General features: G+C 69.9%; 54 protein-coding genes and 1 tRNA gene (1 of these 55 running past the window's edge). 22 read left to right on the forward strand and 33 right to left on the reverse strand.

Translation table 11 applies throughout. The features are described 5' to 3' along the window. Window positions 1–84 precede the first annotated feature (84 nt). The gene (locus ACFY3L_RS30745; RefSeq protein WP_389331703.1) at window positions 85–3,345 is read right to left on the reverse strand and encodes a PQQ-dependent sugar dehydrogenase; all 3,261 of its coding nucleotides are present in this window, start codon (window positions 3,343–3,345) and stop codon (window positions 85–87) included. A gap of 78 nt (window positions 3,346–3,423) precedes the next feature. Here ACFY3L_RS30745 and ACFY3L_RS30750 point away from each other — a divergent pair, with 78 nt between their 5' ends. The 3 genes from ACFY3L_RS30750 (at window position 3,424) to ACFY3L_RS30760 (ending at window position 4,962) form a co-directional block, all read left to right on the forward strand. Beyond that, window positions 3,424–3,792: a hypothetical protein gene (locus tag ACFY3L_RS30750; RefSeq protein WP_389331706.1), complete on the forward strand. Its 369-nt coding sequence runs from the start codon at window positions 3,424–3,426 to the stop codon at window positions 3,790–3,792. A gap of 28 nt (window positions 3,793–3,820) precedes the next feature. After that, complete coding sequence (locus ACFY3L_RS30755; protein WP_389331709.1) at window positions 3,821–4,282, forward strand: hypothetical protein; 462 nt, start codon at window positions 3,821–3,823, stop codon at window positions 4,280–4,282. 341 nt (window positions 4,283–4,623) lie between these two features. Continuing rightward, on the forward strand, window positions 4,624–4,962 hold the full coding sequence (locus tag ACFY3L_RS30760) for a VOC family protein (RefSeq protein WP_389331712.1): 339 nt from the start codon (window positions 4,624–4,626) through the stop codon (window positions 4,960–4,962). Window positions 4,963–5,712: 750 nt separating this feature from the next. Here the strand turns inward: ACFY3L_RS30760 and ACFY3L_RS30765 are convergent. The 4 genes from ACFY3L_RS30765 to ACFY3L_RS30780 all read right to left on the reverse strand — a co-directional run bounded on the left by ACFY3L_RS30765 (window position 5,713) and on the right by ACFY3L_RS30780 (window position 9,166). After that, window positions 5,713–6,354: a hypothetical protein gene (locus ACFY3L_RS30765; protein ID WP_389331715.1), complete on the reverse strand. Its 642-nt coding sequence runs from the start codon at window positions 6,352–6,354 to the stop codon at window positions 5,713–5,715. Between the two features lie 46 nt (window positions 6,355–6,400). Then, a complete protein-coding gene (locus ACFY3L_RS30770; protein ID WP_389331718.1) occupies window positions 6,401–7,708 on the reverse strand; it encodes a hypothetical protein in 1,308 nt (435 codons plus the stop codon). Between the two features lie 3 nt (window positions 7,709–7,711). Next, on the reverse strand, window positions 7,712–8,449 hold the full coding sequence (locus ACFY3L_RS30775; protein ID WP_389331721.1) for an ATP-binding cassette domain-containing protein: 738 nt from the start codon (window positions 8,447–8,449) through the stop codon (window positions 7,712–7,714). A gap of 387 nt (window positions 8,450–8,836) precedes the next feature. After that, on the reverse strand, window positions 8,837–9,166 hold the full coding sequence (locus ACFY3L_RS30780) for a hypothetical protein (RefSeq protein WP_389331724.1): 330 nt from the start codon (window positions 9,164–9,166) through the stop codon (window positions 8,837–8,839). A gap of 253 nt (window positions 9,167–9,419) precedes the next feature. On the opposite strand from ACFY3L_RS30780, the gene ACFY3L_RS30785 reads away from it, so the two are divergent. The 3 genes from ACFY3L_RS30785 (at window position 9,420) to ACFY3L_RS30795 (ending at window position 10,777) form a co-directional block, all read left to right on the forward strand. After that, on the forward strand, window positions 9,420–9,629 hold the full coding sequence (locus ACFY3L_RS30785) for a hypothetical protein (RefSeq protein WP_389331727.1): 210 nt from the start codon (window positions 9,420–9,422) through the stop codon (window positions 9,627–9,629). Between the two features lie 176 nt (window positions 9,630–9,805). Further along, the gene (locus ACFY3L_RS30790; protein WP_389331730.1) at window positions 9,806–9,961 is read left to right on the forward strand and encodes a hypothetical protein; all 156 of its coding nucleotides are present in this window, start codon (window positions 9,806–9,808) and stop codon (window positions 9,959–9,961) included. A 309-nt stretch (window positions 9,962–10,270) separates the two neighbouring features. Next, window positions 10,271–10,777 (forward strand): tyrosine-type recombinase/integrase, encoded by a 507-nt coding sequence (locus ACFY3L_RS30795; RefSeq protein ID WP_389331733.1) that lies wholly within the window; start codon window positions 10,271–10,273, stop codon window positions 10,775–10,777. Between the two features lie 37 nt (window positions 10,778–10,814). On the opposite strand, the gene ACFY3L_RS30800 is transcribed toward ACFY3L_RS30795, so the two are convergent. After that, window positions 10,815–10,886, reverse strand: a tRNA-Lys gene (locus ACFY3L_RS30800). A 67-nt stretch (window positions 10,887–10,953) separates the two neighbouring features. Beyond that, complete coding sequence (locus ACFY3L_RS30805; protein ID WP_389331736.1) at window positions 10,954–11,388, reverse strand: GNAT family N-acetyltransferase; 435 nt, start codon at window positions 11,386–11,388, stop codon at window positions 10,954–10,956. 29 nt (window positions 11,389–11,417) lie between these two features. On the opposite strand from ACFY3L_RS30805, the gene ACFY3L_RS30810 reads away from it, so the two are divergent. Continuing rightward, window positions 11,418–12,272: a hypothetical protein gene (locus ACFY3L_RS30810; RefSeq protein ID WP_389331739.1), complete on the forward strand. Its 855-nt coding sequence runs from the start codon at window positions 11,418–11,420 to the stop codon at window positions 12,270–12,272. Between the two features lie 42 nt (window positions 12,273–12,314). Here ACFY3L_RS30810 and ACFY3L_RS30815 read toward each other — a convergent pair whose 3' ends face one another. Beyond that, a complete protein-coding gene (locus tag ACFY3L_RS30815; protein WP_389331742.1) occupies window positions 12,315–12,674 on the reverse strand; it encodes a hypothetical protein in 360 nt (119 codons plus the stop codon). A 123-nt stretch (window positions 12,675–12,797) separates the two neighbouring features. Between ACFY3L_RS30815 and ACFY3L_RS30820 the strand changes: the two genes are divergently transcribed. Both ACFY3L_RS30820 and ACFY3L_RS30825 read left to right on the forward strand, forming a co-directional pair. After that, window positions 12,798–13,304, forward strand: a complete 507-nt coding sequence (locus tag ACFY3L_RS30820) for a DinB family protein (protein WP_389331745.1) — start codon at window positions 12,798–12,800, stop codon at window positions 13,302–13,304. A gap of 98 nt (window positions 13,305–13,402) precedes the next feature. Then, a complete protein-coding gene (locus tag ACFY3L_RS30825) occupies window positions 13,403–14,737 on the forward strand; it encodes an NAD(P)/FAD-dependent oxidoreductase (RefSeq protein ID WP_389331748.1) in 1,335 nt (444 codons plus the stop codon). Between the two features lie 58 nt (window positions 14,738–14,795). Here the strand turns inward: ACFY3L_RS30825 and ACFY3L_RS30830 are convergent, their stop codons facing one another. Together ACFY3L_RS30830 and ACFY3L_RS30835 are read right to left on the reverse strand one after the other, a co-directional pair. Continuing rightward, a complete protein-coding gene (locus tag ACFY3L_RS30830) occupies window positions 14,796–15,917 on the reverse strand; it encodes a glycoside hydrolase family 19 protein (protein ID WP_389331751.1) in 1,122 nt (373 codons plus the stop codon). Window positions 15,918–16,222: 305 nt separating this feature from the next. Then, a complete protein-coding gene (locus ACFY3L_RS30835) occupies window positions 16,223–16,870 on the reverse strand; it encodes a hypothetical protein (protein ID WP_389331755.1) in 648 nt (215 codons plus the stop codon). A gap of 582 nt (window positions 16,871–17,452) precedes the next feature. On the opposite strand from ACFY3L_RS30835, the gene ACFY3L_RS30840 reads away from it, so the two are divergent. Next, a complete protein-coding gene (locus tag ACFY3L_RS30840) occupies window positions 17,453–19,051 on the forward strand; it encodes an alpha/beta hydrolase (RefSeq protein WP_389331758.1) in 1,599 nt (532 codons plus the stop codon). 82 nt (window positions 19,052–19,133) lie between these two features. On the opposite strand, the gene ACFY3L_RS30845 is transcribed toward ACFY3L_RS30840, so the two are convergent. Further along, window positions 19,134–20,186 carry an OmpA family protein gene (locus tag ACFY3L_RS30845; protein ID WP_389331761.1) on the reverse strand — a complete coding sequence of 351 codons (1,053 nt, stop codon included), beginning with the start codon at window positions 20,184–20,186 and terminating at the stop codon, window positions 19,134–19,136. Continuing rightward, window positions 20,186–22,015 (reverse strand): helix-hairpin-helix domain-containing protein, encoded by a 1,830-nt coding sequence (locus ACFY3L_RS30850; protein ID WP_389331764.1) that lies wholly within the window; start codon window positions 22,013–22,015, stop codon window positions 20,186–20,188. Before ACFY3L_RS30850 ends, ACFY3L_RS30845 begins: the two co-directional genes overlap by 1 nt. A 32-nt stretch (window positions 22,016–22,047) precedes the next feature. On the opposite strand from ACFY3L_RS30850, the gene ACFY3L_RS30855 reads away from it, so the two are divergent. The 3 genes from ACFY3L_RS30855 (at window position 22,048) to ACFY3L_RS30865 (ending at window position 24,559) form a co-directional block, all read left to right on the forward strand. Beyond that, complete coding sequence (locus ACFY3L_RS30855; protein WP_389331767.1) at window positions 22,048–23,157, forward strand: MBL fold metallo-hydrolase; 1,110 nt, start codon at window positions 22,048–22,050, stop codon at window positions 23,155–23,157. A gap of 140 nt (window positions 23,158–23,297) precedes the next feature. Continuing rightward, entirely contained in the window at window positions 23,298–24,368 is a 1,071-nt protein-coding gene (locus tag ACFY3L_RS30860; protein ID WP_389331770.1) for a LacI family DNA-binding transcriptional regulator, read from the forward strand. Then, on the forward strand, window positions 24,365–24,559 hold the full coding sequence (locus ACFY3L_RS30865) for a hypothetical protein (protein ID WP_389331773.1): 195 nt from the start codon (window positions 24,365–24,367) through the stop codon (window positions 24,557–24,559). Before ACFY3L_RS30860 ends, ACFY3L_RS30865 begins: the two co-directional genes overlap by 4 nt. A gap of 99 nt (window positions 24,560–24,658) precedes the next feature. Here ACFY3L_RS30865 and ACFY3L_RS30870 read toward each other — a convergent pair whose 3' ends face one another. From ACFY3L_RS30870 to ACFY3L_RS30905, 8 genes are all read right to left on the reverse strand, one after another. After that, on the reverse strand, window positions 24,659–26,098 hold the full coding sequence (locus tag ACFY3L_RS30870) for an APC family permease (RefSeq protein ID WP_389331775.1): 1,440 nt from the start codon (window positions 26,096–26,098) through the stop codon (window positions 24,659–24,661). Window positions 26,099–26,207: 109 nt separating this feature from the next. Next, entirely contained in the window at window positions 26,208–26,834 is a 627-nt protein-coding gene (locus tag ACFY3L_RS30875; protein ID WP_389331778.1) for a GPP34 family phosphoprotein, read from the reverse strand. 444 nt (window positions 26,835–27,278) lie between these two features. Next, window positions 27,279–27,833 (reverse strand): DsbA family protein, encoded by a 555-nt coding sequence (locus ACFY3L_RS30880; RefSeq protein WP_389331780.1) that lies wholly within the window; start codon window positions 27,831–27,833, stop codon window positions 27,279–27,281. Next, window positions 27,830–28,327 carry a redoxin domain-containing protein gene (locus tag ACFY3L_RS30885; RefSeq protein WP_389331782.1) on the reverse strand — a complete coding sequence of 166 codons (498 nt, stop codon included), beginning with the start codon at window positions 28,325–28,327 and terminating at the stop codon, window positions 27,830–27,832. Before ACFY3L_RS30885 ends, ACFY3L_RS30880 begins: the two co-directional genes overlap by 4 nt. Before the next feature lie 34 nt (window positions 28,328–28,361). Further along, entirely contained in the window at window positions 28,362–28,820 is a 459-nt protein-coding gene (locus tag ACFY3L_RS30890; protein WP_389331784.1) for a hypothetical protein, read from the reverse strand. Between the two features lie 62 nt (window positions 28,821–28,882). Beyond that, complete coding sequence (locus ACFY3L_RS30895) at window positions 28,883–31,276, reverse strand: immune inhibitor A domain-containing protein (protein WP_389331786.1); 2,394 nt, start codon at window positions 31,274–31,276, stop codon at window positions 28,883–28,885. A gap of 149 nt (window positions 31,277–31,425) precedes the next feature. After that, window positions 31,426–32,082: a Crp/Fnr family transcriptional regulator gene (locus tag ACFY3L_RS30900; RefSeq protein ID WP_389331788.1), complete on the reverse strand. Its 657-nt coding sequence runs from the start codon at window positions 32,080–32,082 to the stop codon at window positions 31,426–31,428. Further along, window positions 32,079–33,980, reverse strand: a complete 1,902-nt coding sequence (locus ACFY3L_RS30905) for an adenylate/guanylate cyclase domain-containing protein (protein ID WP_389331791.1) — start codon at window positions 33,978–33,980, stop codon at window positions 32,079–32,081. The genes ACFY3L_RS30900 and ACFY3L_RS30905 overlap by 4 nt, the downstream gene beginning before the upstream one ends. 144 nt (window positions 33,981–34,124) lie before the next feature. Between ACFY3L_RS30905 and ACFY3L_RS30910 the strand changes: the two genes are divergently transcribed. Genes ACFY3L_RS30910 through ACFY3L_RS30920 form a run of 3 tightly spaced genes read left to right on the forward strand, consistent with a single transcriptional unit; the run spans window position 34,125 to window position 35,926 of the window. Then, window positions 34,125–34,835, forward strand: coding sequence for a hypothetical protein (locus ACFY3L_RS30910; RefSeq protein ID WP_389331795.1), 711 nt, complete (start codon window positions 34,125–34,127; stop codon window positions 34,833–34,835). A 16-nt stretch (window positions 34,836–34,851) separates the two neighbouring features. Then, complete coding sequence (locus ACFY3L_RS30915; protein ID WP_389331798.1) at window positions 34,852–35,430, forward strand: DUF6529 family protein; 579 nt, start codon at window positions 34,852–34,854, stop codon at window positions 35,428–35,430. A 16-nt stretch (window positions 35,431–35,446) separates the two neighbouring features. Then, on the forward strand, window positions 35,447–35,926 hold the full coding sequence (locus ACFY3L_RS30920; RefSeq protein WP_389331801.1) for a Rieske (2Fe-2S) protein: 480 nt from the start codon (window positions 35,447–35,449) through the stop codon (window positions 35,924–35,926). Between the two features lie 69 nt (window positions 35,927–35,995). Here ACFY3L_RS30920 and ACFY3L_RS30925 read toward each other — a convergent pair whose 3' ends face one another. Beyond that, a complete protein-coding gene (locus ACFY3L_RS30925) occupies window positions 35,996–36,472 on the reverse strand; it encodes an alpha/beta fold hydrolase (protein WP_389331804.1) in 477 nt (158 codons plus the stop codon). A 174-nt stretch (window positions 36,473–36,646) separates the two neighbouring features. Here ACFY3L_RS30925 and ACFY3L_RS30930 point away from each other — a divergent pair, with 174 nt between their 5' ends. Beyond that, complete coding sequence (locus ACFY3L_RS30930; protein ID WP_389331807.1) at window positions 36,647–39,526, forward strand: carbohydrate-binding protein; 2,880 nt, start codon at window positions 36,647–36,649, stop codon at window positions 39,524–39,526. On the opposite strand, the gene ACFY3L_RS30935 is transcribed toward ACFY3L_RS30930, so the two are convergent. From ACFY3L_RS30935 to ACFY3L_RS30945, 3 genes are read right to left on the reverse strand one after another with little or no spacing between them, the layout of a single operon-like run. After that, entirely contained in the window at window positions 39,523–41,001 is a 1,479-nt protein-coding gene (locus ACFY3L_RS30935; protein ID WP_389331810.1) for a sensor histidine kinase, read from the reverse strand. The genes ACFY3L_RS30930 and ACFY3L_RS30935 overlap by 4 nt on opposite strands. Then, a complete protein-coding gene (locus ACFY3L_RS30940) occupies window positions 40,998–41,693 on the reverse strand; it encodes a response regulator transcription factor (protein ID WP_389331813.1) in 696 nt (231 codons plus the stop codon). The genes ACFY3L_RS30935 and ACFY3L_RS30940 overlap by 4 nt, the downstream gene beginning before the upstream one ends. Window positions 41,694–41,711: 18 nt before the next feature. After that, the gene (locus ACFY3L_RS30945; RefSeq protein ID WP_389331816.1) at window positions 41,712–42,725 is read right to left on the reverse strand and encodes a hypothetical protein; all 1,014 of its coding nucleotides are present in this window, start codon (window positions 42,723–42,725) and stop codon (window positions 41,712–41,714) included. Window positions 42,726–42,728: 3 nt separating this feature from the next. Between ACFY3L_RS30945 and ACFY3L_RS30950 the strand changes: the two genes are divergently transcribed. Beyond that, window positions 42,729–43,040: a hypothetical protein gene (locus ACFY3L_RS30950; protein ID WP_389331819.1), complete on the forward strand. Its 312-nt coding sequence runs from the start codon at window positions 42,729–42,731 to the stop codon at window positions 43,038–43,040. Between the two features lie 16 nt (window positions 43,041–43,056). Here ACFY3L_RS30950 and ACFY3L_RS30955 read toward each other — a convergent pair whose 3' ends face one another. From ACFY3L_RS30955 to ACFY3L_RS30975, 5 genes are all read right to left on the reverse strand, one after another. Next, on the reverse strand, window positions 43,057–43,200 hold the full coding sequence (locus tag ACFY3L_RS30955) for a hypothetical protein (protein WP_389331822.1): 144 nt from the start codon (window positions 43,198–43,200) through the stop codon (window positions 43,057–43,059). 42 nt (window positions 43,201–43,242) lie between these two features. Next, a complete protein-coding gene (locus tag ACFY3L_RS30960; RefSeq protein ID WP_389331825.1) occupies window positions 43,243–43,527 on the reverse strand; it encodes a hypothetical protein in 285 nt (94 codons plus the stop codon). A gap of 12 nt (window positions 43,528–43,539) precedes the next feature. Next, window positions 43,540–45,174, reverse strand: a complete 1,635-nt coding sequence (locus tag ACFY3L_RS30965; RefSeq protein WP_389332530.1) for a sodium:solute symporter family protein — start codon at window positions 45,172–45,174, stop codon at window positions 43,540–43,542. A 106-nt stretch (window positions 45,175–45,280) separates the two neighbouring features. Further along, window positions 45,281–45,655, reverse strand: a complete 375-nt coding sequence (locus ACFY3L_RS30970) for a response regulator (RefSeq protein WP_389331828.1) — start codon at window positions 45,653–45,655, stop codon at window positions 45,281–45,283. Between the two features lie 187 nt (window positions 45,656–45,842). Then, window positions 45,843–48,488, reverse strand: coding sequence for a response regulator (locus tag ACFY3L_RS30975; RefSeq protein ID WP_389331831.1), 2,646 nt, complete (start codon window positions 48,486–48,488; stop codon window positions 45,843–45,845). Window positions 48,489–48,576: 88 nt separating this feature from the next. Between ACFY3L_RS30975 and ACFY3L_RS30980 the strand changes: the two genes are divergently transcribed. Next, entirely contained in the window at window positions 48,577–48,807 is a 231-nt protein-coding gene (locus ACFY3L_RS30980; RefSeq protein ID WP_344501026.1) for a hypothetical protein, read from the forward strand. Window positions 48,808–48,826: 19 nt separating this feature from the next. On the opposite strand, the gene ACFY3L_RS30985 is transcribed toward ACFY3L_RS30980, so the two are convergent. Further along, complete coding sequence (locus ACFY3L_RS30985; protein ID WP_389331834.1) at window positions 48,827–49,189, reverse strand: TraR/DksA family transcriptional regulator; 363 nt, start codon at window positions 49,187–49,189, stop codon at window positions 48,827–48,829. Window positions 49,190–49,336: 147 nt separating this feature from the next. On the opposite strand from ACFY3L_RS30985, the gene ACFY3L_RS30990 reads away from it, so the two are divergent. Further along, on the forward strand, window positions 49,337–49,738 hold the full coding sequence (locus tag ACFY3L_RS30990; RefSeq protein WP_389331837.1) for an ATP-binding protein: 402 nt from the start codon (window positions 49,337–49,339) through the stop codon (window positions 49,736–49,738). An 83-nt stretch (window positions 49,739–49,821) separates the two neighbouring features. On the opposite strand, the gene ACFY3L_RS30995 is transcribed toward ACFY3L_RS30990, so the two are convergent. Further along, window positions 49,822–50,163, reverse strand: coding sequence for an STAS domain-containing protein (locus ACFY3L_RS30995; protein ID WP_389331840.1), 342 nt, complete (start codon window positions 50,161–50,163; stop codon window positions 49,822–49,824). A gap of 137 nt (window positions 50,164–50,300) precedes the next feature. Between ACFY3L_RS30995 and ACFY3L_RS31000 the strand changes: the two genes are divergently transcribed. Together ACFY3L_RS31000 and ACFY3L_RS31005 are read left to right on the forward strand one after the other, a co-directional pair. Beyond that, window positions 50,301–51,623 carry a PP2C family protein-serine/threonine phosphatase gene (locus ACFY3L_RS31000; RefSeq protein WP_389331843.1) on the forward strand — a complete coding sequence of 441 codons (1,323 nt, stop codon included), beginning with the start codon at window positions 50,301–50,303 and terminating at the stop codon, window positions 51,621–51,623. Beyond that, on the forward strand, window positions 51,620–52,633 hold the full coding sequence (locus ACFY3L_RS31005) for a B12-binding domain-containing protein (RefSeq protein WP_389331846.1): 1,014 nt from the start codon (window positions 51,620–51,622) through the stop codon (window positions 52,631–52,633). Before ACFY3L_RS31000 ends, ACFY3L_RS31005 begins: the two co-directional genes overlap by 4 nt. Window positions 52,634–52,653: 20 nt before the next feature. Here ACFY3L_RS31005 and ACFY3L_RS31010 read toward each other — a convergent pair whose 3' ends face one another. Both ACFY3L_RS31010 and valS read right to left on the reverse strand, forming a co-directional pair. After that, the gene (locus tag ACFY3L_RS31010; protein ID WP_389332533.1) at window positions 52,654–53,460 is read right to left on the reverse strand and encodes a TrmH family RNA methyltransferase; all 807 of its coding nucleotides are present in this window, start codon (window positions 53,458–53,460) and stop codon (window positions 52,654–52,656) included. Beyond that, window positions 53,460–55,893, reverse strand: the 3' portion of a protein-coding gene (gene valS, locus ACFY3L_RS31015) for a valine--tRNA ligase (RefSeq protein WP_389332536.1). The gene runs 65 nt beyond the window's last position; only the last 2,434 of its 2,499 coding nucleotides appear in the window; its start codon lies beyond the right edge, outside the window; its stop codon occupies window positions 53,460–53,462. Before valS ends, ACFY3L_RS31010 begins: the two co-directional genes overlap by 1 nt.

Here is a 55,893-nt window from a genome sequence, read left to right on the forward strand (position 1 = left end):
ATCACGCACCATGGGACAGCCGGAACGGCACAACCGGGCGTGCCGCTCCGGCTGTGCCGTTCCTTCACTACGCGGCAGGGACGGTCAGCACCACCGCTGGTCGGGAAGCCCCTGGAAGCGCCACTGCACGACGAGGCCGCCATTGTTGGGGTTGCCGCCGCTCACCCCGACGATGAGGCCGGAGCGGAGGTTCTTCAGGGAATACTGGGTGGGGCAGTTCGGATCGGTGTAGCTGACGTAGGTCCAGAACTGGTCGTCGCTGCCGTCGCAGTCCCAGATCACCAGTTGTGTGCCCTCGACCATCGACCCACCGGGCACCCCGAGGCACTTGGTCGGGTTGACGCGGTTCTTCACCTGGTAGTAGATGCCGTCGTTGACGCCACCGGGGATGCTCCAGGACTGGTCGCTGGAGCCGTCGCAGGTCCACTGGACGGCCTTGGTCCCGTTGGTCATGTTGCCGGCCGGCATGCCCAGACACTTACCGGAGTTGACGTTGACCTTGCGCTGGAACTTGGGCGTGGTGACCGGCGCCAGCGCGAGCCCGTCGCCGCTGTGCAGCGCCGCGGTGTTGTACAGGTAACGCAGCCCGACCTTGCCCGACGGGTCCTCGATGCCGACGGTCGCGGAGCTGCCCTGGTTGAGCGCGGTGCTGAAGTCACCCGCGTAGGCGAACGCTATCGATCCGTTCTCACCCAGAATCGCCTCGACGGAGAACAGCTTGGGTGTCGTGCCGTTGATGTAGACGTTGCGCCACTCGACGACGAACCGTCGGTTGGGTGCGGTACCGATGGTTTGGGTGCGCACCGAGCCGGTGGGGCTGACCACCAGGTCGTCCCAGAACGGGTAGATCCCGGCGTTGGGCCCGCCGACGGCCGGAATGGCCTGGTTGGCGGAGGTCGCGCCCGGTGCGGCGAACGACAGCACCCCGTTGACGTCGATAAACACCGAACTGTACGGCTTGCCGTAGAAGCTGAACGGGAACGGCAGACTCGCGGTCGTGACACCGTCGTTTCCGGACAGCGTCGTCGCGTTGGCCGCCGCGATGAAGGAAGCCGGCGCCGCTGTGCAGGTGTATTCGAAGGTTTCCTGGCACGGGGGTCCGGTGATGGCGTAGGTCGCGGTGTAGGAGGCCGCCGCGGCGGGGGCGGTGATCGTGTGGGTCTGCCCGCCCGAGTCGGACCAGCTGCGGTAACGGTAGGTGGCCGTGCTCGAGGTCTGCGGCATCGGCGCGCTGATCGTGTTGGACGAGCCGACGATCACGCGCTTGGTGAACGGCGCCTTCTGGCTCGCGGAACCGACCGTCAGCTGCAGGCCGGCCGGTTCGCTCGTGAAGGTCAGGTCGACCGTGCGGGGTTGCAGGTCAACGGTGGAGACGCTGGTCAGCCCGCCGGAGTCGGTGGCGGTGAGGCGTAGCCGCACGAACGACGGATATTCGTGGTCCGGTGCGGTGAACGTGCCGCCGTCGACCCCGTTGAAGCTCTGCAGGAAGTGGGTGTGGCAGGCGTCGAGCGTCGAGCAGTGCTGGAGCAGCACCTCCCACTTCAGCGCCGAGGCGGGCAGGGTGCCCTCCTGCGGATCGCTCGCGTGCCCGCCGAAGGTGATGGTGTCGCCGACCGCCCACGTGAGCTCGGCGCCCGGCGTGTCGATCACCGCGGTCGGCGCCCCGTTGCCCGGTGTGATCAGGACGGTCGCGGTGCTGCTGGCCCCGAGCGCGTCCGTGACCTTGAGCGACGCGGTGAAGCTGCCGGCGGTCGTGTAGGTGTAAGCGGCGGTCTTGCCGGTGGCGTCGACGGTGCCGTTGCTGTCGAAGTCCCACTGGTAGGTCAGCTGCCCGAGGTCGGCCGGGTCCTGGTCGGTGGAGCTGGACCCGTCGAAGGCGACGGTGAGTGGGACGGAGCCGGACGTGGGCGTGGCCGCGATCGACGCGATGGGTGGCCGGTTGTTCGGGAAGTACCGGATCCGCCGGATCGTGCCGCCGGTGATGTCGACGTAGTAGACGTCACCGCCGGGACCGACCATCAGCTGCACGGGGCTGGCCGCGCCTGCCGCGAAGGTCTGGATCTTTGCCGAGTCGGGCAGCCCGTTGTTGCCCTTGAGCATCGCCCAGATGCAGCCGCGGGAGTAGTCGGCGAAGAACAGCGCGCCGGCGTAGGCGGCCGGGTAGGAGCCGCCGCTGTCGGGGTAGAAGGCCACACCCGAGATCCCCGAACCGCCGGTCGGGCAGCTTTCCCCGGCCACGACCTTGTTGGCGTGGTTGTATGCGTAGTAGGGCGCGACGTGGTCACCACTGCTGTAGAGGCTCTGGCACAGCGGGAGGTTCGCGCTCTGGTATCCCGGCTGCGCCGGGGCACCCTCGTAGCAGGGCCAACCGAAGTTGCTCACCGTGCTCAGCGGGTTGGCGATCCGGTCGATCTCCTCCCACGTGTTCCAGCCCGTGTCGCCGACCCAGATCTCGCCGCTGCCCGGCCGGACCGCAAACCGGTAGGGGTTGCGCAACCCCTGCGCGATGATCCGCCGTGTGTTGACATCGGCCGAGGCGGCCTGCGGGTTGTTCGGCAGCGCGGCGCCGGTCGCGGGGTCGATCCGCAGAATCGCGCCGTTGAGGCCGGTCGGGTCACCGGTGCTGCGGCTGTCCTGGCTGCGCATCGCGCCGCCCTCGTTGACGGGGTCGCCGCACGGGTTGACCGGGGCGCCGAACTGTCCGAAGTCGGTCGCGTTGAAGCTGGCACCGTCGCCGGCGGAGACATAGAGCGCGCCGTCCGGGCCGAAGTTGAGGTCGCCGATCGAGTGCGAAGGGAACTGCTGGCACCAGTCGCTGATCAGGACCTGCTCCGTGCCGGTGGACTGGTTGCCGTTCGCGGTCAGCTTCGACAGCCGGCCGCTGGCCACGCAGTTGCCGCCGGCACCGCCGCCGCCGACGTTGCAGACGTCGTTGTAGAACGGTGCCGCGCCGCCGAGCGGCGCATCGTAGGTGTACAGCACATAGACCGAGGGGTCCACCGGGAAGTTGGGCGCCAGCGCAAGACCGAGCAGACCCCGGTCCCACACGTCGGACACCTGGGCGGACAGGTCCGCGAAGGTCGTCGGCGTCCCGTCCGCCAGGTTGTCGAAGACCACGACGACGCCGTTCTTCTGCGCGACGAAAACCCGGCCGTCAGCGGCGAACCGCGCGCTGGTCGGATGGTCAAGTCCACTGAAGACGATCTGTTCCTGGAAGCCGGACGGCACCGCCGTCGCGGCCGTCGCGTCACGGCGCGAATTGAGTACCACTGCCGCGCCTGTGACCACGATGGCGGCAATCAGTGCGGCGCGCAAAAATCGTCGATGGGACCGGAAAACGCGCATGAGTTCCTCGACTGGGCCTGGGGGTGGAGGCGAAACCATACAACTGGCATCGAGGAAGCCCCATAGTCCGTTCGGACGTTGATGATCACCGAAACAGCGCTCCGCTTCCGGGCCGAACGCTGCGAGATCTGCGGCACGTGGACGAACATCGATGTGCACCACGTCCGCCGGCTCGCGCGGTTCACCGAGCAGCGCCGGACCGTCGAGCGGTGGCTGCGTTACTGGTTGACAACCCGTACCAGCCAGGCAGCGCGTCGAGGCGTGGCAGGATCACGGCGTCCGGGCGCCTGTCGCCGTGTGGACCGCCGAACACCTAGCCGCGTTTCTCTCGACGACGTCGCCGCCGACCGCCTCTACGCCCTGCGGTGGCTGATCGCCCTGCGCGACAGCGCAGAGCGTGCGGTGAAGCGCATCGACGCAACGAACGGGGGATCTCATGGGAGTTGACCACTACTGGAGAAGGACGTCGGCGGAAGTGATCAGTAGCTACAGCCCTGAACAGCTCTGGAACCTGGTCCCATCCGAGGGCAGCGACCTGTTCCGCAGTGAACAGCGTCAGGGGGTCGTGGTCTGCGCCGAGGACACCGGCGACTTGATGAAAGCACTGATCCGCTTCGGGGTGACCGACGCATCCCAGGCTCCGGCCGCGGCGCTGTTCAGACGTCTACCACGGGACTGGGACGAGGCATGCCTGGTTGGCACCATGCCTCCGGATGACGTGCGTCAGGTGGCGACATTTTTCGCTGAGGCCCCACTTGACCGCTGGGTCGAGGAACATCGTGCCGCGCTCGACGCCGAGATCGTGGAGTTGGGATGGGGAGGATGGGGAGCGGAGGCTTGGATGCCGCAGCTGCGCAGAGATGCACAGGCAGTCGCGGAGCTCTTCCACGCCGCCGCCGCCAGCGGTGAAGCGGTCATCGTCAAGATTGACGCATAGCGCCAGGCCAGCGTGACCTGAGCCCCGCCGTATACCCGTCATCCACCCGCCCGGGAACGGGCCGGCGCCGGGGCTGCCCACGTGAGTACGGACCATAGCAAGTCGGGTTGTGCGCACACGAACGATCACCGTTCGGTTGCTATGCATGGCTAGGGCGCGTGTATCGAAAGCGCTGGTCACGGCCACCCGTTGCGCCGAGGCAGGGGGTAAACCGCTACTTCAGCGGTGGATGTGGCGAGTACGGTGTGGCTGTGGGCCGGTGATCGCGTGTAGCGGCGGCTAATGGAGACAGACGCGCGGACACGAAGGAGCGAATGGTGCCAGGCGCTGTACTGCGAGGGGTGACTCTGGACTGTGCCGACCCGCAGACGCTGGCGGGCTTCTACGGTGCATTGACCGGGATGCGCGAGCTCTTCAGTACGGACGAGTTCGTCGCTCTGACGGACGACTCCGGCTGTGATCTGGGATTCCAGCGGGTTGACGGATACCGGGCTCCGCAGTGGCCGGGTCAGGACGTGCCACAACAGTTCCACCTGGATTTCCGCGCTGACGACCTCGATGTGATGGAAGAGCTGGCGCTGGAACTCGGCGCGGCCAAACCGGCCCATCAGCCCGGCGACGGACGCTGGCGGGTACTCCTGGATCCGGCTGGCCACCCCTTCTGCCTGACGTCTTCCTGACATCTCCGCCGTTGACAGGTATCCCCCGTCAGACGCCGTAGCAGTGATCCGGGGCGCGGTGTGCCGCCCGCATGGCTACGCCCCCGGCGCCCGAGGTCCCGCCTCAAGACGGCAGAGCAGGCGCTCGCCGCACCGGCTCTGACCTGCACATCTGGTGGGCCGCCAGGGACTCGAATCCTGAACCTACGGATTAAAAATCCGAATTTCGCATATTTAGATACTTCCAGACGGTAACGGAGCATCGTCCGTGTTGAGTCTATAACCGTCCCGGTACATCCGCACTGGTCCAGGCGCTGTTGACGCTGCGTACCAAGCCCCCGAGTTGGCACCTCGGGGGCTTTCCTTTTCCGTCCGTGTGCGTCCGTCCAGGTTGGTGAACATCCGAGCACCCACGGAGCAACCCGCGATCACCAACCGGCCGGCCGCGGATGTGTCGGCGACGACCACGACCCCGAGCCAGCGCGCCTCGGACAGCGGCATGTGCGCGATCCACCTCGTCCGCTCACTCACCGACGGTGGTCTGAGACCGCGTGCCGACGGGGGTGCACTCGCGCTGCTGCCGTCCGATCCCGACCCGGATCAGTGCCTCATCCGGCTGAAGGAGAAGGGCGAGACGGTCCGTTGGCAACCGGTCTCACTGACGCACCCCGCCGGCCCCGGTCCGGCGTCCCAGTGGCGCGGCCTGGGTGGCTGCCCCCGCCGACGACCGCCGACGATCTCCGACGATCTCCGCGTCGGGCGTGTTCGCCGTCAGCCGGTGCGATCGGTGACGCGCCGGTCCTTCGAGGCCGCGGCTGCCGGCGCAGCGATCCGCCGTCTGACCAGGTTGGTGAGATGCCGCCAGCGCCACTTGCTAAACACGTAGGTCGTCGCGCCGAAGGCGGCGAGACATCCGACCACCACCCAGGATCCCGGGTTGGCGGGGGGCAGGGAGGTGAAGTCCCACCAGCGGTAACCGGTGCTTCCGTGGCCCCAATACACGACCACGGGCAGCACGGCGAGGGGCCCGACCCAACCGGCCTTCCAGCCCAGAATCCGCCCACTGGCCAACGCGATGCCCATCCATCCGACAATGCCGCGGAGGATCAGGAGCGCGGTCGGGCCGTTGAACGTGACCCAACAGGTCACCGTGAACAGGGTCACGCAGGCGACGATGTTGACCAGCAGGACGAGGAGCTCGACCTGCCGCCAGTTCTTGCCGGTGGCCGCCTCCATCTCGCCGAACGGACTCTGACTGAACAGGATCGGCCCGAACGTCACCCCCACCGCAAGGAACCGCCAGCCCGGCACGCCCAGGATCCCGCCCCGCACTCCCTCGCTGGGCGCGGGGAACAGGAACGCGCCGACGAGCGGTACACACGCGCACAGCACTGCGGTCAGGACCAGGGCCATCCACGAACGGCGGGAACGGACGAAGAGTCGGAGCGGTGTGCGCGCGTCATCGGCAAGATGCACCGTTGTAATCCTTGATGACGGTGGCGGCCCAGGACAGTTGCGCAGCGATGTCGCCGCTGTTGGCGCGGTCGATCGCACGCGATGCGATCGCCTTGCGTTCGGCAGCGGCGCTGGTGTGGTAGTCGGGTCGCCCGCCGCCTGCCAGGTATGCCTCGAGCCAGTCCTGCAACTCGGTCACGGTGTCGTTCAACTGCTGGCCCTTGGTGGCGACGTCGCCCTCGCAGAAGGTCAGGCTGTTCTTCACGGTTTCCACCGCGATCGGCCCAGAGACCGACCAGATGCTTCCTTCCGTCAGGATGAAGTACGGCAGGTGGTCGGTCGTGAGATCCACATTCCGGGAGTCGGTCGAGAACGGGCGGAAACTGAGACCGTATTCGTCGAAGTGGGGTGGGATCTTGAGTTCGGGTGGGAGTCGCTCGGCACGATCGATGATCCCCGACACCATGGCGCGATATTTCTCATGCGCGGGCCACAGGCAGATCACCACCCGCTGAGCGCCTTGGCACAGGGCTGCCGTCGTGGGCTGCCGGGCGGTGATCGGGTTGCCGAGCATCGCCGCGAACAGCAGCAGGAACACCGCCACCGCGGAGGTCAGCACGAGGGGTCGCGAACGGCGGGGGACGGATTCCGCGCCACTGGCGACGGCCCGGGTGGCGGAGTCCATGGAGGGAACCATGACAGCCACAGCGACCAGCGCCAGCGCGGCCAGAAGCCGCACCACCATGGTCAGTTCGTCGACCTGCTCGTACACGGGGCCGCTGAGCACGGTGAGCGCTAAGGACTGCCCGAGATACGTGGCCACGATGAACCAGGACAGGCCCGCCACCGCAGCCGCGAACCGGCCCGACAGCCACTTCCCGATCACGTGCCCGAACGCCACCGACAGGACCGTCACCACCAGCCCCATCAGCAGGTATCCCGCCCACATGCCGAAGCCAGGCGGATTGGTCCGGACCGTGAACGCGACCGCGACCGCTTGCACGGCCAGGGAGACCACGGCGAAATAGAACAGCGCCCCGACCACGCCGGACAGTTCCCGGCGCCATCGTGGCAGCGCGGACGCCAACGTCTGCTCGACGGTGCCGTGCCGTGCCGTGCTGCCGACCGACCAGGCAGCCGCAGCGGCACTGAGCCCGCTGACCAGGAGCGCCGGGATCTGGGCCGCCGCTGATGTCTCGGACCACACTCCGATCCAGTACCGGTCGCGCACCAGCAGCACCGCGAGGCTGGCCACCAGGGCGAACGGGACGAACCATCGGACCGGGCTACGCCGCAGCGTCAGGAACCACATGCTCTACCGCTCCCGATGGTCGGCGAGAAGTGTCGTGTAGGCGCGCTCCAAGGGAGTGTTTCCCGGACTGGACGGGTCGCCTTCCCGGCTGAGTTCGTCCTTGGTCCCCTGGAATCGGATCGCTCCGGCGTCGAGCACAATGATGTGATCTGCGATGGCGTCCACGTCGTCGGTCAGGTGCGTGCTCAGCAGGATCACCGCGTTGTTCTGCTGAGCGATGACGCTCCGGAAATGGATCCGCTGCAACGGATCGAGGCCGACCGTCGGTTCATCCAGGATGACGAGGGAAGGGTTTCCGACGATGGCCCAGGCGATACCCGCCCGTTGGATCATCCCGCCGGACATCTTGCGCATCTTCACGTGCTTCTTGTCGACCAGCCCCACCTTTTCGATGGCCTCGTCGACCGCCGCCGCCCGCTCGTTTCGAGGCAGCCCGCGGGCCCAGGCCGCATAGTAGACGAATTCGGACGCGGTCATCCCGGGGTCGAACCCGAATCGCTGTGGAAGATAGCCGATGTGGCGCCGTATCTCATTGAGTGCTTCGAACTTCAGCTCGAGGCCGTCGAGGCAGATCACGCCGCGACGCGGCGGGATCACGGTGGCCAACGTGCGCAGGAGTGTGGTCTTTCCTGCACCGTTCGGCCCCAACAGTGCATGCAGTCCGTACTCCATGTTCAGGGTGATGTCGTCGATAACCGAGTTACCGCCGTAGCCCTGACTTACGTTCGTTACACTCAGCATTCAGGAGGCCATTTCTTGCGTGCGTCGTGACACTGACTTCCGTGGTTATCGCGCAGGATTCCGCTTGGCGGAGTATAGCGGCACCTGTTCGGCCGCGGGTGCCCGACACTCCCGGAGCGGATCGGCACGCCGCGATGAACTCCCGGCCCGACTTGCGTTTCGGGAAGCTGATCAGGGCCGATCGAATCTACGTACGCGGTCTGATCGACGGGCGGCTACATGCTTGATAGCCGCCCTCCGGCGTCCATGAACCCCGTTCAAGCATAATTATTTGCGCATGAACGCCGAAGGCCGGCCCTACACCGATTGACCGCGAAGGAGCATGCCGGTGCCGTCCGGATTCATCTCACGGAACGCCGACGCCGGCGATCCGCTCGACGGTCCGATTTAGCGGCGGATGTACCCGGTGTTGATACCGTAGATGCAGTTGCTGTACCCGGGCACCGTGTCCGTGCTGTTGGTTGAACGCGTGACGTTCATCGACCGGTCCGGAATTTCGGGCGCGCTGCAGTCGACAATCGACGTGTAGTTGCCGGAAACGCTCGCACCGGGCGCGTCGCACTTCTGCGCCCAAGCGGTGTTCCACCACTGCGTGTAGCAGTTGTTCACCTTGCCCGAGGTGCCGGCGGCGAAGGCGGCCGGCGTGGCAACCATGAACGCAGCGAGAGTGAGCGCCGAGAGGGCGCTGACTTTTACCACTGATTTCCGTGCAGCCATGTACGAGTCCCCTATCTCGACAGCTTGAACGTAGCGGAACAGTGCATCGGCGAAAGCTTATCTATCAATCTCCATTACAAACCGTGACCACGCATCGTTTAGATTCAATTTCACTCATACTGTTGGGTGGCGGTACTTACCGGAAGTCCCCGATGCTACGTCCGCCCGCTCTTGTTGCCATCCCCACCCACGTTCCACGGTTGAGCGGCGGTTCTAGGCGCGGACGGTGGTGAGCCGCAGGTCATCGTTTCGGGTGCCTGGGACCGACCTGATTCTGGCCATGTCGCGCCGGCTGTTTGCCGCCTGCGAGCAGCTCGCCGCGACCGATCACGCGCTCGCGGCAGCGGTCGCGAGCGAAGCGCCGATGCCGCGCGGTGACACTGACGTCGAGGACGCGCGGCTGGCGGAGGTCGAATGGGACAGCGGGCGGGCCCGCCAGGGTGGGCTGCACCGGCAGCGGTAACGCCAGGAGCGGCGGGCCCTCGCCTGCCGGGTCAGGTCCGGCTTCGATCGCGGTGCGCAGGCCCGGTGGGAGGATCTCATCGACACCCGGCCGGACACGCTCGACGAGCCGCCGGCCGGGTACCTCGGGGCGGCCACGGCGGACACCCACCTCGCGGTATCGACGAACCTCGCGTCGTGCACGTCCAAGCGATGTTCGACGCGATCACCGACCGCAACACCGAGGTAGACCTCGCCCGGCAGGGCGACGACCCTGCGGTCCGAGCCGGCGCCAAGGGGCTGCGGATCACCGGGCCGGCGACGATGCACCGCATCCGCGCGACGCCTACGTAAGGCGCTCGACGACGCTATCCGCACCCACCGGCTGATTTGCGTTCAACCCGGCCGCCCCGTCGAACTGCCGTCCGGGAACGCCCTAAAGCGAAGGTATGGACGAAAGCCGCGATCGCGCAATGGCGGGCCACCAGGGAACGGCCGAGCAAGATCATGGTGCACCATCACCTTCTCCGAGCAGGTCACCACCGTCGGCTACCGGGCCGTGCGGAAGAAGGCCAAGAGCGACGCAGGCGACCGCACCCTCGCCCTCGACGTCGCCTCAATCGCCGCCCTCACCGAGTGCAAGGCGATGCGCGACCGTTGGCAGTGGCGTCCGGCGACGAATGGCCCGACAGCGGCGACTTCATCGTCAAATCCGACGGCACCCCATGGCATCCCGACCACGTCAGCGAACGCTTCGAAGAACTCGTCGAAGCCGCCGAACTGCCACCGATCCGCCTCCATGACCTGCGGCACCGCGCCGCCACCTACCTCAAGGCCACCGGCGCCGACCTCAACGACATCAATGAGACTCTCGGCCACTCCTCGATCACCATCACGTCCGACACCTACACCTCCGTCATCCAGGAACTTGAGACGGAACGGGCCAAAGCCGACGCCGCCGCCGCGCTCGTCCCGCGAGCGGCACGTACCGAACCAACGTGGCAACGTCACCCCACTACGGCAGCGCAGCAAGACCAGCACGTGCGGCAAGTCACCGAACCGGCGGACACGCCCAACGCAGACCGAGACCGCAACAGCGTGACATTGCGACCACGTCCAGTAGGCGAACCGAGCAACTCCGGAGCAATTCCGAGCGACTCAATCGAATAATGTAACCATGATACCTGCGTTTCCGCAGGTCAGAGGGTGGGCCGCCAGGGACTCGAACCCTGAACCTACGGATTAAAAGTCCGCAGCTCTGCCATTGAGCTAGCAGCCCGCGCAGACAGGTTACCCTGTCGGGCCGGTGTGGCACGCACGTGTTTCCACCCGGATGACGTGGCAGGTCAGAGGGGGATCTGGTACAGGATGAAGCCGCGGTTGACGGCTACCTGGTCGTACAGGCGGCGGGCGGTCGCGTTGGTGTGGTGGGTCGACCAGTAGACGCGGTTGCAGCGGCGGGCGCGGGCCCAGTCGGTGACGGCGGCGATCAGCGCGGTGGCGACGCCCTGGCCGCGGGCCGACGGGGCGGTGAAGAGGTCCTGCAGGTAGCAGACGTCGTCGGTGGTGGTGCTCGCGTGGACGAGGAAGTGCGCGATGCCGACGAGCTGGCCGTCGAGCTTGGCGCCGAGGGCGTGGATGCGGGTGTCCTCCTGGAAGCCCGCCCACGCGGCGTCGAAGCGGTCCGGGGGCAGGACGCGCTCGTAGAAGGTGTTGTACCCGGTGAAGAGGACCTCCCACGCGGCGCGGTCTTCCGCGTCGAGCGGTGCGACGGTGACCATGGGCAGACCCTACAGAAAGGCTGTCCGGCGTGGCGGTGACGGAGGATGCCGAGGAGACGATCACCGGGGAGCTGCGGCTGCTCGCGATGCTGCTCGGGGCGGTGCTCGGGACGTGGATCGCGTGGACGAGCCCGCAGCACGGGCACGAGCCGCGGTGGGTGCTGTTCGCGGTGCTGGCGGCGGTGCTCGGGGCGGCCAGCGGCGAGGCGTTCGGGTTCGGCGCGGCGCGGTGGCGGGACCTCGGCACGGTGCACCGGGTCCGGCTGTTCCACGTGCTGCACCTGGTGCTCGCGGCGGTGGCGGTGGCGGTCGGCCTGGTGGCGGCCACGCCGTTCGTGCTCGGCGAGCAGGGGCTGACGAGCCGCGGGCTGGCCCTGTCGGCGATCGCGATCTGCGGGGCGCTGCCGTCGGCGGCGACGCTCGGCGCGGTGCACCGGGTGGCCCGGCGCAGGATCGACGGGTCGCCGGGGCAGCAGCTCAACACCTTGTTGAGCCTGCGGCGGCTGGTGAGCCGCCTGCTCAACCAGCTCGGGTTCCTGGTGCTGCTCGTCACGCTCGTCAACGGCGCGGCCACGGGATGGGGTGCGGAGCTGCCGAAGGCGGCGGTGCTGTTCTCCGGGGCGGTCGCCTCGTTCGTCGTCGGCGTCATGTACGTGCCGGCGAGCACGACGTTGCGCCGCCGGTGCGCGCTGTTCGTCGACCGGCACTTCCCGCTCACGGATGTGGCGCTGGACGACCTGGTGGACAAGGCCGAGGAGCGGTCGAAGCTGGAGAAGCTGCTCGGCATCGACCAGACGACGTTCGGGGAGCTGCGCAGCGGGCTGGTCATCATCAGCCCGTTCGTGGTGAGCGCCCTCGCCGCGCTCGTCCCCACCAAGTTCTGAACGTCAAAAAGGGGGCCCGAGGGCCCCCCTTTACAGAGCAGATCAGTTCGAGGCGAAGGTGCCCTCGGCGAACGCGGCGTCGAAGCGGGCCTGCAGGGCCTCGAGCTCGTGGAACTCGCTCGAGGACGCCGACTCGGAGCCCTCGGCGGCGAAGACGTGGTCGGTCTCGGCGGCCGAGTGGTCGTAGGAGGTGAAGTCCGACTCCTCGTACTGCACGCCGGTCGTCGGGTCGCTGTAGGAGACGTGGTGGCCCTGGTCGAAGCTGGTGCTCTCGGCCGAGGCGTGGTCCTGCTCGTACACGCCGAACTGCGAGTCGTAGTTGCTCTCGTTCGCGTCGACCTCGTGCAGCTGGTCGAGGGACTCGTGCTGCTCGCCGGTCTCGAACTCGCCGTACTCGCTCATGTCATTCCCCTTTGTGAAAGCTGGCGTTTATGTGGTGTTCGCTGTGTTCTTGCGATGTGCTGAACACTACGGACCTCCGAGAGAGGTCAAATCCCGAAAACGTGCCACGAGGAGAAGAGCGCCATGCGGGTGAACGAACTGCTCGTCGAGGGGTACGGGCGACTGCCTGACCTGGTCAGGGCCGCGGTCGAAGGGCTCAGCCCGGAGCAGCTGCGGTGGGCGCCGGCGCCCGGCGCGAACACGGTCGGATGGCTGGTCTGGCACCTCACGCGGGTCCAGGACGAGCACATCGCGGAGCGCATCAACGGCGCCGAGCAGCTGTGGGTGACCGGCGACTGGGCCCCGCGCTTCGGGCTGCGGCAGGACCAGCACGACACCGGCTACGGCCACACGGCCGCGCAGGTCCAGGCGGTACAGCCGGAAAGCGCCGACGTGTTGATCGGATACTTCGAAGCGGTGTCGGCGCGGACGATCGCGTGGCTGGAGAAGCTCACCGAAGAGGATCTCGACCAGATCGTCGACGAGCGGTGGGACCCGCCGGTGACGCTCGGGGTGCGGCTGGTCAGCGTCCTGGACGACGACACCCAGCACGCGGGCCAGGCGGCCTACGTGAGGGGACTGATTCCCTGACAGAGGGCCGTGAAACGTCATGGAGGACACACGGTCATCGCCCGCCAGGAGTGGTGTACTTGATCTGCACGATCCACACCCCCAATCGGGAGATGCAGATGGACGAGCGTGCACAAGGACGCCACCGCGTCGTGATCGTCGGCGCGGGCTTCGGCGGTCTGTTCGCCACGAAGGCGCTGAAGAACGCACCCGTCGACGTGACCCTGATCAACACCACCGCCTTTCACCTGTTCCAGCCGCTGCTGTACCAGGTGGCGACCGGCATCCTGTCAGAGGGCGAGATCGCGCCGCCGATCCGGGAGATCCTCAAGCGGCAGAGCAACGCGAAGGTGCTGCTCGGCACCGTCACCGAGATCGACCCGGAGGCGAGGGCCGTCACGGCGGTCGCGCCCACCGGGACCAGCTACACCGTGCCGTACGACTCGCTGATCGTCGCCGCCGGCGCGTCGCAGTCCTACTTCGGCAACGACGCGTTCGCCGAGCACGCGCCCGGCATGAAGAGCATCGACGACGCCCTGGAGCTGCGCGGGCGGATCTTCGGCGCGTTCGAGCTCGCCGAGCTGGAGACCGACCCGGCCGCGGTCGAGCGGTGGCTGACGTTCGTCGTGGTCGGCGCCGGCCCGACCGGCGTCGAGATGGCCGGCCAGATCGCCGAGCTCGCCCACCGGCACCTGCCGGGGCAGTACCGCAACATCGACCCGAAGCAGGCGCGGATCATCCTGGTCGACGCGCTCGACACGGTCTTGTCGACCTTCGGCGACCACCTGTCGACGAAGGCGCTGCGGCAGCTGCACACCATGGGCGTCGAGGTCGAGCTGGGCACGAAGGTCGTCGACGTCGACGAGACCGGCATCGAAGTCGAGACGGGCACCGGCCGGAAGCGGATCGAGTCGATGACGAAGATCTGGGCGGCGGGCGTGGCCGCGCCGTCGCTGTCGACGCAGCTGGCGAAGGCGACGGGCGCCTCGACCGACCGGGCCGGCCGGCTGGAGGTCAACCCGGACTGCACCGTGCCGGGCCACCCGGAGATCTTCGCGATCGGCGACATGATGTCGCTCAACCGGCTGCCGGGCGTCGCGCAGGTCGCGATCCAGAGCGGCCGCCACGCCGCCGGCCAGATCAGGAAGCGGCTCGCCGGCGAGGCGACCGGTCAGCCGTTCACGTACTTCGACAAGGGCAGCATGGCCACGATCTCCCGCTTCTCGGCGGTGGCGAGCGTCGGCAAGCTGCACTTCTCCGGGATCGTCGGCTGGTTCATGTGGCTCGCCGTGCACCTGCTCTACCTCGTCGGCTTCAAGCATCGGGTCACCGCGGTGCTGCACTGGTTCGTCAGCTTCGTCGGCCGCGGGCGCTCGGAGCGGGTCGCCACGTTCCAGCAGGTGTTCGCCCGGCGCGCGCTGCAGGAGTACCGCGAGCACCTGCACCTGCCGTGACCGTCGGACAAAGAGAAGGGCGCCCCACTCCCCGGGGCGCCCTCCTGGCCTTCAGCCACTAGCAGCTCAGCGAGCCCGCTCCCACGCCGACGCCGAGGATGCCGACGAAGCGCTGGTACGCCGCCACCCGGCTCTGCACCTGCGCCGGGTTGCGCCCGCCGCACTCGAGGCTGCCGTTGATGCTGCGGATCGTCTCGCCGAACCCGGCCCCGTTGACCATCGCGTTGTGCGGCGTCATCGTGCCCGGGCCGCTCTGGGTGTTCCAGTACCAGAGCGCCGTCTTCATCGCCACGGCCGGGTCGGTCTGCACGAGGTTCGGGTTGTGCAGCAGGTCGATGCCGAGCGCGTCACCGGCGGCCTTGTAGTTGAAGTTCCAGCTGAGCTGGATCGGCCCGCGGCCGTAGTACGCGGCCTGCCCGGCGGGGCACCCGTACGGCTGGCTCGCGTCGCAGTAGTGCGGGTAGTTCGCGGTGTTCTGCTCCACGATGTACACCAGGCCACCGGTCTCGTGGTTCACGTTCGCGAGGAACGCCGCCGCCTCCTGCTTCCGCACGGCGTCCGATCCCGTCTTCGCGAACGCCGGGTAGGCGCTCAGCGCCGCGACGAGGCCGTTGTACGTGTAGAAGGGGTTCCTGCTCGGGAACATCTGGTTGAACTGGGCCTCGCTGACGACGAACGCCCCGTTCGACGGCGGGTTCGTGGTCGGGTTCGGCGGCGGCGTCGTGCCGCCCCCTCCGCCGCCGTTGCAGGTGTACGGGTCCCAGTACCAGGTGCTGATCGTCGGGCTGTACCCCGGGTTGTCGTGCTCGGCGATGTAGTACTTGCCGTCGGTGAACTTCACGATGTCACCGGTCACGTAGTTGCGTCCCTGCACCCACGCCGGGAAGCTGCACCCGCCCGCGGACCCGGTCTGCGTCGGCGGCTGCGGCGTGCTCCCGCCGCACGACCCTTGGTCCTGCCACACCCCGGTGGTCCCGGGCGGCGCCTCGTTCTGCGTCCACCACTTGGCGAGGAAGTTGTGCCCGTTCCGCGACACCGTGGCACCGCCGGTGTATACGGCCGACGCCTGCCAGGCCGGCGAGCACGAAGCCGCCGACGCGGGCAGCATGTTGAAGACGGCGACGACGCCACCGACGACGGCGGTCGCGGCGAGCCCCGCCCACAGGCGCACTCTGGACACCAGATCACTTCCGTTCAGATCGACGCTGAGCCCCCATCCGACCAGCCATCGCCCCTGGTAGACAGCAAACACATCGATTTATGAAGAATCTTTACGGTTTCCCTAAGCTGACCTCCGGCCGGCAGTTGCTCCAGTTCCCCCCGATGACCCGGCAAGCCGGGAGGGACGCCGGCGGCTCCCGATCCACATCGTCACCGGCATCGCCTGCGCGGCGTGACCTGCTTGCCGGGTGATCCCCGATCGCTCCTCGACGCGGCGCGCAGCGGTCCTCCCGGGGGCGGACCGCTGCGGCCGGTCGGGCCTCCTCAGGCCTCCAGCAGCCACCACGCGATCGGGACGCCACCGGCGGGGGCGGCGGCGTTGAGGTGCAGGCGGAGCTCGCCGGTGGCCGGGTTCGGCACCGCCGCCTTGACCCACACGGCGGTGCTGCGCTGGGCGAGGGCGAGCGCCCGGGTCGAGGCGTAGACGTGCAGGCCGGTGACGGTCACGCTGCTCGCGCCGGCCGGCACGGTGGCGGTGCCGCTGCGGCTGAAGCGGGCCTGGCCGCGGACGGAGAGGGCGGTCTTGCTGAACTCGTCCGGTGCGGAGGCGACGACGCCGACGCCGCCGAGGTCGCCGGCGACGCCGATGACGCCGTAGCCGATGTCGCTGCGGCCGATGACGCCGTTTCCGTTGGAGGAGTACCCGACGACGCCCGCGTCGAAGCCGGTGGCCTCGACGGCGACGGTGGCGGTGTTGCGGACGTCGAGCGTGGCGGTGTCGGCGGTCGAGCGCAGGATGGTCGATCCGGCGCCGGCGTTGTTGTCGGCGCCCTGGAGGACCGGGTCGCCGGGTGCGGCGGCGGCCGGGCCGGCGGTGGTGACCGCGGCGGTGACCGCGGCCAGGCCACCGGCTCCCGCTCCGGTGAGGATGCCTCGGCGGCTGAGCCGGTTCGCTGGCTTCTGCTGGGCCATGACTGGTGCCTCCCTCGTGTCGTGGTCATCGCGACCCGTCCAGCATCGGGGCAGGAAAACCAGGACACGAGCGGCTATCCGTCTCCCATTCCGGTGAATAGCGGTTGCTTGATAATTCAAATACTCCAATGTAAATAATGCTCTTGGCGGCGCCGGAATCATTCTCTCCCTAACGATGTTCCGCCGCCGGCCAGGCATGGGAGGTGGCGGCCGAGCACCTCTCCCGCCTGGGGCGACGGGCTCGCCGCTGCGGACGGCGTGGCCGAGCCGCCCCACATCAGACAATTCCGATAGCGGCGCCGGTATCGCAACGTCGTCAATGTTCAATGCGACGTCTCGGGGACATGGCGGCCCACCGCACGAGCGGCGGCCGGCCGGCGCCGAGGCCCCTCGCTGCCGCACCGGCGGTCCGCCCCGACCCCGCTGCCAGGTCACCACCGGTGCGCGGGGCGAGTTTGCACGGGTGGAGGAAAGGGTTGCCGGTCTTCCGCGCGTCAGGCACGCCCGAAACGATCAGCGTGACATCGTTTGGCCCGAATCAATTGCCCGAAGACCCCCATTTGGGCAAATTTGGGAGGATCTGTGGAGCGAAAGACCGTGAAGGGGCTCGCCCTCTTCACCGCGGCGGCCACGGCGCTGGTCGTCGTCCCGGCGACCGGCGCCTCGGCCGCGCCAGGGGCGGACACGGCAGGGGCTGCCAAGATCACGTGGGGTCAGTGCGAGAGCCCGGGCCTGCAGCGGCGCGGTGCCGAGTGCGGCCTGCTCGACGTGCCGCTGGACTACAGCAAGCCCAACGGCAAGAAGATCCAGATCGCCGTCTCGCGGATCAAGGCGAAGGTCGCCGCGAAGGACTACCAGGGCGTCATGCTCGTCAACCCGGGCGGCCCCGGCGGCTCCGGGCTGACGCTGTCGGTGCTGGGCGAGTACGTCCCCAACGGCGCCGGCCAGGCGTACGACTGGATCGGCTTCGACCCGCGCGGCGTCGGCTCCAGTGTTCCCGCGCTGTCCTGCGACAACGACTACTTCAACGGTCCGCGTCCGGAGTACATCCCGTGGAACCAGAGCATCGAGAAGACCTGGCTCGACCGGTCCAAGAACTACGCCAAGGCCTGCGGTAAGGCCGGCGGCGAGCTGCTGGACCACATGACGACGGTGGACTCCGTCAACGACATGGAGTCGATCCGCAAGTCGCTCGGCGCCAGCCAGATCAACTTCTACGGCTTCTCGTACGGCACCTACCTCGGCCAGGTCTACGGCACGCTGCACCCGAAGCAGGTGCGCCGCATGGTGCTGGACGGCAACGTCGACGTGCGCAAGGTCTGGTACCAGGCGAACCTGGACCAGGACGTGAACTTCGAGCGCAACGAGCGCATCTGGTTCGACTGGGTCGCCAAGTACGACTCGGTCTACCACCTGGGCAAGACCGGCACCGAGGTGCAGCTGCGCTGGTACGCGGAGCAGAACAAGCTCCGCACCAAGCCGGCCGGCGGCGTGGTCGGCCCGGACGAGTTCGCCGACATCTTCCTCTACGCCGGCTACTACCAGTCGACGTGGCTGGAGCTGGCCGAGGCGTTCGCCGGCTGGGCCAACGACAAGAACACCGACCTCATCGTCGCGGCGTACGAGAACTACGTCGCCCCCGGCGACGACAACGGCTTCGCGGTCTACAACGCGGTGCAGTGCACCGACACCCAGTGGCCGCAGAGCTGGAGCACCTGGGAGCGCGACAACTGGCGCACGTTCCTCAAGGCGCCGTTCATGACCTGGGACAACGCCTGGTACAACGCGCCGTGCCTCTTCTGGCCCGGCAAGGTGTCCAAGCCGGTCAAGGTCGACGGCTCGAAGGTCCAGAGCGTGCTGTTCGTCGGCACGACGCTGGACGCGGCCACGCCGTTCGAGGGCAGCCTCGAGGCACGCCGCCGCTTCCCGAACGGCGCGCTGCTGGCGGAGGTCGGCCAGACCACGCACGCCAACTCGCTCAACGGCAACGAGTGCGTCGACAACGTGATCGCCGACTACCTCGCGACCGGCAAGCTGCCGGCCCGCAAGAAGGGCGACAAGGCCGACGCGACGTGCGACGCGCTGCCGCAGCCCGACCCGACCGCGGTCTCGCTGCAGGCGAAGTCGCTGCGGGCCGACAGCAGCGCGGTCCGCGCGCCGCTGTTCCCCGTGCACCACTGATCGCTGTTACCGAGAAGGGGGGCCGTTGTGGCCCCCCTTCTTCGTATTACTGCTGGCCTTCGTATTACTGCTGGCCTTCGTATTACTGCTGGACGATGAACTCGACCCGGCGGTTGATCGCCTTGGCGGCGTCGCTGGTGTCGGGGACCTTCGGGCGGGACTCGCCGAAGCCCTTCGAGGTCAGCCGCTCCGCCGCGATGCCCTGCGCGACCAGCGTGTCGAGGACCGTCTTGGCGCGGGCCTCGCTCAGCGTCTGGTTCCTCGCCTCGGTGCCGGTGCTGTCGGTGTGGCCCTCGATGCTGATCCGGATACTGGGGTTGGCCTTCAGGATCGACGCCACGTTGGCGACGACCGCCTGCCCCTGCGGGGTCAGCGTCGCGCTGTCGTTCTCGAACTCGACCGTCGGCAGTGCCACCAGCTGCGTCTGCACCTGCTCGGCCTTGGCCTCGCCGATCGCCAGCTCGTTGCGCACGATGCCGGTGACCTCGCGGGCCGCCTGCTCGGCCTGGTCCTTGACCGCCTGCGACACGACCGTGCCGGTCAGCGTCACCGTGCCGCCCTGCAGGTCGACGACCCCGGCCTTGGTCTCCTTGCCGAGCGCGACGAGCACCGGCGCCAGCGCGCCGAGCTTGACGCCGTCGGTGCTGCGCTTGGCGTCGACGGTCACCTCGTCGAGCACGTTCTCGCTGCCGAAGGCCGTCTTCACCGCGTCGGCGAGGGCCGATTTGGCGGCGTCGTCGGCGACTGTACCGGTGAGCGTCGCCTTCCCGGCGTCGACGAGCAACTTCACCGCGACCGGTGACGGCGGCACCTCGACCTTCGGTGGCGCGATCACCGTCACGACCCGCACGCCTTCCACGGCGCGGGAGACGTCCTCGGCCTTCTGCCGCTCGTCGGCGGAGCCGACGCGCACCGTGCCGTCCCGCCCCGTGAACGACACCTGGGCGTCGATCCCGGCGTTGCTCAGCGCGACCTTCGTGTGGTCGGTCAGCACGTTCTCGATGTGGTGCCGGAACGGCACCTCCATGCCCGCCGCGAGCGCGGCGAACCCGACCACGCCGGCCACGATCGGCACGACCGGGTTGACCCTGCGCAGCTCGTGCCGCACGGTCCGGGTCGTCGTCGTGCCCGCCATCAGGCGGACCCGGCGGCGCTGCCGGCCGTGCCGGTGGAGGAGGGTTTGGCGGTCGGCTCGCGGCCGGCGATCAGCCAGTCGGTCAGCTCCTTGAACTCCGTCTCCTTGCCCTCCGCGAGCAGGCGCGCCTGCCGGGCCCAGGTGACGATGCTCGGGGCGAACCGCAGGTTGGCCGCTTCGATCGCGGTGCGCAGCGTGTCCACGTCGGACTCGGCGAGCTTCACGTAGGTCCGGATCCCGGCGGCGATGAGCGCGGCCGACATCTTCGGGCCGATCCCCTCGATCCGCTGCAGGTTGTCCGGCGGCCCGTCGTCCACGGCCACCGCCGCGACGACCGGCTCCGGCGCGGCCTCCGCGACGGCGGCCGGCTCGGCGACCACGACCGGCTCCGGCTCTGCCGCCACGACCGGCTCCGGCTCCGGCTCCGGCGTGACCTCGGCAACCGGCTCGGGCGTGACCTCGGCGACCGGCTCGGGCTGCGGCTCGGGCTGCGGTTCGGGCTGCGGCTCCTGTACTGGCTCGGCCTCAGCGACAACCGGCTCCGGCGCCACGACCGGCTTCTTGGGGGTCGGCTCGCGACCGGCGACCAGGTAGTCCGTGAGCTCCTTGAAGGCCGCCTCGTCGCCGTCAGCGAGGAGACGCGCCTGACGGCTCCACGAACCAATGCTCGGTGCGAATCGCAGATTGGCGTTGGCGAGCGCGTCTTCCAAGGCGGACCGCTCGGCATCGGCCAATGCGGCATAGGTGGTGATGCCCGCCGCCTTCAACGCGGCGGCGATCTTGGGACCGATGCCTTCGATCCTGGCGAGGTCGTCCTCGGCCTTGGGCGCTTCCTCTGGCTCGGGTGCGTCCGCGAGGATCGGCGCCGTCGCGAACGCGGACTCGACGTCCGCGACCAGCTCGTCGTCCACAACGACCGGGTTATCCACAGCGGGCGTCTTGGCCAGAGCGACCGGCTCGGGTTCGGGAGTAGGTTCGGCTTCGATGACGCTTGCTTCTTCGGCGACCGGCTCGGGCTCCGCGACCGCGACGGGCGCCGGGTCCTCGACGACCGGGTCCCCTGCGGGGGGCTCGGCCGGCAGGGGCTCGGCTGCGGAAGCCACGACCGGCTCGGGGTCGGGGTCGGCAACCGGCTCGGGCTCCGCGACGGGCTCCGGCTCCGCGACGGGCTCCGGCTCCGCGACGGACTCCGGCTCCGCAACGGGCTCCGCGACATGCTCCGGCTGAGCGACCGGCTCCGCAACGGGCTCGGAATCGGCGACGGGCTCGAGACCGGCGACGGGCGCCGGCTCCGCAACGGGGTCCGAGACCGGCTCCGGCTCCGCAACGGGCTGCGCGACGGGCTCGGGATCGGCGACGGGCTCCGGCTGAGCGACCGGCTCCGCGACGGGCTCGGCCGGCACAGCGGCGACGAGGGGTTGGGGGGTCGCGGGTGAGGTGGTGGTTTCCTCGGAACGGATCCGGCGCACCTGACGGCCCCACCAGAGGTAGCCGACGAGCAGGCCGAGGAGGAACGCAACGATGATGAACAGCAGTGACTGGTTGATGAACCAGGTCACGACGGGCCTCCGGGGGGAAAGTGACCGACGCGTGATGGGGGAAGTTTGCGGGCAGCTTTCCATACCTCGATAGCTTCGCAACAGAGCCGGAAAGACGGCGCGACCTGCCGGTTCTGTTCGACCACGGCGGACGCGCCCGGAGCGCGGGAAAGCGTTGAGGAGCATTTGCGCTGATGAGAGGGCATGTGACGGCGCGTGACCTCCAGTACAGCGAAAAATCCGTGCAACCGTTGGTGTGGTGCCGATGGAAAGCTTGGTGCTGAAGCTCACGACATGGCGGGTGAACTGGAGGTCGACGAAGCATGGGCAAGACGACACGGGTCCTGGCTCTGGCGGCGGTCGCGGCTGCGGCGGGTGGGGTGGCGTGGGCGCTGCGTGACCTTCCGGCGCAGCTCGGTGCGGTCGCGTCGGGGGCGAGGGCGGAGCGGATGCGGCGCTCCCCGCAGTACGGGGACGGCAAGTTCGTCAACCCGGTGCCGGCCGAGGCCCTGCCGGACGGCGCGATGGCCAACGCGTTCCGCCAGCTGATCTTCGGTCAGCAGCCGCGGCGGCCGAAGGGGGTGATCCCGGTGGTGAGGCCGGCGTTCCCCGCGAAGCAGGACGGCGACCTGCACGTCACGTGGCTGGGGCACTCGACGGCGCTGGCGGAGGTCGAGGGGGTGCGGGTGCTGTTCGACCCGGTGTGGAGCGAGCGGTGCTCCCCGACGTCGTTCGTAGGGCCGAAGCGGCTGCACCCGATGCCGCTGGGGCTGGAGGAGCTGCCGAGGATCGATGCGATCGTCATCTCGCACGACCACTACGACCACCTGGACCTGGCGTCGATCAAGGCTCTCGCGAGGACGCAGCAGGCGCCGTTCCTCGTGCCGCTGGGTGTCGGCGCGCACCTGCAGCGCTGGGGTGTGCCGCTGGACCGGATCATCGAGCTGGACTGGGACGAGTCGGTGGAGGTCCGGCACGTCCGGCTGACCGCCACGGCGGCGCGGCACTTCTCCGGCCGCCGGTTCACCCGCGACGGCACACTGTGGGCGTCGTGGGCGGTCAAGGGCGAGCGGCGCAGCGTGTTCTACACGGGAGACTCCGGCTACTGGGGCGGCTACAAGGAGATCGGCGAGCAGCACGGGCCGTTCGACGTGTCGCTGATCCAGGTCGGCGCGTACGGCGACGCGTGGCCGGACATCCACATGAAGCCCGAGGACGGGGCGAGCGCGCACCTCGACGTGCGGGCCGGGGTGCTGATCCCGCTGCACTGGTGCACGTTCAACCTGGCGGTGCACGCGTGGTCGGAGCCGGTCGAGCGGCTGCTCGACGAGGCCGCCGCGCGGGACATCACGCTCGCGATCCCGCGCCCAGGTGACCGGCTCAACATCGACGCGTTGCCGTCAGTTGAACCGTGGTGGCGCGCCATTGCGTAAGGATTAAACGAGCAGCTCAGGGCATGTGTCGGGGCACACATGCAAGGACCCGACAAAAGGCTGGCGGACGGGCTCCCTCCCGACGTACTGTATCGATACAGAAGAGACTGGATCGATGCAGAGAAGGGAGGAGCCCGACCATGAAGGCGACGTTGCAGACCATCGCCGACGAGCTCGGCGTGTCGCGCAGCACGGTGTCCAATGCCTACAGCCGGCCGGATCAGCTCTCCCCGGAGCTGCGCGCCAGGATCCTCTCCGCGGCACAGCGGCTCGGCTACTCGGGGCCCAACCCGACGGCGCGCTCGCTGCGCAGCGGCAAGGTCAACGCGATCGGTGTGCTGCTGACCGACAACCTGTCGATGGCGTTCACCGACCCCTATGCGGTGGCCTACCTGCGCGGGCTCGCGGAGGCGGCCTCGGCGCGGGAGACCTCGCTGCTGCTGCTCAACCTGCCCAAGGACGAGGCGGCCGGGCGGCGCGTCATCAGCAACGCGGCCGTCGACGCCTTCTGCCTCTACTGCGTGCCCGACTGGCACTCGGCGCTGGAGCTCGTGCGCTCCCGCGGCGTGCCGATCGTGATCGGTGAGGACCCGCGGGCGTTCGGGCCGGAGGCGAGCTACGTCGGCATCGACGAGCGCGCGGCGGCCCGCCGGCTGGGCGAGCACATCGTCAACCTCGGCCACCGCGACATCGCGGTGGTGGCGCACTGGATCGTCGACGACGGCGTCACCAGCCAGGTGCATGCCGACCCCGACGACCTGCGCTACTACGTGACCGGCGAGCGGGTCCGCGGCTTCCGCGACGCGTTCCTGGCCGCGGGCGTGCCGTGGGAGCGGGTCGTGCTGATCAACGCGGCCGCGAACCAGCGCGAGGAGGGCGCCGAGGCGGCGGCCTGCGCGCTCGATCGGCTCGACCGGGCGACCGCGATCCTGTGCACCTCCGACGTCCTGGCCCTCGGCGTGCTCGACGCGCTGCGGGTGCGGGGCCTGCAGGCCGGCCGGGACGCCTCGGTCACCGGCTTCGACGACATCCCGGAGGCGGGCGCCGCCGGGCTCACCACCATCCGCCAGCCCAGCGTCGAGCGCGGGCGGCTCGCGGGAGAGCTGCTGCTCGACCCGCCCGAAGACCCGGCGCTGCGTCGCCTGACGCTGCCCGTATCCCTGGTGGTCAGGTCGACCACCGGACCCAACACTGCCAAGGAGAAGTCATGACCCCGATCGCCCTGATCATGTCGCTCGAGGCCGTCCGCCTGGAGGCGCACTCGGCCATGCCCGACGCCCCCGTGATCGACGACCGTCGCCGCGAATCGGCCACCATGGGCAAGATGCGCAACTTCACCGCGCGTACGCTGCGCCGCGTGGCCGACCGAGTCGAGCCCACGCCGGCCCTCACCTACGGGTAACGCGGGCACGAAACCCACCGCGAAACACCGCGAAGCCGGTGAGGAACGCCTGAACGACAAAGGGCCCGGGGCAACCGCCCCGGGCCCTTTGTCCTGCGACTACAGGGCTGCGTAGTCCGGGGAGTCCGACCGGGCGGTGCTGGCGCGGGCGCCGAGGCCGATCGCGTCGTAGTCCTGCCGGCTGGTGGCCCGCAGGATCAGCGCCCAGACGATGCCGATGACGGCGACCGCGCCGTACGCCGCCGGGAACGCCCAGACGGCCGCGTTCTCGGTGCCGGGGGCGAAGCCGAGCAGGCCGCCGAAGTTGTCGACGACGAGCCAGATGATGTAGGCGAGCGCCACCGACGACAGGATCGGTGCGATCAGCCGGGACCAGGCGCCTTCGCCGCGGGCGTCCTTCACGAAGAACCCGATGACCGACAGCGAGGTCGCGAAGACCAGGAACAGCACGCCGACGCCGCCGGAGGTGCCCAGCCAGAAGAACAGGTTGAGCATCGGGTCCCAGCCCTGGACCGCGAAGAGCACGAGCACGACGAGCGCGATCACGGTCTGGAAGATCGAGCCGGACGCCGGTGCGCCGGAGCGGGCCCGGGTGCGGCCGAAGAACGCCGGGAGGACCCGCTCGCGGCCGAGCGCGAACGCGTAGCGCGCGGTCGTGTTGTGGTAGCTCAGGGCGGCGGCCGCGATGCTGGTGGTCAGCAGGATGAGGCCGAGGTCGGCGGCCCAGGCGCCGCCCTTCTCCGCGAGGGTCGGGAAGAACGGGCCGCCGGACTCGGCCATCTCCCGCGCCGCCGGCACGGTGGCGTCCACGCCGATGCTGACCGCGGCGGCCCAGCTGGTGATGGCGTACGAGACGACCATGACGGCCAGGCCGAGGAACGTCGCGACGGCGACGGTCCGGTTCTTGCCCTTGGCCTCCTCGGCGAAGACCGGCGCGGCCTCGAAGCCGACGAACGCGGTGACGCAGACCGCGAAGGCCGGGCCGGCCGCGTCCTTCAGCGAGCCCCAGCTCCACGGCTCGAAACTGATGCCACCCTCGGCCGGCTTGCTCAGGAAGATGAAGTCGAAGATCGTCACGGCGATCAGCTCGGCACCGAGCAGGACCATGAGGACCTTGCTGTTGACGTCGACCCGCAGCAGGCCGAGCACGGCGATGACCAGCCACAGCGCGAACGCCAGGATCCACCAGTCGACGTTCAGGTCGGCCTTTTCCGCCAGGATCAGCGAGGCGTAGAAGCCGAACGCGCCGTACAGGCCGATCTGCAGCAGGTTGTAGGCCAGCAGCGCGACCAGGGACCCGCCGACGCCGACCGGACGGCCGAGGCCCTGGGAGATGTAGCTGTAGAACGCGCCGGCGTTGGTGATGTGCCGGGACATGGCGACGTAGCCGAAGCTGAACAGGGCCAGCACCGCGGCGATGATGATGAACGCGAGCGGGAAGCCGGTCACGCCGACCCAGCCCCAGGCCGACGAGACCAGGGCGCCGACCACCATGAGGGGGGCGGCCGCCGTGAGGGCGAACATGATGACGGACGGCACGCCGAGACGGTCTCGGGCCAGTGCCTGGGATACCACGCTCGGTCGCGCAGGCGACGTTGCGGACATCGGTCCTCCAGGGATTCGAGGGGGAAGGGGAGAGGAAAGTCCGCTAGCCGCGCTGCGACAGCACCGAGTCGCCGATCGCCGCCTCGACCTGCAGGATCAGGTCGCGCAGCGGTGGCGGTAGTGCGCCGACCGCTTGTTGAAGTCTTCTGAGGCTGGCCTGGTCGGTGTCCCACAGGACGTGACCGGTGAGCCCGGTCGCGTCGGCCAGCCCGGCGAGGGTGGTGTCGGCGACCCGCATGGGCTCCTGCCCGGTGAGCAGGCGGCGCAGCCGCACCACCCGTCCGGCCGGCAGGTTGATGTCGCTGGCCACCCATCGGGTCGTGGTGCGCAGCAGCCGCCGCACCTGGGTCTGCTCGACCAGGCCGACGCGGGCGAGCCGCTGGCCGACCGCGTCGACCGCGGTCTGGCCGAGGAAGTGCAGCCAGGTGCGGATCTCGCGGTGCTGGGTCTCCGCGACCATGGTGGCGAGGTTGGTGTGGGCGAGCGGATCCGACGGGGGGTCCCGGTTGATCACGCGCAACCGGGCTCCCTCGCAGACGATCCGCTGCTCCAGGACGAGCTCGCCGAGCATCGCTCCCGCGAGGCCGAGTTCGACCGCCCGCTGCGACAGACGGGACCGGCCGTCCCTGTCGTCGTGCGCGATCAGGAAGAAGTCATCTGCAAGCAGCATCCGCCCGCACTCCTCGAAGAGGGCAGGGTGAAGCACGCCACGAACCCCAGCCTGGCGCGCACTGTCACCGCACATCCATCTTCAGCTCAGTTTGGATCCGAAAGATCGAACGGACCCAACGCGAAAGCATGCACTGCGGGCCAGTGCTACCGCAACTTACGTAATGAGGATTTGAATGATCGTCTTTCAGCATGTGACATTGACGCCGGGCACGACTGGTAAATACTACTGAGCGTAAGGCGTATTAATTCGGGGCCAAACGGCACCCATTCACACCCTGGGTAACATTCGGATCCGTACGTCCGAGGCATTGTTGAGCCCTATCCCCTGCTGATTGCGGTGCGGAAGTCAACGGTCGATATCGCACTGGGTAATCGTCGCGGGACATGCTGACGGCCGGCCCCCACACGGCGCGTAATGAGAGCCGGCCTCGCTTTACGAACGTCAGCCGGTCGCTTCGGCGGCCTCGTCGACCGCCTCGAGCAGCTCCTCCAGGGCGTACCCGCCGTCGTGGCGGATCCCGTTGATGAAGAACGTCGGCGTGCCGTTGACCCCGCTGCGGACCCCGCCGACGAAGTCGCGGCGGACCCGGTCGAGGTGGACGTGCGCGCCGACCTCGTCGGCGACCTCCTCCGACGGCAGCCCGAGCCGCTCGACGCCGACCATCAGCTGGCGCGGGTTGATGCTGCGCTGGTGCTCGAAGAGCCAGTCGTGCGCGGGCCAGAACCGCCCTCTGGCCGCGGCCGCCTCCGCCACCTCGGCGGCCAGCTCGGCGTAGGGGTGCACGTTGGTGAGGGGGAAGTGCCGGTACGTGTACCGGACCGTCTCGTGCCGCAGCCGCAGCAGGTCCCGCACGATCGCGTGCGCCATGCCGCAGTAGGGGCACTGGTAGTCGCCGTACTCGACCAGCGACACCGTGCCCTCGCCCTGCGCGTGCTCGTCGGGCCCGACCGGCACCACCAGCCGGGCCACCGTCACGTGGAACGGAGTCGTGGTCACAGCACCGGCCGCCGTCCGCTGTCGAGGCCTTCGAGCGCGTTCAGGATCCCGGCGGCGCCTGGGTTGATGCCGGCGGGCGTGACCTCGCTCCAGACCACCACGCCGTCGCCGTCGAGCACGAACAGGGCCCGCTCGCAGACCCCCGCGCGATCGTCGTAGACGCCGTACCGCCGGGCCACCTGCCCCTTGGGCTCGAAGTCGGCCAGCAGCGGAAAGGTGATCCCCCGGTCTTGCGCGAACGCCCGGTGCGACCAGACGTTGTCCACGGAGATGCCCAGCACGCCGGCGTTGTAGCGCTCGAACTCGGGCATGACCGCCTGGTACAGCGCCATCTGGTCGCCGCAGACGGGGCTCCAGTCGGCCGGGTAGAAGGCGAGCACCGCCGGGCGGCCACGGTACTGGGCCGTGCCGACCCGATGATCCGGTGCGACGGGCAACTCGAAGTCGGGTGCACGCTGTCCGGCGTGCAGCGCCGGGGATACAGAACCGCTCATACCTCAACGGTTCGCCGGGCCGCGACGGGGCGGGTCACTCCACAGGGGTGACCGTGGTGACCTTCAGCGGGCTACCGGTGCACCGCGACTCGAAGCCAGGATCGGGCAGGCCGGTGACCTTCACCCGCTGGCCGGCGCGCAGCCCGGCGGCGGGCGGGCCGATCAGGACCCACACCATCCTGTCCGTGACCAGCTCGACGCAGGCGCCGGTGACCCGGACCTGGCCGGTGGTGGTGAGGACGGCGAAGTCGTCGGTCGGCTCGTGCGGCGCGGTGGTCTTCGGCACCCCGGACGGCAGCGTGGTGAGCACCGAGCCGTCCGGACTGGGCGCGGCCTTCGAAGGAGAGGGCGCGGGCTCCGAGGGCCCCGAGGGCGCGGGCGAGACGGACGGCGCGGGCGCGGCGGCCTTGTCCGCGGACTTCGCGGCGCACCCGGTCAGTGCGGGCAAGGACAGCGCGGAAACGGCGAGGAGGAGGCCCAGTGCTCGGTTCATGGCACTTGGACCTCCTCCGGCCGTGCGCGGTTCCCCGCGCGGTGGAATCAGCGGCTAGTGGTTCAGCCGGTGACGCGGATCTTCATGCTGGTGCCGTTCGTCGAGAGCACCTTGATCTTCACACCGTTGTTGGGGACCTTGACACCGTAGTACGTGCTGGTGGCGGGGTCCTCACGGTAGTAGTTCTTGCTGTCGTCGAACTGGGCGACACCGTTCTGGCCGCGGATGTAGCTCGAGGTGCTGTTCGGGCCGTAGTGCAGCGAGAACGAGGTCGCCTTGGTCAGGCCGAACGTCGCGTCGTAGCCCTGGATGCGCGGACGCCACGGGGTGCCGTCCAGCTTGTAGACCAGGTCCGGGTGCGCGTCGATCGGCAGGATCAGGCCACCGCCGTGGTGCTGGCTGGTGTTGTTGTCCCCGAACGAGGTGTCCCAGTACGTGACCAGGAGACCCTCCTCGTACGGGAAGTGCTCGACGAGGTCGGGCTTGTCGGCGAAGCCGAAGTTGTACGGGCCCGTCTTCAGGTACTGGTCCCACGACGAGTACGTGCGGTTCGACGCGATGTAGAAGTTGTCGTAGGGGGTGGTCAGCGTGCTGCCCACGGCGGTGAACCCGACCGCGGTCCAGCCGTTGGCACCGGCCTCGGCACCGTCGGCGAAGACCGTGGTCGCGCCGTTGGTCACCTTGATGTCGTCGGCGAAGAAGCCCAGGCCACCGGCGGCACCGTCGGTGAAGTAGTGGAAGCGCAGGCCGACCGTCTTGCCCGCGTAGGCGGACAGGTCGAACGACGCCGGCACGAAGCCGTTGCTGGCACCGTCGATGCCGTTGCCCTCGGCCGCGGTGGTGATCGTGCCCGGGATCGACTTGAACCCGGTGCCGTCGTCCACCTCGACGTACGCGTAGTCGCACGCGTCGGGGCCGCAGTCCTCGATGTCCCACGCCGCCTTGAAGCTCAGCGTGGTGGTCCCGGCGGGGATCGCCACGCTGCGGGTCAGCGAGTTGTTGAGGTTGTTGCCGGAGCCGCTCCACCAGGACTTGGTGCCTTCCGGCGGGACGGGCAGCTGGGTGACGATCTGCTTCTTCGGCAGGACCACGACGACTGCCTGGGCCTTGTTGCTGTTGTACTCGTGGGGGCCGAGGTCGAGCGTCTTGTTCTGCCCTGCCACGACGATCTCGTAGTCGAGCCAGCCGAGCTGCAGCTTGTCCCAGGCGCCGAGGTCGGCGGCCCGGTCGCCGATGTTGTTGTCGCCCGGCTTGCTGACCCGGCTCTGCGCCATGATGGTCCACCAGTTGACCGGGTTCTCGGCGTTGCCGCCGGCGCCCGAGGTGTCGTAGTGGTCCGGCAGGCCGAGGTCGTGGCCGTACTCGTGCGCGAACACGCTCAGGCCGCCGTTCTCCGGCTGGATCGTGTAGTCGCGGACCCACAGACCGGTGTTGCCGATCTGCGTGCCACCCATCTGGTTGAACGTCGGGCCGCTGGTGAAGTTCTGGAACGCCGCCCAGCGGTGGCTCCAGATCGCGTCCTCGCCCTGGTACGGGTCGCCATCGGCCTGGTCGCCACCGGAGTGGACGATCTGGAAGTGGTCGATGTAGCCGTCGGGCTCGTTGAAGTCGCCGTCGCCGTCGTAGTCGAAGCGGTCCCACTGGTCGTAGGAGGCGAGCGTGGCGGCGATGTCGGCGTCGGTCTTGCCCTGCGCCTTCTGGCCCGCGACCCACGCGTCGACCGCGTCACGGATCAGGTTCCAGGTGTTGCTGCAGACGTTGCTGGCGCACGGGTAGCCGTTGCTGCGGCCGTACCTGGCCTCGTTGTACGGGACCTTGACCCAGTCGGTCACCAGACCGTCGACGCTGTAGCGGCCCGAGGACTGCTTCTCGTAGTACGTCTTCAGGGACTCCGCACCGCTGCCGGTGGCGAAGTACTTGTTGTAGAAGTACTGCTGGCTGAAGTCCTGCCGCCAGAGGGTCGAGTTGTCGACCGACCGGTCCGGCTGCGGGATGGCGTTGTGCAGCGGGCCTTCGAACGTCGTCGGGCCGGGCGTGGCGGCCGACGTGTCCTGGTCCGGGTAGCTCGGGTGCCGCTGGTTGCCGAACTCGGCGAGGACGACGAAGATCTTGTCGGTCTTCTCGCGGCTCAGCTCGACGTACTGGTCGACGCGGGCCTTCTTGGTCTTGGTGTCGCCACCCTTCCCGGCCTGGCCCTTCTTGCCGATCTTGACGACCGTGCTCGATCCACGCTTCTCCGGCGTCGCCTGGCCGCTCAGGATCTGCGAGATCGCGACCTCACGGGATTCGCGCCGCTTTTCCTCCAACGGGTTCGGCAACTCGTCGGAGGGTGACGCGGCGTCGGCTACGGACGGTTCCCCGGCTGCCGGCACCGCGTACGCGGCACCACCCCCGGCGAACACCCCCATACCCGACGCAAGCGTGAGACTCAGAAGTCCCACGGTCAACTTACGCACAGGTACCTCCCTGGTGGGGCTAAGCACCGAGGCATGATGTCGATGCCTCGATGCACCTGTCGCGAGAGACTAGGTGGTCCCTGCAGGGTGTAAAGATCAACATCGGGGTAAGGGTGGTGGTGCGAGGGTCAAGGCAAGGGTGAACCCGGCTATTGAGCGCGATCTCTCAATGCGGCGAGGTCCCGGACGATCACGTGCAGGCGGCCGGTCTGAATCCAGCCTTCCTCACGCAGCGTGCGCAGCGCCTTCGTGACCGCCTCACGCGACGACCCCGTCCAGCCGGCGAGCTCGTCCTGTGACAGCGGCAGGCTGATCCGCAGCCCCTCCTCCGTCTGCTCGCCGAAGCGCTCGGCGAGCTCGACGAGGCGGGCCGCGACCCGCCCGGTGGTGTCGTAGGCGCCGAACTCGATCCGCTTGCGGTCCGCGTCGCGGAGCCGGCCGATCAGCTCGCGCATGAGCAGCATCGAGACGCGCGCGTGGCCGAGCAGGTAGCGCTCGAACTCCGGCGACGGCACGGCGAGCGCGACGACCGGTTCGAGGGCGGTGACGGTCGCCGACATCGGGCCGCCGTCGACCGCGGACAGCTCACCGAGCAGCGCGCCGGGGCCGCGCACAGCGAGGACCACCTCGGTGCCGGAGGCGGTGTCGGAGGAGACCTTCACGCGGCCGGCCTCGAGCACGATCACCGACTCGGAGCGGCTCGCCTCGCGGTAGATGACCGCGCCACGCTTCCACTGCCGCCGGTGCCCGGCCGCCTCCAGCGCGGCCCGCTCGGCAGCGTTCAACAGGTCGAAGAACTCGCTCACAACCGCTCCACCACGTAGGCGCGGACCGTCTGCCGGCGGCCCTTCACCTCCAGCTCGCCGAGGGGGGTGGCGACCACGCCGCGCAGCGCGTCGTGGGTGACGCCGCCGATGACGACCTGGCCGGGCTCGGCGATCGTCTGCAGGCGCGCCGCGACGTTGACGGCGTCGCCCATCGCGTTGAAGCCGCGCAGCAGCTCGCTGCCGATGTTGCCGACGAGCGCCGGGCCGGTGTTGGCGCCGACCCGGAAGCGCGGCCAGTCGGGGTGCCCGGCGGCGATCACCCGGACCGCCTCCTGCATCTGCAGGGCCGCGCGGACCGCCCGCGTCTCGTGGTCGTCCTGCCGGGCGGGCGCGTTGAACAGCGCCAGCAGCGCGTCGCCGACGAACTGCACGATCGTGCCGCCGTTGTCGAGGATGCAGGGGACGGCGACCCCGTGGTACCGGTTGAGCATCTCGACGATCTCGCCCGGCTCGACCGCCTCGGAGAAGGTCGTGAAGCCGCGCAGGTCGGCGAAGAGCGCCGTCACGTCGACCAGCCGGCCGCCGAGCGCGGCCTGGTCGGGGTCGGCGAGCAGCGCGGCCGCGACGTCCGGCGACATGTACTGCCGGAAGAGCGTCGACAGCTCCCCGTACAGTCGCGCGTTCTCCAGCCCGATGGACAGCTGGTTGGCGAGGGTGGCGCGCAGCTCCGGGCGCCCGGTGGCGGGGATCCGCACCCCGCCGGCGACCTTGCCCTTGACCGTCAGCGGCAGCACGTCGGCGCCGGTCACGGAGGCGGCACCGCCGGAGACGAGACCGACCTCGACGTCGCCGAAGGACGGGCGGACCGCATCGACCGCCGAGCGCAGGAACTCGTCCTCGCCGGCGCCGACCCGGGCCTGCTCGCCGACGGTGACGAGGGCGCCGAGCCGGCCCGACAGGTCGCGCTCGGCGAGCAGCGCGGCGGCGGCCCGGTCGAGCACCTCGGCCTGCTTCTCGGTGAGGCCGAAGCGCTCCGCCATCCGCGCCGCGAGCCGCTCCGGCCGGCCGCCCGCCTCGGACTCCTGCAGGGCGGTGACGAGCTCCTCGAGCGCCTCGGCGTACTGCGCCCGGATCCGGCGGGTGGTCTCGGCCGCCGCGATCCCGTCGAAGAGCCCCGCGGCGCTGCCTTCGCGCCGGTACTGCACGTAGGCGGAGTAGCCGACGAACAGGAACGCCGCGGTGAGGATGAGGTGCCACTCCCACCACGACAGCCGCCACTTGTCGGCGAGCGTGACGGCCAGCATCGCCTCGGCCAGCAGCACGAACGCGGTCACCACCGACATCAGCACCACGCCGGGCGCGCGCCGGTACCGCACATAGAAGCGGACCGCGGCGACCAGGTACAGCGCGACCGCGGCGTACGAGGCGACGACCATCGGCCCTTCGACGTCGCGCACCTGGGTCTGCCGGTTCAGCGGCGGCAGGTCCAGCACCGACACGACGATCCAGGCGAACAGGACGACCGCCAGGAGCGGGCGCAGGGCCAGCTGCCACCGGGTGATGCCGGGCGGGAGTCGCACCGACGACACCACCGCCAGCAGGGAGCCGATGATCAGGCCGACCGCCATCGCCATGTCGAAGCCGGCGTTGGGGTGCGCGATGAGGACCTTCGGGGTGGCGAGCGCGTGCGCGAACAGGAAGCCGGCGCCGGCCAGGAACACCAGCGAGACGAGGAACAGCCGCCCGTCCTGCCGGCGGTGCGCGGCGACGCTCATCGCGGCGCCGACCGCGACATTGACCGCGGCGACCGTCAGGACCAGCCAGAAATGCGTGTCGTGATGCTGCCAGATCAGGTCCGCTCCCGGACGGGTCAGCAGCAGCCACAGGCCGGCGAGAGGCAATGCCAGGTGGCTCGCCCAGACCACGACACGAGGCATCGAACGCACCCATTCTCTAGCTGGTCACTTTGGCGACATTGCAGCAGTTGCGTTGTGCGTCTTTGGACGCAGACACCGTACGCCAACCTCGGTCTCATGTTCACCGAAGCACCTGTCGGGTGCGATCGACTGTGGGAGTCACCGATGAAGTTCAAGGCACCGCTCGTCACGCTCGGCGCCGGTCTCGTTGTCGCCGGCGTCCTGTACACGCTCAACGTCGACCTCAGCAACGATGTCGCGAAGAACCAGGCCGCATCAGCGCAATCGGCTGGCGCCGGGCCAACGACGGCGGCCGTCACGCAACCGGCGGCCGACCCGCCGTCCAGCGCCGCCCCCGCGTCCGGCGCGCCGGCCGGCGACGGCAGCGGCAACGCCGGCCAGCAGGGCACGGTCACGTACGCCGGCTCGGTCGACGGCGGGGCCGCCTCGCTCGCGATCGTCGTCAACAACGGCAAGGCGATCGCCTACGTCTGCGACGGCAAGAAGGTCGAGGCGTGGCTCAACGGCACCATGGCCAACGGTCAGGTCGAGCTCACCGGCGCCAAGGGCAGCCTGAAGGGCACCTACGGCGGCGGCCAGGTCAAGGGCAGCGTCACCGCCGGCGCGAAGTCGTGGGGCTTCACGGTCAAGGTGGCCGCGCCGCCCTCGGGCCTGTACCGCTCGGCCGCGTCACTGCGCGACAAGCTCGACGCCAGCTGGGTCGTGCTGCCGGACGGCAGGCAGGTCGGCGTCCAGACCCGCAACGGTGAGACCAGCGAGGCGCCGCCGTTCGACGTGAACAGCAAGACCGCCACGGTCGGCGGGACCAAGGTCCCGATCGAGCCGGGCGACCCCAACGCCGGCTCCGGTTACTGAGAGGAGAGCCGTCACCATGTCCCCGGATGAGACCCAGACCGCTCCGGTCATCCAGCCCACCAGCCCCAAGACGGCCGCGACCCTGATCGTGCCGGTGCTCGTCGCCTGTCTCGTCGCCGGCGCCCTCGGCGTCTACGGCAAGGTGCACGAGCCGACCAACCTGGCGGTGAACATCGCGGGCTTCTCCAGCCCGCAGACGGTCAAGGTGTGGCTCGCGACGCTCGCCTTCGCGCTCGCGGTCGTGCAGCTCTTCACCGCGCTCGTCATGTACGGCAAGATCCCGCTGCCGAACGCGAACTGGCTCGGCGGGCTGCACCGCTGGTCCGGCCGCCTGGCGTTCATCGCGTCGATCCCGGTCGCCCTGCACTGCCTGTACGCGCTGGGCTTCGCCGACTTCGACACCCGCACGCTCATGCACTCGCTGTTCGGCTGCTTCTTCTACGGCGTCTTCGCCGCGAAGATGCTGATCCTCGCCAAGAAGGGCGTGCCGAACTGGGCACTGCCGCTCTTCGGGGGCCTGGTCTTCACCGCGCTCTCCGGCCTGTTCGTCACCTCCGCGCTGTGGTTCTTCACCACATTCGGCGTCAAGATCTGAAGGGAATCGAAGCACCATGAGCAACACGACTCGACGGACCCTGATCACCAGCGCCGGTGCGGTGGGCCTCACCGCGGCCCTCGCGGGCTGCGCGGCCTACGGCGACACGGGCACCTCCTCGGACGGGGCGGCGCCCGCCGCGACCGGCGGCGGGGACACCGCGGCGGCCACCGGCAGCGGTGCCCCGGCCGGTGGCGATGGTGGCGGCGGTGGCGGCTTCGCGAAGACCTCCGACATCCCCGTCGGCGGCGGCAAGATCTTCGAGGACCAGAAGATCGTGGTGACCCAGCCGACCGCCGGCCAGTTCAAGTGCTTCACCGCGGTGTGCACGCACGCCGGTTGCGTGGTGGGAGACGTGTCCGGCGGCACCATCAACTGCCCGTGCCACGGCAGCAAGTTCAAGGTCGCCGACGGTTCGGTCGCCAACGGGCCGGCCAGCAAGCCGCTCAAGGCCGTCGCCATCAAGGTCGCCGGCGACTCCATCTCCAAGGCATAGCTCCCACAGGGTCGGGCGCCCGGCAGGTCACGCACACCTGTCCGCTGCCGGCGCACGACCCGGAGGTGGTCATGTTCTACCGGGCCTGAGGAAGCCGAGCAGCGACTCGGTGAAGGGCGGGCCGCCGGACCACAGGACGAGGGTGGGGCAGGCCGGCGGGGGCAGCGGGACGGCGTCGATGACGACCAGGCGGTCGATCTTCGTCGGGTGCTCCGCCGCCAGCGCCGCCGCGACGTGGCCGCCGAGGTCCTTGCCGACGGCGGCGAAGCTGTCGTGGCCCAGGGCGTGCATCAGCGCCAGGCTGTCCAGGACCATCTCGTGGACGAGCGCCGGCCAGTCCTCGCCGGTCGCACGGGTCGACTCGCCGTGGCCGCGCAGGTCCGGCCGGACCACGGTGTGGTGCGTGGCGAGGAGCGGGGCGAGCTCGTCCCAGACCTCCAGGGTGCCCGCGTGCCCGTGCAGGAGCAGCACCGGCGGCCCGGCGCCTTCGCGGCGGACTCGGAGGGTCACGTCCCAGAGGTCGACCCGCTCATCGAACACCCTCATTTCATACCCAACCACTCCGGGCCTCCGACAGGCCCGTCCACGCAAGAGGGAATGAGCTTTTGTAAATATAGAAGAAAGTCTGTTGCTTCCTGACGAAAGACGTTACTGTCTGGCGCACATCGATGTCCTCCAGTCGGCGGGAGGCCATCGGGCAGTCCGTTCTCAGGAGGTCCGGTGAAACACCCCCACCGCCGACGATGGTCCGTCGGCACGTCAGCCCTGGCCCTGATCGCGTCGAGTCTCGTGAGTCTCGCGACGTTCGCGACCGTCGAGGCCGCCGCCCCCGCACCCGCCGCCGCGGCACCCCCGCCCGCCAGCGACTTCGAGAAGGTCAAGCTCGACGGCGGGCTGACCATGGGCGAGCCCATCGAGCTGGCCGTCCTGCCCGACGGCAAGGTCATGTACATCAACCGGGGCACCACCGCCGGCGGCGGCCAGGTCCGGCTCTACAACCCCGCCACCCAGTCCACGACCGTGGCGCTGACGCTCCAGCTGGACGCGCGCTTCGAGGACGGGCTGATCGGCATCACGCTGCACCCGCAGTTCGCCACCAACCGCTGGGTCTTCATCTTCTACTCGCCGAAGGTGACGCCGCTGGTCAACCGGATCTCGCGCTTCACCTTCAACCCGTCGACCAACGTCCTCGACCCCGCCAGCGAGGACATGATCATCGAGTGGCCGACCGAACGGAACCTGTGCTGCCACTCGGCCGGGTCGATGACCTGGGACAGCAGCAACAACCTGTACTTCGCGGTCGGCGACAACACCAACTCCGGCGGCGACTCGGCCGGCATGGCGCCGATCGACGAGCGGACCAGCCGCGACCCGCAGTACGACGCCCAGCGCACCTCGGGCAACACCAACGACCTGCGCGGGAAGATCAACCGGATCCACCCGGAGAGCAACGGCACCTACACGATCCCGGCCGGGAACCTCTTCGCGCAGACCGCGCAGACCCGGGGCGAGATCTACATCATGGGCACGCGCAACCCGTACCGGATCTGGGTCGACACCAAGGCCAACAACACCCTCTACTGGGGTGAGGTCGGCCCCGACGCCGGCGCGACGGTCGCCAACCGCGGGCCGGCGGCGTTCGACGAGTTCAACCGGGCGACCGGGCCCGGCAACTACGGCTGGCCCTACTGCGGCGGCCCGAACGTCGCCTACAACGACTGGGACTTCGCGGCCAACGCGCCGCGCGGCTGGTTCCCGTGCGGCGGCAGCACCGGACCGGTCAACAACTCGCCCCGCAACACGGGCCTGCAGCAGCTGCCGGCGACCAAGCCCGCGCTGGTCTGGGAGCAGCACGGCGGCAGCGTGCAGTGGCCGCAGCTGGACAGCCCCGGCGGGTGCGGCTCACCGAACCACACCGAGGTGTACCACTACGACCCCAACCTCAACTCGTCGGTGAAGTGGCCGCAGTACTACGACAACAAGTGGATCATCTCCGAGTACTGCCGCAACTGGGTGAAGATGGTCAACTTCGACAACGGCAACCCGGCCACCGGCAACCCGGTCTCCGGCGGGATCGAGCCGGTCAACGCGGGCATGCCCTTCGTGCACCCGATCGACTGGCAGTTCGGCCCCGACGGTTCGATGTACATGCTGGAGTACGGCAGCGGCTACTTCTCCGGCGCCGCCGACGCCGGCCTGTACAAAATCAACTACGTCCAGGGCGGGCGGTCGCCGGTCGCCAAGGCCACCGTCAACAAGGACAACGGGCTCGCGCCGCTGGCGGTGACCTTCTCCAGCGCCGGCTCCAGCGACCCTGACGGCGACGCCATCACGTACGCCTGGGACTTCGACAACAACGGCACGACGGACTCCACCGCGGCGAACCCGTCGTACACGTACACCACGAACGGCGCGAAGCAGGCGCGCCTGACGGTGCGCGACCCGGCCGGCCACACCGGCACGACGCTCGTGCCGATCACCGTCGGCAACAACCGGCCGACCGTCACGATCTCCGGTGTACCGGCCGGCGGCATGTTCGACTGGAACGACAACTTCACCGTCACGGCCTCGGCCACCGACCCGCAGGACGGCCCGATCGACTGCTCCAAGATCGTGATCGCGGTCGCGCTCGGCCACCAGGAGCACGCCCACGACGAGGGCTCCGGCACCGGCTGCTCCGCCACCTTCAACACCGGGCCGGCGCACGCCGGGCCCGACTCGGTGCTGTTCTTCGTCGTGCGCGCCACCTACACCGACAACGGCGCGGCCGGCTCGGTGCCGCTGACCGGCTCCTCGGAGTTCACGCTGTGGCCCAAGTACTGGCAGGCCGAGCACTACGTGTCGCTGTCCGGCCCGCAGGTCATCACGGCGGCCGCGGCCGACGGCGGCAAGCGGCTCGGCGACATCCAGTCCGGGGAGAGCGTCCGGCACCACGCCGTGTCGCTGAAGAACATCACGGGCGTCAAGGCGCGCGTCTCCTCCGGCGGTGGCGGCGGCACGGTCTCCTTCCGCTACGACTCCCCCACCGGCACCGAGGTCGCCCGCCTCACCGTGCCCAACACGGGCGGCTGGGAGACCTACGCCGAGGTCAGCGGCCCGGTGACGAAGCCCGACGACGGGACGCACGACCTGTACATCGTGTTCACCGGCGGCTCGGGGGCGATCCTCGACCTGGACAGCTACACCTTCACCGGCCCGGGCATCGGCACCCCGGGCGCGCGGACCGGCACGCTGACGGCGCTGGGCAAGTGCGCCGACATCAACGCGAGCCAGACCGCCGACGGGACCAAGGTCCAGATCTACGACTGCAACGGCACCGGCGCGCAGCAGTGGACCGTCAACGCCAACGGCACCATCACCGGCCTGGCCGGCAAGTGCCTCGACGTGAAGGCCAGCGGCACCACGAACGGCACGCTGGTGCAGCTCTACACGTGCAACGGCACCGCGGCCCAGCAGTGGGTGATCGGCGCGAACAACTCGATCCGCAACCCCCAGGCGAACAAGTGCCTGGACATCCCCGGCTCGACCACCACCAACGGCACCCAGCTGCAGATCTACGACTGCAACGGCACGGGTGCCCAGACCTGGACCCACCCCTAGGAAGTGCTGAGCGGGAGGGTGACGCGGAAGGCGGCACCCTCCCCGGGCGCGGTGCGCAGGGTGACCTTGCCGCCGTGCGCCGTCACCAGGGCACTGACGATCGACAGGCCCAGGCCGGATCCGCCGAGCGCGCGGGTCCGGCTCGGGTCGGTGCGGTAGAAGCGCTCGAAGACCTTGTCCGCCTCCTCGGCGGTCATGCCTGGGCCGTTGTCGGCGACCTCCAGGACCGCGTCGCGGCCCTCGGTGCCGACGTAGACCGTGACCTCGGTGCCCGCGGGGGTGTGGGTCAGAGCGTTGGCGATCAGGTTCTGCAGCACCTGGCGCAGCCGGGCCTCGTCGCCGAGGACGATCGCCGGCTCGACGTCGTCATCGTCGTCGGCGCCCTGAGTGCGCAGGCGCAGCTTGTGCTCCTGGGCGGTGACCCGGGCGTCGATGAGCGCGTCGGTGGCCAGCGCCAGCAGGTCGACCGGCTTCTTCTCCAGCGGGCGCTGCTGGTCCATCCGGGCGAGCAGCAGCAGGTCGTCGACGAGCAGGCCCATGCGGGTGGCGTGGTGCTCGATCCTTCCGACGTTGTCGTCGGCGCGGCCGGACTGGCGGTGCAGCTCGGCGAAGCCGCGGATCGACGTCAGCGGGGTGCGCAGCTCGTGGCTGGCGTCGGCGACGAAGCGGCGCATGCGCTCCTCCGACGCGAGGGCCGCCTCCTCGCTGGCCCGCCGCTCCTCGAACGCGGTCTCGATCTGCCCGAGCATCGTGTTCAACGCCGTCGACAGCCCGCCGACCTCCGTCCGCGGATGCGCCTCTGGTACGCGCCGCGTCAGGTCACCCGCCGCGATCGCCTCCGCGGTCTGCTCGACCTCGACCAGAGGCCGCAGGCTGGACCGCACGAGCAGGTACGCGACCACCGCGAGCACCACCAGCACCCCGCCGCCGACTCCGACGGTGACCCAGAGCTGCCGGTTGACCGTCTCGTCGACTTCGTCCAAGCTGAGGCCGACCACCACCGGGCCGGTAACGGGGCCGGTGGTCTGGTACTTGACGAGGACCCGCCAGTCGTGGCCCTCCCCGCCGGCCGGGGGGACGGTCAGCAGCACGTCGTTCGCCGAAGTGACATCGCCCTCGGCGACGAGGCCGGCGAACGTGGTGGCGGGCAGCTTCGGTGCGCCCTGCGCGGCGTTGCTGGGCGCCTGGTTGAACACTTTTTGCTCGACTGTGCCGCCGCGGGTCACGCAGCCGACCCAGTAGGCGCTGGGCGGCGCCGGCACGCCCTTCGGATGCTTGCCGTCATCGTTGTCGGTGCCGAAGTTGGCGCAGTCACCGATCGCCCGGCCGGCGCTGTTGCGGAGCTGCTCGTCGACGCGCTGGTAGGCGAAGGAGCTGGTGCTGTAGAGACCGACGCCACCGGTGACGACCAAGGCCGCCGTGAGGAGCGACAGCATCAGGGCGACGAGCTTGACGCGGAGCGGCCAGGCGTTCATGTCCGGGGCAGACGGAGGGAGTAGCCGACGCCGCGCAGGGTCTGGAGCAGGCGGGGCTCGGAGGTGTCGATCTTCTTGCGCAGGTACGACACGTAGGACTCGACGACGCCGGCGTCGCCGCCGAAGTCGTACTGCCACACGTGGTCGAGGATCTGGGCCTTGGACAGGACGCGGCCGGGGTTGGTCATGAAGTAGCGCAGCAGCTTGAACTCGGTCGGCGACAGCTGGACCTCCTGGCCCGCCTTGAACACCTCGTGGGTGTCCTCGTCGAGCTCGATGTCGGCGAAGGTCAGCCGGGACGACGCGGCCGCGGCGCCGCCGGCCGGGTCGGCGACGCGGCGCAGGACGGCCTGGATGCGGGCGAGGATCTCCGACAGGCTGAAGGGCTTGGTGACGTAGTCGTCGCCGCCGAGGGTCAGACCCTTGATCTTGTCCTCGGTGGCATCGCGGGCGGTGAGGAAGAGGACCGGCACGCGGGTGCCCTCGCCGCGCAGCTTGCGCAGCACCTCGAAGCCGTCGAGCTCCGGCATCATGACGTCGAGCAGGATCATGTCCGGGCGGAAGCGGCGGGCCTCCTCCATCGCCTGCCGGCCGCTGGTGGCGCTGGACACGTCGTAGCCGTGGTACTTCAGGCTCGCGGACAGCAGCTCGACGATGTCCGGCTCGTCGTCGACCACAAGCAGCCGCGTCATGATTCGCTCCCAGGTGCGTCAGAGATCCCTTGTCACCGTCGAGATTGCCGCCGCTTCCTGGCTGCCGGGTCCGGTTTCCCTGAAAACCAGCTGTGAACGGGCTGCGTCGGCACCGAGCAGCAACGCCAGCAACACCGGGAACTCCAGGTACGCGTGGTATGAGGCGAATGCCGCGTACATCGCCCGGCCCGAGGCGTAGTCGACGGCGAAGAGCATGGCGAGGACGCCGCCGAGGCCGGCGCCGAGGGCCCAGGCGCGCGGGCCGCGCAGCCACGGCACCCGGCGCTCGAAGGCCCTGGCCGCGTCGGGGGCGTGCCGCGGCAGGAACCAGACCCAGACGAAGTAGTGCATGGTCTGCAGGAACGCGAACACGACCAGGAACCGCGCGCCGATGATCGTGTCGGCGCCGGGTGGGGCGCTGAGCGCGACGATCTTCGCGGGGTCGCCGGCGAACGAGGCCACCGCCGAGGCGGAGACGTCGCTCAGTGCGGCGTCGGCCACGCCGTACAGCAGCAGCGACGGCAGCACGAGCACCCAGCCCACCTGGATGCCCCGGAACCAGCGGCGGGTCGTGGGTGGCAGGGCCGCGGCCCACTCCCACAGGAAGAACAGCGGCACGACGTTGTGCAGGTGCGCGAGGACCACGAAGTGGTAGGCCGGCCAGGTCAGCGACACCGCGCCGGCGACCGCGAGGACCGCGCCGGACAGGCCGAGGAGCCAGCCGCGCAGCGCGTGCGCGCACCCGGCGGCGAGGACCGCGTAGCCGACGAGGATCTCCGCGGTGCGGGCCGGCTGGCCGACGACGATCGCGGCGAGCCGGCAGAGCACGATCGCGGTGATGAGCCCGAGCAGGATCGCCAGGAACCTGCCGTTGAGCACCGGCGCGAACCGCCCGGTGACGTAGCGCAGCTCCAGGACGTTGTGCAGCACCCCGAACGCGATCAGGCCGAGCACGGTCGTGGCGAGCGGTGCGCCGAGGGCCACGGTGAGCGCGGCACCGGCGGCGAACAGGAACTGCAGCGTTACCTTCATGGGGTGATCCCGGCGCTGCTGCTGACCCTCGCCGTGGAGGTTCCGCTGTACGTGCTGGCGCTGATGGCCCTCCGCCTGGCGTCGTGGCGGAAGGCGGCGCTGCTCGGGGTCGCGGTGAACCTGCTGACGCACCCGGTGCTGTGGTGGTCGCTGGCGCCGCGCCCGTCCGCCGGCGCGCTGTGGGGCGCGGAGGCGGCGGTCGTGGCGGTCGAGGCGGCGGTGCTGTGGCTGGCGTGCCGCCGCGACCCGGCACTGCTGCTGGTGGCGAGTCTCGGGGCGAACGCCGCGTCGGTGCTCATCGGGCTGGTGTTCTGACGCTCTAGGTCTGGCTCTAGGACCGCGACCGGCGCAGGAGCCAGACGACGAGCAGGATGACGGCGGTCACCACGACGACGCCGCCGATCACGGCGACGACGGCCACTCCGGTGGTGGACGGGTCCGGGTCCGGCGCCAGGTCGGCGAGCACGATCTCCATGCTGCGCAGTCTGCCTCATGCCGTCGAGCCCGGAACCAGCCGTTACTCCCGAATCTGGTCCGCCGGTGGGATGTCGCTCTCCGGCAGCGGCTCGGCGGGCCGCCACCACTGCCACAGCAGGAACAGCCCGCCGAGCGCGAGCATGCCGAGCCCGATCCACAGGTTGATCCGCACGCCGGCGGCCTTGTCGATCTCGGCCTGCGAGTCGAACAGGCCGACGATGGTGACGATCACGCCGTACACGGTGAACAGGCCGCCGATGACGCGGCGGACGTCGAACAACCGGGCCGCCCTGGCGGTCTCCGCTTTCGTCGGCTGGTCGGACATGTGCAGCACCCCCTACAGGAACGGCAGGTAGAACGCGAAGGCCAGGATCAGCGCGCCGGCGCCGAGCAGGACCGGGGACCGGTACCAGGCCCGGTCACCGGCGAGCGCGCCGGCGGTCAGGTCGTGGTCGCCGACGCCGTACACGAGGCCGCTGAGCTCCTCGTCGGTCTTCCGGGTGGTGAAGAGGGTGACGACGACGGAGACGACCGCGACGGTCACGAACGCGATGCCGGCGCCCCAGAACGACTCGTCGAGGTCGGAGCCGAACGTGAACCAGCCCCACCACTTGTAGCCCGCGTAGACGATGAACGCCGCGATCGTGCCGGTGAGCAGCCCCCAGAAGCCCGCCCACGCGGTCATCCGCTTCCAGAACATGCCGATGATGAACGCCCCGAACAGCGGGGCGTTGAACAGCGAGAACAGGGCCTGGATGTAGTCCATGATGTTGCTGTAACCGGAGGCGATGAACGCGGTGCCGATGCCGATGATGACGCCGACGACCGTGATCCAGCGGCCGATGCTCAGGTAGTAGCCGTCGGGCTTGTCCCGCTTCACGTACTCCTGCCAGATGTCGTACGTGAAGACGGTGTTGAAGCCGGAGACGTTGGCCGCCATGCCCGCCATGAAGGACGCAAGCAGACCGGTCACCGCGATGCCGAGCACGCCGTTGGGCAGGAAGTCGCGCATCAGCAGGGGGATGGCGTTGTTGTACTGCAGGTCGCCCTTGTCGGCGCCGAGGCCCTTGACGGTGACGAGCGCGACCAGGCCGGGGATGACGGTGACGAACGGGATGAGGACCTTCGGATAGGCCGCGATGATCGGCGTGCGGCGGGCGGCGCTCATGTTGCGGGCCGACAGGCCGCGCTGGACCTCGGCGAAGTTCGTCGTCCAGTAGCCGAACGACAGCACGAACCCGAGGCCGAAGACGATGCCCCACCAGGGCGCGCCGAGCGGGTTGTCGCTGCCGCCGGTGTTGGCCCAGGTGTGCAGGCCGGCCTCGCCGAGCTTCGTGTCGCGGACCGCGTCGAACAGCCCGCCGATCCCGCCGACCTTCACCAGGCCGATGATCGCGATCGGCAGCAGCCCGGCGATGATCACGAAGAACTGCAGGACCTCGTTGTAGATCGCGCTGGAGAGACCGCCGAGCGTGATGTACGCCAGGACGATCGCGGCGCCGACGACGATCGCGGTCCACAGCGGCCAGCCGAGCAGCGCCTGCATGATCAGCGCGAGCGCGTACAGATTGACGCCGGCGATGAGGACCTGGGCGAGCGCGAACGACAGCGCGTTGAGCAGGTGGGCGGGGCGGTTGAAGCGGCGCCGCATGTACTCGGGGACGCTGCGCACCTTGGAGCCGTAGTAGAAGGGCATCATGACGATGCCGAGGAACACCATCGCCGGCACGGCGCCGACCCAGTAGTAGTGGACGGTCATGATGCCGTACTTGGCGCCGTTGGCCGCCATGCCCAGGATCTCCAGGGCGCCCAGGTTGGCGGAGACGAACGCGAGGCCGGTCACCCAGGCGGGCAGCGAGCGCCCGGAGAGGAAGAAGTCGGCGCTGTTCTTGATGGAGCGGCGCGCGGCGAGGCCCACGCCCAGGACGGTGATGAAGTAGAGCGACAGGAGGACGTAGTCCAACGCGTCCATCTGCAGGCGGAGACCATCGGCGAGCGTTCGCACCCGTTCCTCCCCAATGACGACGAGTGAGCGTCAACCCACCTACCCACGAGTAGGCGATGCTCAAACTCGGCCGTCAGGGCAGATGCTCACCGAGGATCTTCAATAGGTCCTGCGCGCCGTAGGGCTTGTCGAGGAAGGCGTCGCAGCCGGCGCTCATCGCGGCGGCCCGCTCGTGCGGCAGCACGCTCGCGGTCAGCGCGATCACCTGCGGGCGGCCCGGCTGGTCGCTGAGCTCGGCGGCGAGGCTGAGCCCGTTGCCGTCGGGCAGGTTGACGTCCAGGAGGATCAGGTCGACGGCGTGCTCCGTGAGCGCGTCGCGGGCCACCTGCAGGCTGCCCGCCTCCACCAGCTCGACCCGGCGGATCGTGTCGTCGGTGGCACGGGCGAGGATCGCCCTGACCAGGACCCGGTTCAGCTCCTCGTCCTCGACCAGCAAGACCTTGCTCATGCCGTCACCTCCGCTGCGCTCCGGCGCCGGCCTGAGCCGAAACTGTGCCCATGGTTCGCGGCTCCTCCGCTACGCTCCGGCCCGCTCATGCCGCCACCTCCGCTGCGCTCCGGCGCCAGCCTGAGCTCCACCCTGTAATCCCGATTCGCAGCCCTCCGCTACGCTCCGGCCCGCTCATGCCGTCACCTCAGTTCGCTCCGGTCCCGCGTGCCTCGGACAGTGTGCTGGCCACGGCGGCCAGGTCGACCCACTCGCGGACACCGTCGGAGGCGGCGGCGCTGCGGGGCATGGTGCCGATGACCTTGCCGGTCAGGCGGACCCGGTCGGCGTCGGGCAGGTCCGGCTCGGTCAGCGCCAGGACCGGGATCCCCCTGGTCGCCGGGTCGCCCTCCAGCCCGGCGAGGAGCGCGAAGCCGTCGACGTCGGCCATCTGCAGGTCGCAGATGATCAGGTCGAAGCGCCGGTCGCGCGACAGGCGCAGCCCTTCCGGACCGTCGTCGCAGGTGACGACGTCGATGCCGCCGTCGCGGAGGTGCTGCTCGACGACGTGCCGGGTCTGGTCGTCGCGGTCGACCACCAGCACCGAGGCGCCCTCGGTGCCGGCGCCCTTCGCCGGGACGACGTGCCGGGCGAGCTGGGCGAGCAGCAGGTCGTGGTCGACGGGCTTGACGAAGAAGTCGGCGGCGCCGAGCGACAGGCCGGCCCTGCGGTCGTCGACGATCGTGGCGAAGAAGACCGGGATGTCGCGCAGCGACTCCTCCTGCTTGAGCTCCCGGATCACGTCCCAGCCGTCGATGCCCGGCATGATCACGTCGAGCAGGATCGCGTCGGGCGTCCAGGTCCGCGCCGCGGCCAGGCCCTCGCTGCCGCTCGGCGCGACCCGCACCTGGTATCCGGCGGCGGCGAGGTAGGTGCGCAGCAGCTCGGCGGCCCGGGCGTCGTCGTCCACGATCAGCACCCGGCCGCGGGCGGCGCCTTCCGCCTTCCTGACCGGCTTCTCGAGCGGCAGCGGTGCCGGGATCTCCGCGGTCGCGTCCGGCAGCCGCACGGTGAAGCGGCTGCCCTCGCCGAGCGCGGACTGCAGCGCGATCGAGCCGCCGTGCGCCTCGACCAGCCGCCGGGTCAGCGCCAGGCCGAGCCCGGTGCCGGCCTTTCGCTGGGCGGCGTCGCCGACCTGCTGGAACTCCTCGAAGACGCGGCCCTGGTCCGCCGCGGCGATGCCGACGCCGCTGTCGGCGACGGTCAGCGCGACCTCGCCGGCCCCCTGCGCGGCGGTCAGCGAGATCCGGCCGCCCTCGGGCGTGAACTTGATCGCGTTGGACAGCAGGTTCTCCAGGATCTGCCGGAACCGGAGCGGATCGGCGAGGACCCCGACCCGCGGCACGCCGATCGTCACCTCGAGGCGCTTGCGGTCGGTGAGCGGCCGCAGGCCCGTGATCACGTCATTGACCGCGGCGTCGAGCGCGAGCGGCTCCGGGTGCAGCTCCATCCGCCCGGCCTCGACCTTCGCCAGGTCGAGGATGTCGTTGATGAGGCAGAGCAGGTGCCGGCCGCTGTTGTGGATGTGGTCGACCCACTCGGCGGGCACGGCGCGCCGGTCGCCGTCGGGGTGCTCGGCGCGCATCAGGTCGCTGAAGCCGATGATCGCGTTCAGCGGGGTCCGCAGCTCGTGGCTCATGCCGGCGAGGAAGTCGCTCTTGGCCTGGCTGGCGTGGGTGAGCGCGGCCACGGACTCGGCCAGCTGCTCGGCGAGGCGGCGCTGCTCGGCGAGGACGGCGCTGCGCTCCGCGAGGACCTGGGCCTGGCCGCCGAGCACCGCCGTGAGGCGCAGGTCGTCGTCGGTGAACAGGGCGCGGTAGTGGTCGAGCAGCAGCACGGCGCCGCGCTCGCCCTGCGACAGCGGCAGCTCGAGCGCGGTGACGTACTGGGCGCTGGTGGTCCGCACGTACCAGGCGGCGAGTTCGCTCTTGTCTCCTCTGGCCGGCTGCCTGGCGGTCAGGAGCGCCTGCAGGTCGGCGGCGGTCAGCTCGGGCATCGGCTCGTGCGGCAGGCTGGCACCGGAGCGGCAGACGGCGGCGACCTGCTCCAGGCGGCCGTCGGGGGCGACGCGGATCAGCACGGCGGCGTCGGCGCCGGTCGTCTCGTGCACCACCTGGACGTAGCGGCGCCAGACCTGACCGGTGCTGACCGCGGCCGGTAGCCGCTGGAGGTCTTCGGTCGCCTCGTACCAGACGGTGGCCGACATCATCCGGCGCAGCCACGCGGGCGGCATGAACGCGACCAGGTAGCCGAGCGCGGACACCAGCGCCACGACCCGGCCGGCGGGCGCCAGCCAGCTGGTCGTGCCCGGGTACACCACCGCGCCGGTGAACAGCATCAGCATCATCAGCACGAACACGTAGGTGGCGGCGCCGGCGAGCCGCAGCCTGGCCCGGGCCGCGCCGGAGCGCCGCTGGGCGCCGAGCAGCAGGTACGTGCCGGCGATCACCTCGGTGACGGTGAACGAAACGGTGGCCAGCACCAGGTAGCCGAGGTCGAGCGGCCGGGGCGCGACCGCGACGACGACGGTGCTGGCGAGCAGCGAGACCAGCAGGGTGCGGCTGAGCCAGACCGGCACGTGCCGGAGCTTCGCGGTGAGCCGCAGCGTCAGGTACGGCTGCAGCATCAGCAACGCGGTCGAGGCGGCGCTCGCGGCGAGCGGCAGCGGGCTCACCAGCATCTGGCGGGCCACCGCGGTGGCGCACACCACCACCGGGGGCAGAAAGATCAGCGTGATGTCCCGCTGGATCGGATCCCGGGTGGCGGCGTACCCCACGAGTGCACGCAGGAACACCGCTACTACCAGCAGTGCTGTGACTAGAGTTACCATTCGACTACGCCCCGTAACAGTTGAACGGGACTCACTCTAGTCAGGGGGACGGATGGGCGCGACAGAACCGGCCGACGAGCTCGCCCTGTTGCGGGCCGAGATCGCCGACGGCGCCCACGACCTTTCCAACGCGCTGGGCGCGATCCTCAACTATGTGGCGTTCCTGTCCGAGGACCTCGCCGCCGACTCCGCCGCCGCGGACTACCTGCCGCACCTGCAGAGCGCGGCGCACCGGGCCCTCGGCGTCGTCGAGCGACTGAGCGCCAGCGGCGCACGCCACTAGCGCTCAGCCGGGCTGCTTGTCAGCGGCGCTCCGTCAGGCTCTTGCAGCGGACGCAGAGGGTCACCGACGGGAAGGCCGTCAGGCGGGCGACCGGAATGTCCTCCGAGCAGCGCTCGCACCGGCCGTAGGTGCCCTCCTCGAGCCGCTCCAGCGCCCGCTCCACCTGGTCCATCCTGCCGCGGATCGACAGCGCGAGGGCGAGCTCCTGGTCCCGGCTGAACGCCTTGGTGCCCAGGTCGGCGACGTCGTCACCGGCGTCGACCACGCCCGCGAGGGTCATCTCGGCGACCGCCTCGGCGTACTCGTCGGCGAGCTCCTGATGACGTGCCGTCAACGCGGCACGCAGGTCCGAAGAGCGCTGCGCGCCACCGGCGATCGTCATTTCTGGCTGCACGAGCATGTTGCGCCCCCCTGGAGTTCGACTGGGTTTCGGTGTGCCCATCGCAGCCGTGCCGCAAACCTGTCACCTGCCCGACTCAAGGCGCCGTATCACTGTTCAACGGGGACGCGACCGGGCACCATGAAGGACGTGTTCACGGTGGATCCCGACGGCCTGACCGAGCCCGGCGCGGATGCGGTCAGCGTCGAAGTGCCGGCAGGGCAGGCGCGCCACGCCCGCCGGGTGATCACGGGCGCGCTGAGCATGTGGGACCTGCCGCACCTCACCCGCGCCACGGTGATGGTCGGGCACGAGCTCGTCGCCAACGCCCTGCGTCACGGCATGCCGCCGGCCGTGCTGCGACTGCTGCGCCGTGACGGTGCGGTGCTCATCGAGGTGAGCGACGCGAGCCCGGCCCTGCCGCGGATCGCCGAGATCGACAACGAGACCAGCACCTCGGGGCGGGGCATGTTCATCGTGTCGCGCCTGGCCCGCTCGTGGGGCGTCCGCCCGCAGCCGATCGGCAAGATCGTCTGGGCCGAGCTGGTCTAGGCCGCTCGCCCGGGTTTCGGCGCCTGGTTCCCTGGCGTCTGTTTCGGCGCTCAGGCCTTTTCGGCGCTCAGGCTTCTCGGTGGTCAGGCGGCCTGCTTCTCGTCCCTGATCGGCAGGATCTGGTCCAGGCCGGTGATCTCCAGGGTCATCGACACGTCGTCGTTGGGGTTGGCGACGATCAGGGTCGCGCCCGCCTGCTGCGCCCGCCGCCAGCAGCCGACCAGCGTGCCCAGCCCGCTGGAGTCGATGAAGGCGAGCTCGGTCAGGTCGATGACCAGCTCCGTCACGCCGGCGTCCAGCTGCTTGACCACCTCGGTGAGCAGCTTCGGCGCGGTGTCCAGGTCCAGGTCACCCACCGCGTCGAGTCGTGCCCGCTGCCCCTCGCGGCGCACCGACAGCGCCCAGACTGTCTCGTCGTTGACCACGTTGCGCCTTGTCCTTTCGCGAACCGAGCTACGGATCGGCTACTGATCGCTGGTCAACAGTGTGTGGTACCCATTGGGCGGACTTCAAACGCTCACACCGTTTGACCCGGTCGGAGGTACGACGCAGACTCGAACCCATGACCAGCGATCTGGGCTTCGTGGGGCGTGCACCGGCCTCGCTCGACGAAGCTGCCATGCTGGCCGTCGCCCAGCGGCGGGCGCAGTTCCTCGCTGACGCCAGCCGCACCGTCTCCGGGTCGCTCAACCTGCCGCACACCGTCCGGCGTTCGCTGTCCGCGTGCGTGCCGCACCTCGCCGACTGGGCGCAGATCATGCTCATCGGGCGGGAGGGGGCGTCGTACACCTGCCTCGTCGTCAACGGGACGGGCACCTCGTCCGCGGCTCGGCGCCATCCCGACGCCGACGGAGTCAACGGGCAGTCGAGACTCCTGGTCACGGGGCGGCCGGAGCTGCTGCACGTCTCGCTGGAGCAGGACCCGCTGGAGCCCGACGGCCTGGTCGCCCTCGTGCCCGACGAGCGGATGCGCGAGCAGGTCGCGGCGCTGCGCCCGGCCGACGTGCTGGGCCTGCCGCTGACCGCCCGCGGCACGACGTTCGGCACGCTGACGCTCGCCCGTCGCACCGGCTTCGGGTTCGTCGCCGAGGACATCTCCATCGCCGAGGAGCTGGCGGTCCGCATCGCACTCGCGCTGGACGCCGCCCGCCGGTATGCCGAGCGCGCCGCCGTGGCCACCGTCCTGCAGGCCAGCCTCCGGCCACCGGAGCTGCCGAAGCTGGAGGGCAGCGCGCTCGCCGCCCGCTACCGCGCCGCCTCCGGCGACGCCGAGATCGGCGGCGACTTCTATGACGCGTGGGGCAGCCCCGATGACTGGTCGTTCGTCCTCGGCGACGTCTCCGGCAAGGGCGTCGAGGCGGCCGTGGTCACCGGCCAGGCGCGGCACACCGTCCGCGGCGCCTCCGCCGTCGACCGTGACCCCGCCGCGGTGCTCCGCGCCCTCAACACGATGCTCGACGGCACCACCTCCGGCCGGTACGTGACCGCCGTCTACGGCCGGGTCCGCCGGACCGGCGGTGCGCTGCACGTGACGCTCGGCTCCGCCGGCCACCCGCCGCCGCTGGTCGTCCGCACGTCCGGCGCGGTGGAGCCCGTGGCGGTGCGAGGGCTCGCGGCCGGCCTGGTCGCCGGGGTCGAGTACACGCCGGCGGAGGTCACCCTGGCGCCCGGCGACACCCTCGTCCTCTACACCGACGGCGTCACCGAGGCCCGCCACCACAGCGTCCGCGACGGCACGCGGCGCCTCTGCGAGCTGCTGTCGCAGTACGCGCAGGTGGGCGTCGACGCGCTGGTGGAGGCGATCGAGATCGCCGTCCTCGAGGGCTCCGACGGCACGCAGCGCGACGACCTGGCGGTGCTGGCCCTGCGGGCGGCCGCCTCGTGACCTCTTCCCTGTCTCTGGATTTCGGGCCGTACTTCTCCTTCCTGGAGCGCCGGGACGCGGCGGGTGCCGTGGCGCACGCGCTGGCGCTGGTCGACGACGGCGCCGACCCGGTCGACGTCCTGCTCGACGTCGTGGGCCGCGCCCAGGAGCAGGTCGGCCTGCGCTGGGCGGAAGGCTCGTGGACCGTCGCCCACGAGCACGCGGCGACCGCGATCAGCGAGTCCGTCGCCCTCGCCGTCGGGGCCCGCATCCCCGCCCCGGCCGACCCGCTCGGCCACGTGATCCTCGCCTGCGCGGAGCGCGAGTGGCACGGCCTGCCGGCGCGCCTGGTCGGGTACTGCCTGCAGGCGGCGGGCTGGCGCACCACCTTCCTCGGTGCGTCGATGCCGGCCCGCCAGTTCGCCCGGTTCCTCGACGACGTGGACGCCGACGCGGTCGCGATCAGCTGCTCCGTCGCCGCGTCCCTGCCCGCCGCCCGCCGCCTCATCGACGCCGCCCGCGAGGCGGGCCTGCCGGTCCTCGTCGGCGGCGGCGTTTTCGGCTCCGACGACACGCGGGCCCGGGCGCTGGGCGCCTCCGGCTGGGCGAAGGACGCCCGCGACGCCGCGGCGGTGCTCGCCGGCCTCGTCGCCCACCGGGACCTGCGCGCTGCCGTCTCGGAGCGCGCCCGCCACGCCGGCGCCGACGAGCACGCCGAGATGGTCGTCCGCTTCGCCGAGTTCCGCACCGCGGCCCGCCTGATCTGGCTCCAGTCGCACCGCTCCGGATCTCAGGACCCGGCGGAGGACGGCGGCCTGTTCGACGATGCGATCGACCACGCGCTGCACGCCCTGTCAGCGGCGCTGCTCACCGACGACCCGCGGCTGCTCCGTGAGGCCAGCGACTGGCTGACGGCGCTCTTCGCCGCCCGGGGCGAACCCGCCGGCGCGATCCCAGACCTGTGGCTCGCCCTGCACCGCACCGTCGGCGAACCGCTCCCCGAGGCCGCCCGCCACCTGAAATCCTTGTGACCGCGTGCCGGGCGCGCTTGTTACCAGGACGACTTGCGGGCGCGGGCCTCGTAGAGGAGGACCGAAGCGGAGACTGAGACGTTGAGCGAGTCGCCCGAGCCGAGCATGGGGACGGCGACGCGCTGGTAGCCGTGGCCGTACCACTCCTTGCCGATGCCGTAGCGCTCGCTGCCGACGACCAGGGCGGTGCGGCCCGAGTAGTCCGCCTGGCGGTAGTTGACCGCCTCGTCGGTGTCGGCGAGGAGGACCGTGAACCGGTGGCGCTTGAGCCAGGCGACGGCGTCGGCGGTCTGCTCGAACTCGACCGTCGGCACGGTGAGGATCGTGCCCTGGCTGGCGCGGATGACCTTCGGGTGGGTCAGGCGGGTCTTGCGGTTGGTGAGCACCAGGCAGTCGGCGCCGCAGGCGTCCAGGGACCGGATCAGTGTGCCGAGGTTGCCGGGGATCTCGAGGCCGTCGGCGACCAGTACCAGCGACGACTTGCCGAACCGGAGATCGTCGGCGTCCCACCGGGGCAGGGCTGCGAGGGAGAGCAGGCCGTCGGGCTTGTCGCGCTCGGAGATCTTCTCCAGGGTCCGGAGCGAGATCCGGAACGACCGGTCCGCCCGCGCGGCGATCTCCTCGGCACGGCGGTGGGCCTCGTCGGCGTAGATCGCCTCGGGGCACCAGAAGAACGTGTCGATCGGCGCGCCGGCCTCCAGGAGCATGTTGTGCGCCCAGAGGCCTTCGGCGACGAAGAGCTTGTAGCGGTTGGGTGCGGTGTTGTTCTGGATGTGCTGCACCTGCCGCACGGCGGGGTGCTGGACCCCGATGGCCTGGAGTTCCATCACAACGTGACGGTAACGGACAGTTCCTCAGCGTCGGTGATGGCCCACGACCGCACGTTGCCGGCCGCGGTCAGGTCGGCCTTGACCTGCTCCAGGACTGCCGCGGGGCCGGCCACCGCCAGCAGCGCCACCTCGGCCCGCATGGACTGCTGGGCTGCCGACTTCGCCTTCCGCACCGCCGCCAGCACCGCCGTCGCAACCGACAAAGGGGAAATGTCGGAAAAGTCGCGATCGACCGGTGACGAAGGCGCGATGGGGAGGTCGGTGGGTGCGCCGGTCGGCCAAGAGGCACGGTGGATGGAGCCGGGCTGCCACCAGGACCAGATCTCCTCCGTCACGAAGGGCAGGAACGGGGCGAACAGGCGCAGCAGTGTTGACAGCGCCGTGGTCAGGGCGGTGCGGGCCGAGTCGGCGGCGGGGAGCTCGCCGTAGGCGCGGGACTTCACCAGCTCCAGGTAGTCGTCGCAGAAGGACCAGAAGAACTGTTCGGTGCGTTCGAGGGCGCGCGCGTAGTCGTACGTCTCGAAGGCGGCCGTCGCCTCGGTCACCACCGACGACAGGGCGGCCAGCAGGGCCTTGTCCACGGGCTCGGTGACGAGTCCGGTGGCCGGCACGGGGAAGCCGAGCACGAAGCGGCTCGCGTTGAGGAGTTTCGTGGCCAGGCGGCGGCCGATCTTCATCTGGTTCACGTCGAGCGCTGTGTCGACGCCCGGGCGGGCGCTGGTCGCCCAGTAGCGCAGGGCGTCGGCGCCGTACCGGTCGAGCATGGCCTCCGGGGAGTCGCCGGCGTTGTTCTTGGTCTTGCTGATCTTCTTGCGGTCGGGGTCGACGATCCAGCCGGCGATCGACGCCCGCTTCCACGGCAGCACGTCGTGCTCCACGTGGGCGCGCAGCACGGTCGAGAAGAGCCAGGTCCGGATGATCTCGTGGGCCTGGGGGCGCAGGTCCATGGGGAAGACCCGGCTGAAGAGGTCGGGGTCGTCGAGCCAGCCGCCGATGATCTGCGGGGTCAGCGAGGACGTCGCCCAGGTGTCCATGACGTCGGGGTCGCCGATGAACCCGCCGGGCCGGCCGCGCTGGGTCTCGTCGTAGCCGGGTGGCGTGTCGCTGCTCGGGTCCATCGGCAGGGTCGACGGCACGATGGGGTCGTCGTAGATGGGGTGGGCGTCGTCGTCCAGGCGGTACCAGAGCGGGATCGGCACGCCGAAGAAGCGTTGCCGGCTGATCACCCAGTCGCCGGTGAGGCCTTCCACCCAGTGCTCGTAGCGGGATCGCATGTGCGCCGGGGTCCACTGCAGCTCGCGCCCCCGGGCGAGCAGCGCGGCGCGGAGCTCCGGCGAACGGCCGCCGTTGCGGATGTACCACTGGCGGGTGCCGACGATCTCGAGGGGCTTGTCGCCCTTCTCGTAGAACTTCACCGCGTGGGTGATCGGCCGCGGCTCGCCTTCGAGCATGCCGTCGGCGCGCAGTGCGGCGACGATCTTCTCCCGCGCCTGGTTGATGGTGAGGCCGGCGACGAGTGCGTACAGGTCCTCGTCGACGCCGGGTGGGGGCTGCAGGCCGAGCCGGCCGTTGCGCTGGATGACGGTGCGGGTCGGCAGGTCGAGCTCCCGCCACCAGGTGACGTCGGTCAGGTCGCCGAAGGTGCACACCATCACGAGGCCGCTGCCCTTCGCGGGGTCGGCCAGGGGGTGCGCGAGCAGCGGCACCTCCACGTGGAACAGCGGTGTGCGCACGGTCGTGCCGAAGTGCGGCTGGAACCGCTCGTCGGAGGGGTGCGCGACGAGTGCCACGCAGGCGGGCAGCAGCTCGGGCCGGGTCGTGTCGACGGCGAAGTCGCCGAAGCGGATCCGGTGGTAGGCGCCGGGGCGCTCGCGGTCTTCGAGCTCGGCCTGGGCCACCGCCGTGCCGAACGTGACGTCCCACAGGGTCGGGCCGTCCACGGCGTACGCGTCGCCGCGGGCGAGGCTGTTGAGGAACCCCTGCTGGGCCGCGGTCCGGGCCCGGTCGCCGATGGTCGTGTAGAGCAGCGTCCAGTCGACGGAGAGGCCGAGGTTGCGCCACAGCTGCTCGTAGGCTTGCTCGTCCACCTCTGTCTGGCGTTTGCAGAGGTCGATGAAGTTCCGCCGGCTGATCTTCTGTGGCGGGCCGCCGGGTGTCTTCGTGATGACGAGGTGCTCGTCGTACGGCAGGGCGGGATCGCACTGCACGCCGTAGGTGAGCTGCACCCGCCGTTCGGTCGGCAGGCCGTTGTCGTCCCACCCCATCGGGTAGAACACGTCCCGGCCGCGCATGCGCTGGTAGCGGGCGATCGCGTCGGTCTGCGTGTAGGAGAACACGTGGCCGATGTGCAGCGCCCCGCTCACCGTCGGCGGTGGTGTGTCGATCGAGAACACGCTGTCGCGGGTGGCGGTCCGGTCGAATCGGTAGGTC

Origin of the sequence: Dactylosporangium sp. NPDC000521 (assembly GCF_042898305.1) — a bacterium.
Classification (GTDB): Bacteria; Actinomycetota; Actinomycetes; order Mycobacteriales; family Micromonosporaceae; genus Dactylosporangium.

What these genes read in the sequence shown, in the direction of transcription:
- ACFY3L_RS30905 (WP_389331791.1), bottom strand. Translation starts at nt 33,980, where the DNA reads ATGCCTCGTGTCGTGGTCTGGGCGAGCCACCTGGCATTGCCTCTCGCC.
- ACFY3L_RS30805 (WP_389331736.1), bottom strand. Translation starts at nt 11,388, where the DNA reads ATGGTCACCGTCGCACCGCTCGACGCGGAAGACCGCGCCGCGTGGGAG.
- ACFY3L_RS30780 (WP_389331724.1), bottom strand. Translation starts at nt 9,166, where the DNA reads ATGGCTGCACGGAAATCAGTGGTAAAAGTCAGCGCCCTCTCGGCGCTC.
- ACFY3L_RS31010 (WP_389332533.1), bottom strand. Translation starts at nt 53,460, where the DNA reads ATGGAACTCCAGGCCATCGGGGTCCAGCACCCCGCCGTGCGGCAGGTG.
- ACFY3L_RS30910 (WP_389331795.1), top strand. Translation starts at nt 34,125, where the DNA reads ATGAAGTTCAAGGCACCGCTCGTCACGCTCGGCGCCGGTCTCGTTGTC.
- ACFY3L_RS30915 (WP_389331798.1), top strand. Translation starts at nt 34,852, where the DNA reads ATGTCCCCGGATGAGACCCAGACCGCTCCGGTCATCCAGCCCACCAGC.
- ACFY3L_RS30940 (WP_389331813.1), bottom strand. Translation starts at nt 41,693, where the DNA reads ATGACGCGGCTGCTTGTGGTCGACGACGAGCCGGACATCGTCGAGCTG.
- ACFY3L_RS30965 (WP_389332530.1), bottom strand. Translation starts at nt 45,174, where the DNA reads ATGGACGCGTTGGACTACGTCCTCCTGTCGCTCTACTTCATCACCGTC.
- ACFY3L_RS31000 (WP_389331843.1), top strand. Translation starts at nt 50,301, where the DNA reads ATGACCAGCGATCTGGGCTTCGTGGGGCGTGCACCGGCCTCGCTCGAC.
- ACFY3L_RS30815 (WP_389331742.1), bottom strand. Translation starts at nt 12,674, where the DNA reads ATGAGCGAGTACGGCGAGTTCGAGACCGGCGAGCAGCACGAGTCCCTC.
- ACFY3L_RS30865 (WP_389331773.1), top strand. Translation starts at nt 24,365, where the DNA reads ATGACCCCGATCGCCCTGATCATGTCGCTCGAGGCCGTCCGCCTGGAG.
- ACFY3L_RS30925 (WP_389331804.1), bottom strand. Translation starts at nt 36,472, where the DNA reads ATGAGGGTGTTCGATGAGCGGGTCGACCTCTGGGACGTGACCCTCCGA.
- ACFY3L_RS30890 (WP_389331784.1), bottom strand. Translation starts at nt 28,820, where the DNA reads ATGAACCGAGCACTGGGCCTCCTCCTCGCCGTTTCCGCGCTGTCCTTG.
- ACFY3L_RS30935 (WP_389331810.1), bottom strand. Translation starts at nt 41,001, where the DNA reads ATGAACGCCTGGCCGCTCCGCGTCAAGCTCGTCGCCCTGATGCTGTCG.
- ACFY3L_RS30860 (WP_389331770.1), top strand. Translation starts at nt 23,298, where the DNA reads ATGAAGGCGACGTTGCAGACCATCGCCGACGAGCTCGGCGTGTCGCGC.
- ACFY3L_RS30845 (WP_389331761.1), bottom strand. Translation starts at nt 20,186, where the DNA reads ATGGCGGGCACGACGACGACCCGGACCGTGCGGCACGAGCTGCGCAGG.
- ACFY3L_RS30945 (WP_389331816.1), bottom strand. Translation starts at nt 42,725, where the DNA reads ATGAAGGTAACGCTGCAGTTCCTGTTCGCCGCCGGTGCCGCGCTCACC.
- ACFY3L_RS30765 (WP_389331715.1), bottom strand. Translation starts at nt 6,354, where the DNA reads ATGGCCCTGGTCCTGACCGCAGTGCTGTGCGCGTGTGTACCGCTCGTC.
- ACFY3L_RS30835 (WP_389331755.1), bottom strand. Translation starts at nt 16,870, where the DNA reads ATGGCCCAGCAGAAGCCAGCGAACCGGCTCAGCCGCCGAGGCATCCTC.
- ACFY3L_RS30955 (WP_389331822.1), bottom strand. Translation starts at nt 43,200, where the DNA reads ATGGAGATCGTGCTCGCCGACCTGGCGCCGGACCCGGACCCGTCCACC.
- ACFY3L_RS30970 (WP_389331828.1), bottom strand. Translation starts at nt 45,655, where the DNA reads ATGAGCAAGGTCTTGCTGGTCGAGGACGAGGAGCTGAACCGGGTCCTG.
- ACFY3L_RS30875 (WP_389331778.1), bottom strand. Translation starts at nt 26,834, where the DNA reads ATGCTGCTTGCAGATGACTTCTTCCTGATCGCGCACGACGACAGGGAC.
- ACFY3L_RS30745 (WP_389331703.1), bottom strand. Translation starts at nt 3,345, where the DNA reads ATGCGCGTTTTCCGGTCCCATCGACGATTTTTGCGCGCCGCACTGATT.
- ACFY3L_RS30770 (WP_389331718.1), bottom strand. Translation starts at nt 7,708, where the DNA reads ATGTGGTTCCTGACGCTGCGGCGTAGCCCGGTCCGATGGTTCGTCCCG.
- ACFY3L_RS30920 (WP_389331801.1), top strand. Translation starts at nt 35,447, where the DNA reads ATGAGCAACACGACTCGACGGACCCTGATCACCAGCGCCGGTGCGGTG.
- ACFY3L_RS30820 (WP_389331745.1), top strand. Translation starts at nt 12,798, where the DNA reads ATGCGGGTGAACGAACTGCTCGTCGAGGGGTACGGGCGACTGCCTGAC.
- ACFY3L_RS30960 (WP_389331825.1), bottom strand. Translation starts at nt 43,527, where the DNA reads ATGTCCGACCAGCCGACGAAAGCGGAGACCGCCAGGGCGGCCCGGTTG.
- ACFY3L_RS30775 (WP_389331721.1), bottom strand. Translation starts at nt 8,449, where the DNA reads ATGCTGAGTGTAACGAACGTAAGTCAGGGCTACGGCGGTAACTCGGTT.
- ACFY3L_RS30855 (WP_389331767.1), top strand. Translation starts at nt 22,048, where the DNA reads ATGGGCAAGACGACACGGGTCCTGGCTCTGGCGGCGGTCGCGGCTGCG.
- ACFY3L_RS30985 (WP_389331834.1), bottom strand. Translation starts at nt 49,189, where the DNA reads ATGACGATCGCCGGTGGCGCGCAGCGCTCTTCGGACCTGCGTGCCGCG.
- ACFY3L_RS30825 (WP_389331748.1), top strand. Translation starts at nt 13,403, where the DNA reads ATGGACGAGCGTGCACAAGGACGCCACCGCGTCGTGATCGTCGGCGCG.
- ACFY3L_RS30885 (WP_389331782.1), bottom strand. Translation starts at nt 28,327, where the DNA reads ATGAGCGGTTCTGTATCCCCGGCGCTGCACGCCGGACAGCGTGCACCC.
- ACFY3L_RS30980 (WP_344501026.1), top strand. Translation starts at nt 48,577, where the DNA reads ATGGGCGCGACAGAACCGGCCGACGAGCTCGCCCTGTTGCGGGCCGAG.